We start from the raw sequence: 57,671 nt of genomic DNA, 5'->3' as shown, positions 1-57,671 counted from the left end.
CACTTCTTTAACTTTGTCATTGTCGTACACGATATAACATTCAACAACTCCAGAGGGTGTATCCAATAATACCTTGTCCCGTTTCTCAATCAGCCCTTGATCGATTGCTATTGTTACAGCCGCAATCGTTCCATGCCCACACATATTTAGATAGCCGCCGCTATCCATAAATAATACACCAAGATCACATTCCACATTGCAAGGTTCGGTTAAAATTGCACCAAACATATTCAAATGACCTCTTGGTTCATGCATCAGCAGCTTCCGTATATGATCCATTTCAGTTTGCATATAGTTTTTCTTTTGCATCATGCTATTCCCTTGGATTGATGGGATCCCATCAATCACTATTCTGGCTGCTTCACCCATAGTATGAGCATCAATCGTCCGTATACTTTTCCCTATCATCACCATAAAGCGTTTATACCTCCCAAGTACATAGTTATTTCTTGCTCACTACTATACTTGCAAGAAGCGTGCCAACTCAAAAAAGTATATCTAATCCCCATATTGCAATCGTTCGTAAAATTCATTACAATAGGAACTGTTCATTAAGTTTACAGTATTGTAAATACAAAATTAACACTAACAACTTTACTCAGGGAGGATGTTGTAAGCAATGAATACTATCCCCATTGAACATTCGCACTATTATTTGAATACATTAATCGAAACGAGTTCTGATGCAATTGCCATTATTAACGCCTTAGGAGAAGTAGAATATTGGAATTCTCAAGCTGAACAAATTTACGGAATACCGCTGGCAGCTATAAAAAACAACAAGATTAGTACCTTTTTTAAAAAGGAAGATTTAAAGTTATTAGAGATTCTTGAAACGAAAAAGCCCGTTTATAATGTCTATCATCAACCCCTCCCGGATAAGCATGTCCTCATAAGCTCATCCCCTATTCTAGATAGTGATGGGAACTTAATCGGAGCCATTTCAATCGATCAAGACATAACAAGCATTGTAAAATTAAATGAAAAGTTATCATTAACAACTACAGAATTACAAAAGGTCAAACAACAATATAATTTACAGGGACAAATAGGTCCTTTCTCTGAAATTAAAGGACATAGTAGTGCCATACAATCCACAAAGGAATTAGCGTTAAAAGTTGCGAAGACAGATGCGACGGTGTTAATTCAAGGGGAAAGTGGTGTAGGTAAAGAACTTTTTGCACAAGGCGTACACGAAGCAAGCTTACGTAAAGATCAACCTTTTATCCCCATAAATTGTGGTGCAATTCCCGAAGCTCTTTTTGAAAGCGAGTTCTTTGGGTATGAAAAAGGATCTTTTACAGGCGCTCACAAGGACGGAAAAGCTGGAAAAGTGGAGATGGCTGACGGCGGTACATTATTTCTAGACGAAATTGGGATGTTACCTCTTGATATGCAAGTAAAGTTACTTCGTGTCTTACAAGAAAGAGAAGTTTCTCGAATAGGTGGCAACGTATCAATAAAAGTAAATAGCCGAATCGTCGCTGCAACTAATAGTAATTTAGAAGACATGATTAAAAAAGGGCTATTCCGCGAAGATTTATATTACCGCTTAAATGTTGTTACTTTGAAAATCTCCCCACTCCGAGAGCGAATCGAGGATATCCCAATTTTAGTCACTAGTTTCGTTCAAGAGTATTGCGCAAAATATCAAAAAGAAATACCCACACTTCTGAACAGCGCCATGGAGATGTTCACAAACTACCAGTGGCCAGGTAATATTCGAGAACTACGAAATGTTGTTGAACGAATGATTATCATTATTGATAATTCAACGATTCATGCAGAAGACATTATGGCTATATTCCCCGTCACAACTGACAACCTTGTAAACAAAAAAGGATTAGCCCAAGAGAAAGCTCAATTGGAACATGAGCGTATCAAAGAAGTACTTATTGAAACATACGGAAACAAAAGTGCCGCAGCAAAAAAATTAGGTATTTCGAGAGTCAGTCTTTATAATAAAATTAAACAGTATAATATTGATGTTTAAATTAAGGCGAACAGTTTCTACCTATAGTTCTTCGCAAAAAACAGAGTGAACTACCAAAATTGGTAGCCCACTCTGTTTTTCATCTTAATTAACAATATCCCATAGCTTTGCTTGAGCAAGATATGACTTCCGTACCTGCAAAGTGACTGTAATCACACCCGGATGACGACCGATTTCTATGGAGCCTAGACCGTAACACCGAATAGTTTCACTGCACGCGCAAGGCCATTGTCGGTCGCCACGTTTAAAGTTGGACCTGTTCCGAAGATTCACTGAGCAAATGATTCCTTAAGCACTTTCATCCCCATATAGAATCGTCGAACTAATGATACAGCTTCATTTAATATTTCTTTTGTTTTAACCGGTTGGAACTTCACTAAATAATCGCTCCCTACACGCAATGACCGACTGATCATTGCGTTTTCACACTTTATTTAGGTTAGAATCCGCAAAAGGATACTCTTTTTGAAAAGAAATTGATTATATATGTTGATTTAAAGGTTACCATTGAATTTACTGTGGCGCTCAATAAGGAGAGAGTTGTATTTCGGGGTGTGGATTGTAGAACACTTAGCGCTTTGGAGATGCCTTTTCCATACCTTCGATAGGGTGTTCATTATCGAGAGAAATGTGATTTTGAGATGAATATGCCGAGACTATAATGTGATTACTAGTTGTTATTAATTAAATTCAAGAAAGACGCACTCCAGGTTGCAAGTTGCAGATTTCATCACAAATAAATGAAATGCTCTTTCTCACATAGACCATCCAGCGCAGGCGCGTCTTCGTGCTAGCCGGAGCGATAAGACTGAAAGTGGTTTCCTTTCTGGCTTATCGCGGGAGGCATCCACAAATCGTCGAAGCGGTATTAGGGGGAATCCTAATTCATTCCAATTACAAGGACTTTTTCCGAGATTCAAACTCCTATATACAGAAATGAAAATAACCCTAAGCACTCCATAAAAGGAGCCCTTAGGGTTATTAGTTGAATTAGTTGAAGAAATTGATTATATATCCTATTAGAATACCTATAACACCGAAATCAGAATCACCAAAAGTTGTACCTTCAAATCCAAGTGAACCTAGAACGGGCATCAACATTGCGGGAAGGAAACTGATTAACAATCCTTGTACAAAAGCACCAATTATAGCACCTCTACGCCCACCCACTGCGTTGCCGAATACTCCGGAAGCAGCTCCACAGAAGAAGTGTGGAACGAGTCCGGGGACGATAACAGCTAACCCTGCAAGCGGTAGTAAAAACATACTTAACAGTCCTGCTGCAAAGCTTGATAAGAATCCAATGATAACTGCGTTTGGTGCAAATGGGAATACGATAGGAACGTCTAATGCAGGTTTCGCATTTGGAACAATTTTATCTGCGATTCCCTTAAATGCAGGAACGATTTCCGCTATTAACATACGAACACCCGCCAAGATAATGAATACACCCGCGGCGAACGTAATTGCCTGTAACAATGAGAACACTAAGAAGTTTGCACCATCGCTCAGGTTTTCTTCAATGTATGTAGGACCAACAACCAAAGCAACCACAAAGAACATAATTGCCATTGTTAATGCCAATGCTACAGAAGAATCACGTAAGAACCCAAGTGATTTTGGCACTTTTACATCTTCAGTCGATTTCGTTTTGTCTCCAGTCAATTTAGCAACTTTAGCTGCTACAAAATAACCGAATGAACCGAAGTGACCTACAGCAATATCATCCGAGCCCGTAATTTCTCTTACTGTAGGTTGTAGCATTGCAGGTAGTAGAACCATTAATGCACCTAAAATAAGTGAGCCTACGATTACTATCATTACACTACCCATGCCCGAAGTTGACAGAACAGCAGCAAGTAAACAGGCCATGAACATTGTGTGATGCCCAGTTAAGAAGATGTATTTAAATTTCGTGTATCTTGCTATGACTATGTTAACCAGCATACCAATTAACATAATCATAGCTGTTTCAGCACCGAAAGCAGTTTGTGCCATAGCTACAATTGCTTCATTGTTCGGGATAACACCTTGAATATTGAATGCTTTTTCAAACATATTTCCGAAGATGTCAAGTGAACCTACTAATACAGCCGCACCTGCTCCAAGAATAATGAAGCCCATTATGGTTTTTAATGTCCCAGAAACAACATCAGTAATTGCTTTCTTCTGCAATAGTAAACCAAATAAAGCGAACAAACCAACCAAAATGGCAGGTGTTCCTAAAATATCCTTCATTATCAGATCAAACATATTATTGCTCCCCTAAGATATGAGAAGTCAACGCTTTCTGGATTTCAACTGCACTGACCATATTAATGATACCAATTGTTTTTCTATTACCGTCTTGCAATTGTTCCATAATTTCAGGGGTACCAATGTAGTAATCAGCTGCCTCTGATTTTGCACTCGCTAAGTCCATATTTTTGCATTCGGCATCAATATTCAATTCTTTTAGTGCTTTATTTACGTTCATTGACAGAATAAAACTCGTTCCTAGTCCGTTCCCACACACTGCTAAAATTTTCATCTTATATTCCTCCTATGATTGCTTGTTTTAATCGTACTTTTCAATTTCTTATATAGAACGTTACAAACCTACTGAACTGAGAACTCTGAAACTAAGTCAAGAATATCCTGTTTTGTCTCCGCCTCCTTTAAATATTGCAATTTAATAGGATCACTTAACAACTTTGTCAATTGAGCTAACGCCTTTAGGTGTGTTTGATTATCAATCGCAGCTAAACAAATAAATATTTCAACTTGATTGGCTTCACTGTTTAATAAGTGCGCAGATTTTTTTAGTTTCAACAAGCTCATTCCTAATTTTTTAACACCGAATTCTGGGCGTGCATGAGGGATTGCAATTTGCTCACCAATGATAATGTACGGTCCCATTGTCTCAACATTCTCAATCATTACGTCAATATATTGATTTGTAATTGAATCGTTTACCAGTAGCGGTTCTGCTGCTTTCTTGATTGCATCTTTCCAATTTTCGATTTCATCCATAAATTGAATATTTTCTTCGATTAATAAATCTTTTAGCACCGGTTGTTTCCTCCTCGTATTCAAGCTATCCTTTTGAAATAACGCGTGCTGCAATGCACTTTTTAACAAATCTGGCTGTTTGATGTCTGCATATTGGCGAATGATTTTCATTAATTCATCCGAAGTTGGATAATGGTAAGGCTGTTGAAGCGTCATCCCTTTTACCGTTTGGACGAGTTCATTCTTTTCCATTTCGCTCATGATCGGTCTAATCATATACAACGGTTTTTTTGTTTTAAGTAAAACAGTGGAAAATACTAAATCATACTTCGCTTCATCGAGATGCTGAAAGTCATAGGATGAAAGCGATGAAGTCCAATGAAATTGCGGAAAAAGCGATTTTAATTGGTTTTCTAGCATTATGCTTGAACTAATCCCATTTGGACAAACAATTAGAGCCCTGAATACTTTGCTTTGACTCTCACTATCCAATTTAAGTAACCCACCAAAATGAAGGGTAAGGAAGCCAACCTCATCTTCAGGTATTTTAATATTCAGCATTTCTTCAATAGGTTTTAGTACTTCCTTTACAACTGTAAACAAATCATGATGCTCTTCCTTAATTTCAGCAAGCAACGCATTTGTAATTGGTATTTTAAAGAGCATTCGGTAATAAGCCGGTTTAAAATGCAAATATAACGTTTCAATTGCTTTGTTTCTATCTAGCAATTGGATACATGCATAACGTTCAAAACTAACAACAATTTGTTCCGTGATTTCAAGCAGAGTATCAGTCCTAGTAGGGCTAACTTCTCCTTGGCATATACCGAGCAGCTGGATTGTTAGAAAGGAAACTTCTTCCGGGTGAGTCGTATATCCCAAACGTTGCTGAATCAATCCCGAAACTATGAAAGCTTTTTTCTTTTCTAGAAAACTCACCGTATCCGGATAAATCAACACCCTTTTTTGTTGCTGTTGGCGAATATGGATCATTTGGAGTAAGTAAATAAATTCATCCAATCTTTCTTCAATGAATGTAAATGAATATTGCTGTTCAAAATCCTTCAAAATTTGCTGATAAAGATCATATTGATTCTCAAACTGTTGCTGCTGAAATATAAAAGTGAATTTCTCATGTGCATGTGGCTTAACTTTCAATATTGAAATCGCCTTGAGCATCAAATTCCGCTTATCTTCTTCTGATCCTTTTAAATGATATCCTTGCTCACGTGTATAGCGCATCTCAACTCGGAAATCGATACAAAACCGATTGACCCGTTTTACATCTGCACTGACAGTATTTTTACTAATTCCAAAAGTATTTTGAAAGTGAAAATTAGAAAGGGGTTCGCGCCTGATAAAGGTATATAACAAGATAATGATCACGCGTTCTTCCTGGTCAAAAGAAAATTGATTTGTTGTAAAATCTGTGTTGTTATCTTTCCAAAAATTAATAACCTCAGTTGGAATGAGAATTCGGTCATTTGAAATGCGAATCGGTGACATTCCCTCGCCAATTAAGTAGTTATTTATTTTTTCTACATCATATTGAAACTGACGTCCGGATAAGTTCAGCATGTCAATAAACCAGGATAGCTGTACTGGCTTCAATTTCATTAATTGGAAATATGTATTCAAGCTTCTGCTCTCCAACATAACTAGCTCCCCCTTACAAAAACTATACTCGAAAACGCTTTCACTTAATATTACATTTGGTCACAAAAGTTGTCTGAGTGTTCGTGTTCTATTGGTATTCACTTTTCTATCGTATTTAACTTTGGGCATTTCCACTTAATTTTAGGGATCTATATATGTTGAACAAATGAATACGGCGTATGCGCTTTACAAGGGCTTTTGGGAGGCCGCTAAAAAAAGTCCCAATACTTAGAACTAATTAGAATTCCCGCCAATACCGCTTCGACGCTTTGTGGATGGTCTATGTGAGAAAGAGCATTTCATAATTTGTGATGAGATCTGCAACCTGGAGTGCATCTTTCTTGAATAGAATTAGTAGCAACTAGTAATCACATTATAGTCTCGGCATATACATCTCAAAATCACATTTCTCTCGATAATGAATACCCTAGCGCAGGCGCGGAAAAGGCATCTCCAAAGCGCCGAGTGTTCTACAATCCACACCCCGAAATACAACTCTCTCCTTATTGAGCGCCACAGTAAATTCAATGGGATTCTTTAATTCAACATATATAGTACTAATACGTTAGTCCCAGGCACCCTTCACAGCGAGCCATTTGATAACAATAATTTGTCCATATAAACTTTCAAGTACTCTTAAAATACTTCAGTCAAAACTCCTTTATTGTAAAACATAAATACATGAATTGAGACCAAAGTAAGTAGACTTTCGTCCTCCATCCCCAGAAAATAGTATGCCCTTTTCAATGTACGATACGAAATCCTCTGGTCAATCAGACAGCGTATTCCATGCTCGTCCTATAATTTCCAAATCCTCTCCAAGCATAAACAGGCTCTAGCTCTTCATCCGCTAAAGAGACTGTAAATATCATGTATTCATCAATGTATTCGATCGATATACAGCGCTCTTGAAACTGATCGAAGTTTCCAGCTAGCTGCTTGTGGCATTTAGCATACACTTGCAATTCAACCTGACCCAATTTTCACCGCCAAAACACAGTACTGCTGCCCCAATTATACCTCGATTTCACTTTAATTCACCAAGGAAGCTTTAACTCCACTGACACATCAAACTTCATAAAAACATCGAAAAATATGGCTTTGTCGATTAATCCATGTGACACATCGTCATAATAATCGAATAGATTGAGCGGGGATCATTGGTTTAAAGAACTTGAAACTAACTTTCAAAGGAAGCAATTGAGAAATTCAGAAAGATGAATTGATTTTATTGCTTAATATAGAGTGCCACATGTGAAAGTGATTTTGTTTGGTATCCGTAGGTAGCATCCACTAACAAAAACGACCTCATCTATAAATAGATGAGGTCGTTTTTGTTAGTTAGATCAATTAATCTTCTTCTATTTCTTTACGGTTTTTCTTGAAAAGCTTGGATAATAGTTCGTAAGCGATCGGAACAACAATCAGTGTCAATAACGTTGAACTGATTAAACCACCGATTACTGTAATACCAAGACCTTTGGAGATCAAACCGCCACCGCCGCCTGATCCAATTGCTAATGGAATTAGTGCACCGATCGTAGCAATCGCAGTCATAAGAATTGGACGTAAACGCGTCACACCCGCTTCAAGAACTGCTTCACGCATTTTCAAACCGCTACGTTCCATACGGATAATACGGTCTACTAGTACAATCGCGTTCGTAACAACGATACCGATTAACATTAATAGCCCCATCATGACCGATACAGAGATTGTTTCACCCGCGATTAATAAACCAACAAATGAACCAATGACTGCAAATGGTAACGAGACGAGAATCGCGAATGGTGCGACGCCCTCACGGAATGTTACAACCAGGATGAAGAAGACAATTGCGACTGCCGCAAGCATTGCCACAATAAGTTGTGTAAATGTTTCCGTCATATCCGCTGCCACACCAGCAACACCGACCGTAACACCTTTAGGTAAATCAAGTTTATCAATTGCTTTATCTACTTCAGATGTCGCTTTTGAAATATCAGCATCAATGATTGTTCCTGAAACTGTTGCGTAATATTCACCTTGGCTTCGAGCAAGTGCATTTAACGTTGTCCCTTCCTCAACTGTTACCAGCTCAGAAAGTTTCATTGTCGTACCGAGTGCTGTCGGTATCTCTGTCGCCAAAAGATCATCGATTGATTTTGGTTGTACAGCTTCTTCTTGCTGCACGATTACTTCTAATGTATTTTTATCTTTTTCAACCGTTGTTAATACATCGTTTGTACGCATCGGGTTTAGCATCATGACGATTTGCCCCGTTGTTAAGCCATACTGCAGTAATTCATCTTGCTCTACTTTGAATTTGTATTCAACGTAAGCATCTTTTGCACTTGAAGAAACATCTTCTAAGCGATCGTTTTCATTTATAACACCTTCTACCATTTTTACAGCTTCATTTAGTTTATCTAAATTTTCACTGTAGAATGTGTAGCTAACCCCACCCGTAGGCATTGACATTGAAGTGAAGTCTTGGCTCTTCCATTCGCCTGATTGACCAATGTCGAACACATAGTCTTCAATTTCCGTACGAGCTTCCGCAAAGTTCTTCATATCCGGGTCGAAAATGAGGTACATTAAAGCGCCACCAGATCCTCCGCCCATCATCGCGGACATTGCATCGCCGGAATCAGTAACAGATAGTTGAACAATGTCAATATCTTTATTTTTCAATAACTTTTGTTCTACAATTTCAATATTTGCTAACGTATCTTCCATTAGCTCGCCTGTTTCCGGCGTGTACGTTAAGTACATCACTTTTTCTTCTTCACTACCCATAAAGCTAAAACCAATTAATGGCGTTAATGCCACACTGCCTGCCAACATAACGACAGCAATTAGTGAAGTAATGACTTTATGGTTTAATGTCCAGCCCAGAACACCTTTGTACCATATAGCTAATTTACCGACCTCTTTATGGCGGCTTTCTGTCTTCTCACTATATAACTTTTTCTTAAATAAGAAGTGAGATAATGCAGGTACAATTGTAATGGCAACAATTAACGAAGCAACAAGCGCAAACGTCATTGTTAATGCAAACGGTAAGAATAGCTCACCGACCATACCACCAACGAAAATAAGTGGCGCAAATACCGCAACTGTCACTAATGTTGAAGACATGATTGGTTTGAACATTTCAATCGTCGCTTCACGCACAAGTGCCCGGCCTGATAATTTTTCTGTTTTTAAATGCAAACGACGATAAATATTTTCAACGACGACAATCGAGTCATCGATTACACGTCCGATGGCAACCGTAATCGCACCAAGCGTCATAATATTTAACGTAATACCCAACCAGTTTAGTAACAGTAAAGCCATGAAAATCGAAACTGGAATGGATATGATCGAAATAATTGTTGATTTGAAATCACGAAGGAACAGAAGAATGATTAAAATGGCGATCAAACCACCAAATAACGCTTTTTCAATCATCGTTGATACTGAAGCTTCAATTGGCGCACCTTGGTCAAGTGATACATCGATGACAAGACCGTCTATTGTTTTCTGTTCTTCTTTAATTAAGTCCTTCACAGCGTTTACAACATCAACTGTGTTTGCTTGTTGCCCTTTAATAATTTGAATGGCAATGGCATTTTCACCGTTTGTACGTGAAACCGACTCTTCTCTACCTACGACATCAATTGTAGCAATATCGCTAAGCTTCACAAATGGTGCTGTGTTTGTTGCGGATGGTGTTACAGGAATAAGCATTTCCTTTAATTCATCAGCAGTCATGAACTTGCCGTCTACTGAAACAGCTTGCTCACCTTCTTCAAACTCGTAAAGACCCAGTGACACAGCTAAATCACTTGCTTCGATCATTTGCTTGACTGTATCTGGCGTTATGCCCAGTGCAGCCATCTTTTCATCTTTATACGTAAGTTGCACTTCTTCAATATGCTGACCTGCAATCGTTGCAGATGCAATTCCATCGATTTTCTCGATTTTCGGAAGTAGTATTTCCTCTACTGTTGACGTTAATTCAACAATATCTTCTGTTTGACTACTTACACTTAGTGCGACAACCGGCATCATATTCATGCTAATTGCTGTAATCGTTGGCGCTTGTGCTCCTTCTGGTAAAGACACTGCATCTAGTGCGGAAGTTAATGCACGTTTCGCCTCTTCCATATCTATGCCATATTCGTATTCCACTTGAATACTTGACATATTAGAATAAGAATTTGAAAAAACGGCTTTCACATGTTCAAGATTGTCTACCGCTTTCTCTAATGGAATGGAGACATCTTTCATCACTTGCTCTGGAGTAGCTCCAGGATAGACACCCATTACCATTAAGTAAGGAATTGATATATCTGGCAACGTCTCCGTTTTCATTTGTGTACTTGAATATATACCGGATACAACAATGATAATTGTAAGTAGCCATACTGCTAATTTATTCTTTAGGACAAAATTGACTAACCCTTTCATTCTTACACCTTCCCCAAATTGACTTTACGAACTCAAATATTTATACTAATGACTAACGAGTCAGTTGTCAATGATAAACCCTAGGAGCGATATAATCATAATGATAAAAAAACAACTAATTATGGATAAGGCTTTAGAACTTTTTGCAGAACAAGGTTTTGAAGCTACCTCTGTACAACAGATAACAGCACATTGCGGGATTTCTAAAGGCGCCTTCTACCTATCTTTCAAGTCAAAGGACGAATTGATTTTAGCATTGATTGATCATTTTATGATCCAATTTATAACCAGTATTGACTACGAAGTCAATACCACGAAAAATGATGAAGATTTGTTATTCAATTTTTATTACACGACTTTCGATTCTTTTCATAAGCACTCTGACTTTGGCAAAATTCTTATTAAAGAACAAATGCAATCATTTAACGAAGAGTTCATCTTAAAAATTCGTGCATACGATCAATTGATGGAGAAAGTAATTTTATCGATGGTTGAACGATTATACGGCGAAGAAATTGAACAGATAAAGCACGATTTAATTTACTGCATTAAAGGCTTTATGAAAAACTATTCAGAGTTATTTTTATTCTATAACTTGCCATTAGATTCGAAATTACTTGCTCAATCGCTGGTTGAGAAAACGAATATACTAGCCAAGCACATTACCCTTCCATTTATTTCAAACGAGCTAGTTCAACTGTTTAAACAACCAATGCAGGAAGAAACAACAAAGGAGCAAATCCTTGAAATCATTGAACAAAATATAAAAGAAATTGAGGATTCTGTTGAAAAAGAATCGTTAATTCTGCTTAAGCAACAGCTACTTAAACCTACTTTAAGTCCTGCTCTTGTGAAAGGGTTACTCGAAAACATTCGAAATCATCCTCATTGTAAATGGGTGGCTTATTTACTTCGGAATTATTTTGGGTTTTAAATGACATAGGATTAGACTTTTGGGCAGGTCAATTGTACTCGCCATTAATTATGGAAATACGAAACAAATCCTTGAATCTGCTCGGAATTTTTACAAAGATAACACTGACTTTAATGATAAAATCACCACTATTGATAGGAACGATGAAATAATTGCCCCAAAATCAACAAGACATAGTTGAGGAAGCAACAAAAGCGTTAATGCAAGCAGATAAAAATTCGATAGTCTATCAGACAAATAATGAACGCATTGTTATCGAAGTCCAAAAATCTACTGAGCTAAGAGGATTGGTCAGTTGAAAATTTGTATGAAGGTGTGCTACTTCTCACTTCATTTGAAATCTCCTTTAAGGGAAAACAACAACACTAGTGAATATCCCATAACACAATACTACAAAGAGCCCTTGGAAACTCTTACTGGAGTTCCCAAGGGCTCAAAATCTATTAAACATACTATTCAAATATAGGGCATTGTTTTGCTAAGATCTACACTAAGAAAAGGACAACAGGATCGTGAAAAATCAGTTGCAAAATGGAATATCCAGCGCGATCTTTTGCTTTGACATCAAGGACACCCAATAAAGGTAACATAAAGAATGGATTTATCATGTTGGGAAGTGCTTCTGAAGCATTGTATACTTGCACAATCCAGGCCATGCTCATATTTAATCCTTTTGCGGCAGCGAGCAAGTACGGCGCTTCCACAATCCACTTTCCACCGTCTGAAGGGAGTAACAACCCTAGAATGGCTGAGTATATTCCGGCAATAAATGGAGATTAGGTATTAAAACGAAAAAAGATGCGTATAATTCTTTTACGCTAAGAAATTTTCTGCAACTATTTACAGAAGATAGCTCTTTCTCTAAGTGAAAGTATTTATATACTAAATTAGGCATATAATTACGACACAATTCAGTATTAAGTGAGTAGGATATAAAGAAATTCCGAAATCAACGCGAACCCAGCCTTCTTAACTAACGCAATGCTAATACGTACCTAATACATCTGTTACAACACCTAAAAAAACGCTTGGATATTTAATATCTAAGCGTTTTTGAATAGATTGGCTACAAAATCCTAAACTTAAAATCTTACTTGCTACTATGCCAAGTACGCTTCGCGGACTTCTTCATTAGTAATCAAATCATAGCCGTTTCCTTGAAGTTTTATTTCTCCTGTTTGAATAACATAACCTCTATGCGCAATTTGCAGCGCTTGATAAGCATTTTGTTCCACAAGTAAAATGGTTATGCCTTCTCGATTTAATTCTTTTATGATTTCAAAAATTTGTTCCACAATTATTGGGGCAAGCCCCATTGAAGGTTCGTCTAGCATTAATAAATCCGGTTCCATCATGAGTGCTCTCCCAATGGCAAGCATTTGCTGTTCCCCTCCGCTCATCGTACCGCCCTTTTGCTCGATACGATCTTTTAATTTCGGGAAATAGTGAAATACTCTTTCCATTCTTTCATTAATCACATTTTTATTTTTCACAGAGAATGCTCCCATTAGCAAATTCTCCTTAACCGACAGTTTCGAAAAAATCCTTCTACCTTCGGGAACATGAGCAATTCCTAATAAAGTCGTTTCATGGGCAGGCTTGTTTGAGATTTCCTGTCCATTATATATAATGTTGCCAGTCTTTACTTTCACCAATCCGCTTATGGTTTTTAGTGTGGTTGATTTTCCAGCTCCATTACTACCTATAAGTGTTACAATTTCTCCCTTTTTCACTAACACGTCTATACCCTTTAAGGCATGTATACCACCATAATAGGATTCAACATTTACTAATTGAAGCATATAGTGTCCCCCTATCCCGTTTGAATAGCTCCCGATCCTAGGTATGCTTCTATAACCTTTGGATTATTTCTGATGTTCTCAGGCTTACCTTCCGCAATTTTTTCGCCATGATCCAATACAACAATATGTTCGGAGATTTCCATGACGAGCTTCATATCGTGCTCAATCAAGATAACGGTTAGATTGAATTCATGTTTCATGCTCTGTATAAGCTGAGTTAGATTTTTTGTTTCTTTTGGATTCATGCCTGCCGCAGGTTCATCTAATAATAAAACCTTTGGATTAGCAGCAAGGGCTCTTGCAATTTCCAGTCTTCTTTGTGCGCCATAGCTTAGATTACATGCTTTTTCATTTAAAAGATGAGCTAGTCCTACATATTCCAATAAGTTATATGCATTCATTTCTGAAGCCTTCTCTTCCTTCCGAATGGCAGGAAGATTTAATAAAATACCCATTAGACCTGCTTTTAAATGGGTATGCATACCAACGAGGACATTTTCAAGTACTGACATTTCATTAAACAAACGGATATTTTGAAATGTCCTCGAAATCCCTTTTTTTGAAACGTCATGCGGCTTTAATCCGTTTATTTTTTCATTTTCAAGGAGGATTATGCCCGACGTTGGCTGATAAATACCGGTTATCATATTAAAAAATGTTGTTTTTCCAGCACCATTCGGTCCAATAACTGCTGTAATTGAGTTTTTCTCTACTGTCATTGATACATCTTGATTTGCTGTTAGACCGCCAAATTTTTTTGTTATATTTCGAACTTCTAAAATAGACAATTACTGCACCCCCTTCTGCTACAGCTTCTCATTTTCCGATTGTTCCTGCGTTGTTACTAACTTAGCTTTCCTATTTACTCCTTGTAAATCCTTTTCGATAAATATACGGTTTTTTGCTGGCAAGAGTCCCTTTGGTCTATATAAAGCAAAGAGGATTAATAGGGCTCCAAATATGAAACGTTGCATTTTAGCTGGTGATAATGCATATGGAATCGAAATTATCCCCGACAAGCTTAGTTGATTTAACCAATTTGTCATTTCCGTCAATACTTGGAGATTCAGAATCGTCATAACGGCCGCCCCAAGAATAACGCCCGGGACACTTCCCATACCACCCAAAACCACCATTACTAATATCGTAATTGACTCAAGTAGTGTAAAGCTTGTAGGGTCTACAAATGCTTGTTTAGCAGCAAAGACGACACCCATCATCCCTGAGAAGGTAGCACCAATCGCAAACGCCATTAGTTTTGTCCGAACTAAAGGTACACCCATAGCTTGAGCAGCTATTTCATTTTCCCTAACAGCCTTCCACGAACGCCCTATTTTGGAGTGTTCAAAACGACGAACTGTAAAGATCGTGAAAAATAGGAGAACAAGTACAATGTAATAAAATTGGCTAGGATATAGGAAATCGATCCCAAATAATCTAGGTGGAGTTACGGAAGAAATCCCCATTGCACCGTTTGTTATATTAATGGGGCGATCTAGATTATTAAATATAATTCTAATGATCTCTCCAAAACCTAACGTAACAATAGCTAGATAATCTCCCTTAACCCGGAGAACTGGAATTCCAAGTAGAATTCCAAACAACGCAGCTACCAATCCACCTATGATAATAAATAGCCAAAAGCTTTCTCCCGATAAAGGGAAAGTTCCAAATGGCATAAAATTAGATGCTTGCGCTGTAGCAAAAATACCATATGTGTATGCCCCAACTGCAAAAAATGCTACAAAACCCAAATCAAGAAGCCCAGCCATACCAACTACAATATTTAATCCTAAAGCCATAGCAATATAGATACCAACAAGTGTCGAAACTTCCATGTAAGATTGATAAGCATCACCATTACTAGCTGTGAACGGCAGTAAAAACACTAGTACAAAACCCGCTATCAACCATTTTGTGAGATTAGTAAACTTTGTAAAATATAGTAGTAATAACGAAGTTAATAGAAGTAGAAAGGCGGCAACTGACTTCTGTGCCGTATATAAACTTAGTGATGTAACTCCGATGTAAATTAGAAGAAAGATTCCATGCGCAAGTTTGTTTTGTTCATATTTTTTCCATAGAGTTTTCAATCTTCTCACCTACACTTTCTCAGTGACCGGTTTGCCTAATAAGCCCTCCGGTTTAAAAAGTAACACGATGATCAATATCGCAAACGCAAACACATCTTTGTATTCGGCACCAAATACTCCACCAGTTAAAAGTGTTAAATTAGCAGATGCAAACATTTCTAATACCCCAAGTAGTAAACCGCCAATCATTGCGCCACGAATATTTCCTATGCCCCCTATTACTGCCGCGGTAAATGCCTTCAACCCAAGAATAAATCCAATATAAGGATCTATGGTTCCGTATTGTACAGCAAATAATACCCCCGTTGCGCCCCCAAGAGCAGATCCTACAAAAAAGGTTATTGAAATAACTTTATTCACATTTACTGTCATCAAGGAAGCTGTTTCTCGATCTTGTGCAACAGCCCGCATCGCCATTCCCCATCTTGTCCTATTCACAAATATATCTAGAGCAATCATCATAATTACCGCTGTAACTAACACAATAATAAATGATGTTTTTATAGATGCATCATTAAAAATGGAACTTATGGAAGAAGTTTTAATCAAAACTTGTTCTGTAAAAAGACTAGGTCCCGTTACAATGTAGTTTCCTTTTGTTAATTCTGCTATGAATCTTACAATATCTTGTAATAAAAATGAAATGCCAATCGCTGTAATAAGCGGGATTAATCTAGGTGCATTGCGTAATGGTCTATATGCCAATCTTTCAATACCCATCCCCAAAAAACCTGTAAGGAAAGCAGTTACAATGAGTACAATAATTAGCATAACAATGGCAGGTAGCGCCGCCCCCCATCCAGTGCCTGTCATAAAGATTAATAGGGCTGTCCCAATAAAAGCACCTGTCATAAAGATTTCCCCGTGTGCAAAGTTAATTAATTCTAATATCCCATAAACCATTGTGTACCCTAAAGCAATTACAGCATACACAGTTCCTAGGGCAAGGCCATCAATCAAGACTTGCGGGATCGTTTGTATTATTTCGTTCAGCATAAGCTACCTCCTTGTCCAAGGTGTATAAAAGAAAGCGCAAGGCGCCGCACAGCTCCGACAGACATAAGCCGGTCTGACTTATGACCGAGGAGCTGGCGCCTGGAGCTAGACAGTCAAAATGAATCGTACCCTTCCAAGCTACTTAATTTTCGACTTCACCTTCTAATTGCGGTGGATAACTAGCTTCTTTATAATTAAAAATAAATACTTTTGCATACTTATTGTCGCCAATGTCATCAAAGCTTACTGTTGTCAACACACCTTGATAATCTTTTATTCCACGAACAGCATCTCTTACTTGCTCGCGTGTCGGCAATTTATTATTATTTGCTGTAATTGCATTCTCGATACCTTTTAATACCACTCCCATAGTGTCATAGCCGTATACTGAGTATGCTTCTGCATCACGATTGTTAATTTCTTTGTACCTTTCCATAAACTCTTTTCCAGCTTCTGATTCAGCAGGATCTCCTGCTAGAGTAGTAATGTACGTATTTTTAATTGCATCTCCAGCAATTTCAACGAGTGTAGAAGAATCTAATCCGTCTCCACCCATAATCGGGATATCAATACCTTTTTCTCTCGCTTGTTTTATTAATAGCCCGCCTTCTGCGTAGATTCCCCCGAAGTATACTAGATCTGGTTTCTTAGAAAGGATTTGGTTTAGAACTCCATTAAAATCTTTCTCTCCAAGCGTAATCCCTTCAAACCCAAGAATTTCAGCTCCTGCATCTTCAGCACCTTTTTCGAAGGCTTTCGCAAGCCCCGTACCGTATGCTGTTTTATCTTGAACGATAAAGATTTTCTTTGCTTTTAAAGTGTTAACTGCATAATCAGCCCCTGCTGGACCTTGAGAATCATCTCGAGCAACAATACGATTCACTGTTTTTAATCCTCTATCTGTAACTTCAGTTGCTGAGTTGGCTGGTGAAACCATTGGAATACTGTATTTTTCATATACTTCTGAAGATGGGATAGCAACACCTGAGTTGAAGTGACCGACAACTGCGAATATAGATTTATCTGCACCTATTAATTGAGCATTGGCCACCCCTTTTTTGGGATCGGCTTGGTCATCGAAAGGGACGAGTTGCAACTCAAATCCTAATTCTTTAAACTTTTCCTTTTGGTCGTCTAATGCAAGCTGTGCACCTAGCTTAATTACTTCTCCAATTGCGGCACTACCTCCTGATAGTGGTGTCTGAGTAGCGACTTTAATAATCGGTAAATCTTTTCCCCTAGTCGTTTTGGGCTTTGAACCACAGCCCACTAACATACCTACCACCAAAACTCCCGCTAACAATAAAGCTAAAGATTTTTTGACCTTCATGTTGACCCCCCATTCTTCTTAATTGAAGTACAAGCCTTTGTATATGTATATTGATTAGAAACAAGAATTAGGACAGATTATTCATTTTTATTTTCAGGAATTTAGTTCCAGTTAAGCACAATAATGAGAAATCCACAAAAGAATGTTTGTTTTGTGCCATATTCAATAAAAAAACCTCTCCCCAGTTCAACCAGTGAACCGAGAGAAGTCTATGATTTAAGCTGCCTACGGCAAATGTTAACTAAAGTTGGATGCAAGTCCAAGATATCCCGTTATTTTTACGGACGCGTAATGAATCTGTAATCAAATTGCTGTTGTACTTGCATATTCAGTTCTCTACTATTAAACGTATAGGCATTGACCAGTCAATGATTAATAGAAAAGGTGGCTGAAATACATAATGAGAAAAATTGCATGTTCACTACTTTTAGCAGGCACTTTAGTATTCGGAATGGCAAATAGCGATGTAGAAGCGAGCACGCATACAGTTAAAAATGGGGAGTCACTATGGAACATTTCAAAATCAAGCAAGGTATCCATATCCAATCTAAAAAAATGGAATAACTTAACGTCAGATTCACTCTATCCAAATCAAATCTTACAAACATCAGCTAAGAAAACCAATTCAGCGTCTAACGGCATTTCAGCAAAAAAGGGAACCTTTAAGACAAAATCCAATGTCAATGTGCGTTCCGCTGCTGGTACAACAAATAAGGTTGTTGCTAAGGTAAAAAAAGGGACGACGTTAACTGTTTCACAGCAAAAAAAGTTGGGGAACGATGTTTGGTTTCACGTAAAAGTTAACAAAACATCCGGATGGATACTTAGTTCTCTTTTAACAAGTGCAAACAAATCAACTTCCAAATCATCCACTGCTTCTCAAAACGTTGTTGATCAGGCAATGAAGCTAAGGTTTATACCCTACCTATTTGGCGGGACGACAAAAAACGGCTTTGACTGTAGTGGTTTCGTACAATATGCTTTCAAACAATCAGGGAAAAAAATCTCACGCACCACGCTTAGCCAATTTGCGCAATCGAAGAAAGTAACCTCGCCCAAACCAGGTGATTTGGTCTTTTTCAAAAATACATATCGTAAAGGCATTTCACACGTCGGCATTTACATTGGCAATAATAAGTTCGTGCATGCTGGGGGCAAGCAGTCGCAAGTAACAAGCTTAAGTAACAGCTACTGGAAATCAAAATTTGATAGTTTTAAACGGCTGTAAAAAGAAACCCTGACTCGTAAAACCAATGGAATCCGTTATGAATGCGATTATTCTAACAGCCGTATTATCTGCAGGTAACTCTGGCATGTATACGTCCACTCGCGTTCTTTGGGACTTGGCGCACGAAATAAAAGAGCTTCCAAATCGTACAAAATGGTTCCTGCTTGGTCCATTATTGGTGCTATTTCTATGTATTTTCATTATTTTAGATCAAAACTTTCAAGCTTTCATGGGTAGCGGAATTGATTGGAATAGCGTAGTCATTCCCTACGTCGGTTTACTATTGTTCTTAATCGTTTGGCTAGTCTATAAAGTAGAACACAAATCAAAATTGATTCCATTGAAAGACTGTGATTTTGAAAACAAATACCCATAAGTAAAACAGCTGAAAGAAAAGGAAATCCTTTTCTTTCAGCTGTTTTTTCCTTTTTTTAAAGAACCCCAACTTTCAGCTTGCCATTGTCTCAATGTCTCCTGTTATTTTGCGTTTCATTTCTGGAATTTGAGATTGATTTCAACGATTTCAGCACGGCTACCGATTCTAAGAGGGGGGCCCCATGTACCAAAACCAGAAGTTACGATTGAGTGAAGCTGACCTTTCATTATGTGGCCATAATGATTTTCAAAAATCCATCGAGTAATTAGATTAGCTGGAAATAGTTGACCTCTATGCGTATGTCCCGATAACAGTAAATCGATGCCACTGTCACTTGCCTCGTCAAATTCAACGGGCTGGTGGTCCATCATAATCATTGGTTTGTTTTGGTCTAAGTCGGCAACTAATGCAGTTGTTGTAATCCTACTCTTTGCCGCCAGATCTTTTCGACCAATGATGTAAAAGTCATCGGAAACGAGTGCTGTTTCGTCTGCTAGTACATGGATGCCGATTTTATCCATTTCGATAACTAATTGATCAACATCATTGCCATAATAATCATGATTCCCAGGTACTGCGTAAACGCCAAGTGGTGCATGAAGTTTCCCTAATATTTTCCCCATCTCTTTATCCAGGTATGGAGCAATGTAGTCATCGATAATATCACCAGGAATTAAGATTAGATCGGGGCGTAATACCTCAATTTCGGCAACTAAACGTTCCAAATGCTTTTCACCGACAATGCTTCCGAGATGAAGATCGGATACAACGACAAGTTTTAACTCTTTTTCTGTAGCTGGTTTATCAATAGCTACCTCATACGTTGTGACAACGGGACTCCAAGCATTGTACGAACCGTAGATAAGCACAACAACAAAGAATAATATCGTCCCTAATCCGATTTGAAAAATCCATTTCTTTTTCAATAAGCAGATCGCGAGATTGATCAAAGGTAATAATAGTAAACTATAGCCAAAAATCACGAGCCAAAATCCGCCGATGAATTGGATAGGTACCCATGACCAAAACCGTCCGATGAAAAAGGACAAACTAAGTAAGATCATGAGCATTATATAGGTTTTCTTGAAGGCAGCAAATTGCGTTGTTTTCAGCCATACCCAGCCATTGTATCCGATATAAAAACATAACAGTAAATAGATCACTAAGACGAGCAAAATTAATAAAATAGTTGTAAATGACATCTGTTGTTTCCCTCACTTTATCACATCAATTACCGAACAAAGTTAGAGAGTAATGGTAACCGTAAAAATTGTTCCCTTCCCCTTCTCGCTTTGTATAGTTTTTTTAGCCATGAAGATCAATGATTATTTTTGCGATAGATAAACCTAGTCCGCCACGGTATTCACCTAAAAAAAGTACCTAAGTAACATCCAAAGATGCAACCAGGGTACTTTACTTTTAACTATTCTATCGTATTATTGTTCGCCGCTCAATTTAACAAGAATCTTCGCTTGCGTTTTGTCATTCGTTAACGCATCAAAACCTTTTTCAACAAGCTCTTCAAGCTCAATACGGCTCGTAATAATTTCTTTAGGGTTAATTTCGCCAGAATCCATCATATCAATTGTTTTCTGGAATACTGCAGGCTCATAAGCTAGTGTTGATGTAATTTTAATACCTGAAGCCGTTAAATCCATTGGTGAGAAGGAAACTGGTTTCGGGAATATAGATACAATAACAACCGTCCCCCTCGTTTTTGTGATTTTAATTGCCTGGTTCAACGTAATTTCTACGCCAGCTACCTCGAACGAGACATCAAAGCCTTCAGGTTCAATCTCTTTTCCAACTTCCAAAGGATTCACTTTACCTGAGTTGAACACATGTGTAGCTCCTACTGCCAACGCCTTTTCCAAGCGCTCTTCAGACAAGTCAAATACAACAATTTTGTTAGCACCCTGTGCTTTTGCAGCAATGATTGTCAATAATCCAATCGGGCCAGCACCAAATACAGCAACCGTTTGACCAGCTTGCAATCCGCCTTCTTTCACGGCCTGTACAGTAACTGCCATCGGTTCTACAAGTGCGCCTTCTTCAAGAGATAAACCTTTCGGAAGTGCATAAACGTTTTTCTCAGATACGACTGCAAAGTCTGCAAATCCACCGTCAGAACCTAGTCCAACAAACGTGAAGCCATCATATATATCATACTCAGACGATTTAGTGCCATATGTAATCAACGGATTGATAACGACACGATCTCCTGCTTTAAAGCGTGTCACATCAGAACCAACTTCCTCAACAATACCTGAAAACTCATGCCCTAACGTTAGTGGCGCTTCCTGGTTTGTCAATGGATCCGGACCATTTCCTGGAATTAATACTGGGCCTTCATGGTATTCATGCAAGTCACTGCCGCAAATACCAGTCCATGCCACTCGTACTTTTACATCATTTGCAAGAACTTCTTTCACTTCACGCTCTTCAACACGAATATCATTGGCTTTATACCATACTGCTGCTCTCATTGATAATTCATCTCCTTAAGTTGTTTGCATAGTTATCATACACCTGAATCAATTTCATAATGCGTACTTTTAAAAAATCATAAAGAAACAGAATTTGAAATGATTTCTTAAAAAAACGAATGAAATAGACGATTATGCTGTTGCGGATAGTTGAAGCTGTGTAAGACGATCAACTGCAAGTTTACTGGCATTGTATGCAATATGAACCAAGTCGAAATGAACTTTGGCTTTGACTCCGGTACAATGATAAATCTGATCTAGCAGAAAAAAGCCTTTTAGATAAGCATTTACACGTTCAACGGAACTTCGTTCCTTATAAATTTCATCCCATTTCATTGACCCACGTGCTGGTGCTGTGTAACGTCTTAGATCGCCAGAAATTTTCTTTTTATAGATTTTCTGACATAAACTGTCGTTAGCTAATGGGCAGTCCTTACATTCGTTTGGCCGTGTGTATTTCAACGTTTTGTACTTCGCATCGAAGCTATCATAACGATAGGAATGTTCCCGCACGCATGTGGGTGCGAAATGCTCATCAAAGCCTATTGGCTCGGGCTCGTTCTTCTTATTATAAGCAATGATAGATTGCGCTCCATTACGATAAATCTGTTCATAAATTGGTTGGTAGTCGTAACCAGCATCCATTGTCACATGTTTTATTTTCAATAACGGAAGGCGTTCTTTAGTACCTTTTAATAATGGGATTGCAGCTTTTCCATCGTTAAGATTACCAGAGGAAAACAGAGATTGAAGAATGTATTGGCTCTTCGTCCCAACTGCCAGATGACATTTGAATCCGTACCAAAATACGTTTTTCCCTTCACTGTTCTTCTTTATTCCCCACTTTGGTTGTGTGGGAACTGAGGAACGAAGTTCCTTAAGCGGTATATCAAGTTGGTATTCAATTTTCTTTTCGTAAACCGGAAGATTCGCTTCTATTTCGGCTTTATCAATTAGCCATTGTTCACGTTCCTCTTTCTTTTTACGCCCTCGTTTTTGGGGTTCTTTTTCAACCTTATCTGATTTATATGGAGCACGATCACGTGCTTCTACATGCGTTGCATCAATGGCTATCGTTTCATCTGAGACGAAACCTTCTGATATAGCCTGAAGAAGTAGGCTTTCTTGAACAATTTCTAACGCATCAGAATCGCTAATCAATGTGATCATACGTGAATAAGAAGCTTCGGATGGGATTTCATCTGATACCAAGAATCCACAATCAACTTTAAATCGTAAGTCTGTAGAGAGACGTTTTACTAAGTCTTTAATAAAAGGAATACGCTCGGTGATTCGGATGATCAATGAATAGATCATTGCAGAGTAATTAAGCGATTGTTTAGGTCCGAATCTAGACTTTTTCATTACTACGTCAAGGATCGGATGAATCTCAATACCGGATAAAATTGAATTAAATCGATGGGTAGGTTCCAAATCAAATAAAACTTTCATGTCAAACAGGCTTTCTTGTCGTATAATAGGCATAGAGCATTTCTCCAGTCTGTTAATGTGTGTGTCAGAACTCTCATTATACAGGATTTGGGGAGGTGCTCTATTTTCTTGCCGTTTTATACTTAGAGCCGCAAGGGCTCAGAGATATGAAATTGATTCACCTAATTAAACAATTCATTAAACGATAGACTTATAATACGCGGATTGTATTATAAGAATTGTGTGCGCAACTGTTTCCAAACCCCTCTTCTAATCCCTTCCATCACCTATTTATGTTATCATTAACGTTGTTCAAAAAAAGAGGTTCGAAAACTCCCTCTCTAAAAAACTAAGGAGATGTTTTATAGTGAAAAATGAAAAAGCGGTTGTCGTCTTTAGCGGCGGCCAAGATAGTACGACATGCCTGTTTTGGGCATTGAAAAATTTCCGTGAAGTTGCTACGGTGACGTTTGACTATGGTCAGCGCCATTCGGAGGAAATCGAGTGTGCTAGAAAAATTGCAGATGAGCTTGGGGTATCGTTTAAAGTACTGGATATGAATTTGATCAACCAACTGTCAGCAAATGCCTTGACGCGAGATGATATCGAAGTGAATGAAGTAGAAGGTGAATTGCCGTCGACTTTCGTTCCAGGCAGGAATCATTTATTCCTGTCATTTGCCGCGGTCTATGCAGATGCGATTGGTGCTCGGCACTTAATTACGGGTGTCAGTGAAACGGATTTTAGCGGTTATCCTGATTGCCGTGACAATTTTATAAAATCGTTGAATGTGACACTGAATTTAGCTATGGACGGGCGGTTTGTCATCCATACGCCTTTGATGTGGCTCGATAAGTCCGAAGTTTGGGCTTTGTCTGACGAACTTGGTGCGTTCGACTTTGTGCAGAACAAGACACTTACTTGCTACAACGGAGTTCCGAGTACAGGCTGCGGGAAATGTCCTGCCTGTGTGTTACGGAATGACGGTCTCGCTACCTATTTATCTAAAAAGTCTGTAGGTGTCTCTGAATGATGCAGCAATTTTATCCGCAAGTTCAGCATTCATATCGTTTTGAATTAAACAAAGACATGCATTTTTCTGCGGCACATTTCATTCCAAGCGAAGATGCTGGAAAATGCCAAGTAATGCACGGTCATACGTATTACTTAAACATAACAATTGGAGGAAATGAACTGGATTCAATCGGTTTCCTGATTGATTTCAAGGAACTCAAAAACCTCATTCATGATAAATACGATCATTCTGTGTTGAATGATCATCCTGAATTTAAGAACAATTTCCCGACGACCGAGAAATTGGCAGAACAGGTTTGCAAATCAATCCAGGAAGTTCTTCTAACTAGAAACAACAAGCCTGTCTGCCTTCAAGTCATAGTCCGAGAAACGCCGACTAGCTATGTCATCTATCGTCCTGAACAGGAGGTAGTCCTATGAAGATTCCTGTTATGGAAGTATTCGGTCCGACTATTCAAGGCGAAGGAATGGTCATGGGGTTAAAGACGATGTTTGTTCGAACAGCTGGATGTGATTATTCTTGTTCTTGGTGCGATTCCAGTTTTACTTGGGACGGTTCGGGAAAAAGCACTTCGAAACAGCCGGCAGAAATCATAGATGAACTTAAAGCAATAGGCGGACAGTCATTTTCACATGTCACAATTTCAGGTGGGAACCCTGCCCTTCATAAAGGAATTGGGGAACTTGTCGATTTGTGCCACGAACAAGGTTGGAAGGTCGCAGTTGAAACGCAAGCTTCTTTTTGGCAGGATTGGTTATTGAAAATTGATGACATCACGCTTTCCCCAAAACCACCAAGTTCAGGGATGGTGACGGATTTCAGTAAACTGGATACGTTCATGGAGAAACTGATTGAAACGACTGCTACTTTGAAAGTCGTCATTTTCGATGAAAAGGATTTCAAGTTTGCGGAAGAGGTCCATCTGCGATATCCGGCGTTTCCTTTCTTTCTACAGACAGGAAATGACGATACGACGACAACTGACGATGCACTTCTCGTTTCGACATTGTTACAACGATATGAGTGGTTAATTGATTTAACAGTCCACTCCCCTATAATGAATGATGCCAAAGTGTTGCCACAATTGCATACTCTGCTATGGGGGAATAAACGCGGCGTCTGATAAGACTTATTCATTTCTCTGTGATCAGTATTGCATCTCTATTTTTGACATATAAAGATGATTTAATAAAGAACCAAGCGTCGGAATTGTTCTAATCCGACACTTGGTTCTTTTACTTGTGAAATTCACTATAAATCGATGAAGGCAGTTTTCTAAATTGATCGGTTTGTAAAGGCAATAAAAATAATAAAAGGTCCTCTTTTGTTCCCTTCCAATCTTCCATTCTCCCCATTGAAATCACTTCAACTATTACTTTTACAACAGATTGAGCCGACACGTTGTCATTTTCCACATCTAAATTTCCTCACTATTAGCCACAATATTAACGAAAAGATCCCAACATTAAAATGGTTACCAAATTTGCGATATGTTAAAATTCTATGATAAAATAAAATCATTCAAAGAAGAAACTATAAGAGCATGCTCTTATAATCAAATATTTGAAGTGAAAGTAGACCGTTAACACGTATAATCATTACCAATAAAGTTAATCTTCAATCAGAGGGGGGTTCTTCATCCCCCACTGATTGTTTAAAGAACTTAGGCTAAGTGCGCCACGTCCTGTGGCAAAGCCTAAGTAACCAACAGGGAGGAATGAACTGCAATTCCTCCTCGTTGGCCCTAACCATTCGGGCTTTTACGGGCATTTGATCCCCCACTTATTCTTCTTGTGTCCTTTAAGACTTGAAGTGGGGGTCTTACTGCCCGTTAATGCGGGATAAAACGTACTCGTTCTGAAAATTAGATAGTTTAAGGGGTCGTTTGAAGATGATAACGGAGAATAAAGAACAAACTATATTTGATCACGCTGGAAATAAAATAAAAACAGACAGAGAAATTGATATAATCACTAGATTCGAAGAGCCATTGATAGTAATTTTAGGTAATGTTTTAAGTAACGAAGAATGTGATGAACTAATCAAATTGTCAAAGGACAAAATGCAACGTTCAAAAATTGGGAAGACTCGTGAAATAGATGAACTGAGAACAAGTAGTAGTATGTTTTTTCAAGAAAGTGAAAGTGAAAACGAAACTGTTGCTAGAGTCGAAAAGAGAATTGCGACTATCATGAATATTCCTATTGAACACGGAGAGGGAATTCAAATCCTTAAGTATACTCCTGGTCAAGAGTATAAAGCTCATTATGATTTTTTTTCATCAACAAGTAAAGTAGCAAACAATAATAGAATTAGTACGCTCATTATGTACTTAAATGATGTAGAACAAGGCGGAGAAACTTTTTTCCCTAAACTGAATCTCTCAGTAACCCCACACAAGGGTATGGCAGTTTATTTCGAGTATTTCTATAGTGATGATGATTTAAACAAGTTAACTTTACATGGTGGAGCACCAGTTATAGCCGGAGAAAAGTGGGTCGCAACGCAATGGATGAGAAAACAAAAATTAAGATAAAAAGCGCTCAATATGAGTGCTTTTTATTTTGTTAAATTCCATCAAAATTGTAAAAAAAGCAGGAATGATAATAGAAAAAAGAAAGGAGTAGATAAGGGACATTGTACTTAATTTACGAAAAACGGAAACTGTTGCATCTCAATAATTGCGGGTATACTTAGCATGGTGTATTTGTGTTTGGCGCCGGGATTTTTCTAATTGGTCAAATGTTTAATCTGGGTGAAGGTGTTTATACAGATTTCTTCATGTGGGGCCTCGGTATTTTACCACTCGCCTATCACTTGAAAGACAAACTCATTTTTGCGTCTGCTAGCTTATTCTTCATCATTTACGGTTTCAAAGTGTTGAATGGAACGGTTGAATTACCTTATCTGCTTCTACTAATTATTCCGCTACTATTTTGGATGAATGAAAGACGGATGGGTCATTCCAAAGTTTTATTTATTTCCAATGTCATTTTGACTTTACTATTTTCATTCAATTTATTCATTTATTTTGATCTGCATGAAGTACTAATTTTATGTACATTCTTTGCACTTGGATTGTTTCTTGCCTTCTATCCATTTGGCCGATACCAGTTGCCATCCGAATGGCTTGGTTCAGTAGTCTATGGAATGGCGGGGCTGTTTCTGACTTTCCCAAGTACATGGGGGGATTTTATACCGGCAAACAATACAGGAATAGCAGCGATTATTTTCACAATCATTTTTTCAATAATACTGTTGTACTTCTTGAAGATTGGCAGTTTGCCAGCGGTTCTTATTGTGTGCACATTGATCTTCCGCTTCTACGCCGATTTGTCATATAATTTTATGCCAAAATCGTTATTCTTTATCGTTGGAGGCTTGATTTTAATCGGTTTTGGTTTTTGGTTCGAGAAAACTCGGAGAGGAACGGTGATTGCACATGAACATGATGAAAAATAAGGGTATTGGTTTCATTGTTGCACTAACTGTCCCCCTTCTCCTATTAATCGGCCTGACAGTCAAACCATTATGGACATTGACATACGGAGATGATATAGCATTGCTGACAGTGCCAGTAGATCCAAGAGATTTACTGTACGGTGATTATGTCACACTCCGTTATGAAATTGAGGAAGTTCCGAAAAATGAAATTTCGACTGTGATTTTGGACAAACTCAACAAGTCGGTGAATTCCAATGGGTTAACTGTTTACGGAAAACTTGTTAAGCAAGACGATATCTATGTGTTGGATAGTTTATCTGATAAAAAGCCTAGAGGTAGCGTCTATTTAACCGGGAAACTGAGCAGTTATGATTACCAGAATGTTGATGGTGTTAACGTCCATTCCATCGATTTTGGCTTGGAACGCTACTTCGTACCGGAAAACACCGGCAAAGAACTTGAAGATTTATCAGCGAAAGGCCGATTGATGGCGCACTTGAAAGTGAAAAATGGCTATGGGATTTTGCAGGAGATTTCTGCGGTTAAATAATACATACGCACCTTCTTTATAATCACAATAACAGCACTAAGCACGGAATCAATTCAGATTCCGTACTTAGTGCTTTTTAGCTATTCATTCAAAACCATGTCCTCGTTACCCAATGCATCATTGTATCTACACCGCTTGTTCGGTTAGCCCACAACGTAAATCGGCATTCCACTATATGTTACAAGTACTAGTGTCTCCATTTTCATTGATAATAGCAAAATCATGTTTTAGATTTCTGTACAAAAGTTATTCAGTGAAAGGATGCTACTCATAAATGGAAAAGGATTCATCTGTTACCCAAGTTCGGATATTCCCCAAATTTAATACAGATCTACTTGGTAAATGCACAAGGTGAAAGTAGACGCGGAATGATCGCGTTACGAATGTACATACAGATTGAACCACATCTGTTGATTAACTACATTCTTACATAAAGCACTTGTAAGAAATGCATAAAAGTCTACATTTTCACTTGAACATTTCTTGCTCGCTTTGGACGAAACGATCACAACACCTTTACCGCGTGTCTATATTGTTCAAGTAAAAAATGCAACTATTTTTCAAGAAAGGTTGCAAGTGTAACTGCCTTACATTCGAAAAAGTAATGCTATAAAGAAGGAGTAAGCAGTCATTTACTGGTTAACTTTGGCCAATCAACACATGTAATATTGAACTGAGGGATTGCAATATTTACTGAGTGATGACGCCGCAGAAGCTTATCTAATTAGGCATAATGCATCCCCTAGTGCCATATCAATCCAATGGATTTCTTTATTTCAACATTACTATTTAGAATTTTTTGCGTTCAAATCTAACCAACTAAAAAAATTCACCTTATTGACACATAAGATAGTTTAATGTTAAATTAATATGGCTGTAAGTATTATCGTGGAAAAAGGTAATGAACATTTCGATATACGGAACGAGCAAAGTACAAGAAAAAAGGATGGTTTAACTTAATGAATAACAAGAAAAAAATTCACTTTGGCTGGTGGTTACTCATCGGTGTGTCACTTATGGCGGCATTTACACGAGGTGGAATTAATAGCTCAGGTGCATTATTTTTAACACCCGTTTCTCAGGACTTAGGAATTGGTATGGGTAGTTTGACATTATACTTTAGTGTTTCTTCAATTGCTACAATGCTATTTTTACCGATTGCCGGTAAGATGATGGCGAAATATGACATCAGATTACTACTTATTGTCGGTGTAATTTTACAAGCTGGTTCTTTTGCTATGTTTGGCTTAATGGATTCAGTGTGGGGATGGTATTTATTCGCTATTCCAATGGCAATTGGTTCGGTTTTCGTTGCAACAATGGCTGGGCCAGTATTGATCAATAACTGGTTTAAAAAACATAATGGATTAGCAATGGGGGCCATGATGGCATTTGTTGGAATAGGTGGCGCTATCATCTCACCTATCGTTGGAAACCTTATTGCTAACAACGGTTGGAGATCCGCTTACATTACATTAGGACTTGTCGTAATGGCAATCGTTATTCCCATTATTATTTTAACAATCAGAATGGCACCTCAACAAAAAGGTCTGCTACCAATTGGCATGGACGAAGTTAAAAAAGGTGCAAGTGAAACTATAGTTGAGCCTAATAAAGGTGTAATTGCTGCTGTAGCAAGAAAATCTACTGCATTTTATGCATTAGTTATCTTTTTCTTCTTCATAACAGCAATTGCTAGCTTTGGTCAACATATTCCCACATTCGCAATGGGTCTTGGTTACTCCGTTCAATTCGCCGGTAATGCATTAGGTATTTGGATGATTGGTATGCTAGTTGGATCTATCGTTTTTGGTTTCTTAAGCGACAAGATTGGCGCACGAAATACAGCCATCTTCTCAATGATTACGGGATTGGTTTCAATCGGAATGTTGCTTACGATTGCAGATAACTCAACAATTTTTATGATTGCAATCGGGATTTTCGGTGTTGTATCTGCATCGGTTGGAACACTCGGACCTATTCTTACAACTTCCCTTTTCGGCAATAAAGAATTCAGTCAAATTTATTCTACTGCTGCATTAGGACTAGCTGTTGCGGGTATCGTAGCTTTACCTGGATATGGGTTTGTATTTGAATTAACTGGTACTTACACATTAGTACTTTATACAATCGTTGCAATGCTTGTTTTCAATATAGTCTTTATCATCTTAGCGTTTAGAGGTAAAAAGAAACTTGAAAAAGCAGGGTTATGGAATTAATCTCATCTTACCTACTTGAATGAAAAATGCGTTAGAGCCTTCCGGGATACTTTCCAGAAGGCTCTTGTTTTTATTCAAAATTAAAAGTATTTACCGTCACCAAGGGCGATACTACAGCTCGGCTTAGTAACTATTTCTTCGGATTACAAGCGAATGCCCCTGTAACGTTTGATTATCATAGACTGCAAGCGACTCTTCATTATCCATTACTGTCCAATTACTTTCATGAGTCATCATATCTTTTGTTAGATCATCTGACCATCGACATATGTTTGTGTTTCCATCATTCCTTTTTTATACTTGAGAGACTATGTATCGGAGGTTGTTATATTGAAGACTAACAGTAAGTCCATATTAATCAAAAAAGATTTAGAAACAGTTTGGAATGCCATTGCCAATGATGAAGTTTTTTCAATTTGGTATGCTCCAGGTTCCAAGTGGAACATACCCATTTTTAAGGCTGGAGAGCAAGCCACTTTCACATTGAGGCCAAGTTCATACAATGATCTTAAAAAAGAAGAGAGCATGACAATGAAATTTACGATTAAAGAAGTCGTGCAAAATCAAAAATTTTCGTATTACTGGGATTCAAATCAAATACTTTTTTCGATTGAATTAAGCTCTGAACCTGACGGAACAAGAGTAGAATTTAACCAAGAAGGATTCGCCTATTCATTGGCAAATCTAAACGCATATTTGGAAAATCAAGAACTTCCCTATTCTTAATTTAAATCACACCTGTTGATTAACCAAAAGTAACCAGTTAATAACATGATTGGCAGCTTATTTAATTACGATGTGGGCGTAGACATCTCCAAAGTTCCAAAACGTTTATATGATTGAAAAGAATTCTTTATTTCAACTCTATAGACGTTTTTTCATGCTTAACCGGAAATGTTTGTACTTCATTATCGGGCTTGATTACTATTTTATTATTATCCGTTAATGTTATCTCAAGAGGATAGATGGCAGCTTTTTTATCAGAAAATAACCACTTCCTTCCTGGTTGAGTTAATAAAATGAATACCCCATTCTTTCTTTCACCCAAAAAATTAAGCATGTTTGTACTTATTGCATTATTGTCACGTTCAGTCACACCAATAACGGAAAGTTTTTCGCCCACACTTATAGCATCATCTACAGTCATACTGATTTCACTAATATTTAAAATACTTTTAATCGAAAATGCTTCCTTACTATCTTTGGATACTGACTGTCTCGAAATAAACTCTACTATATTACCGGCTGGGTCATAGAAGTACAACGCATGAGCTGGTAAATGAACAAATTCAACTTCATCTTTCCCCTCTTCAACTAATAGACTTACTCTTTCTTTCGTCCATAATTTTGCTTCAAAAAATTTGTTAGCTGGTATGTTAAATGCAAAGTGGTAATAGGGATTGCCTTCTACTACTTTTGTGGAAAACTCTAATTCGCTTGTACCAATGGCGATTCGGAAGCTATTCTTGTCTTCATTCAGTAAAGAAAAACCTAGTATATTAATATAGAAATTTTTCATTTGTACTAAATCTTTTGTAAACAAAACAACCGTTTTGATTTCCATTGCTATACAATCCCTTTTTTCAGTTTTTTGTGTTCTCTATTCCGCACCAACTTGTTGAATGAACTGCATAACCAGCATGGAATTGCGGATTACCTTAAATGGGTCTTGCATCCAACTGATACGCCCTCACTATTTTTGATAATCAAGCAAAATCCCAGCAAATGTCTTGGTAATCATTTCCATTGCTGGCTCATGAAAATCAAATTTTTCATGGTGATGTGGGAACACCTTTTTAGTATCCTCCATTTTTGCACCGACAAAAAAATAGGCACCTGGAACTTGTTGCAGGTAATAGGAAAAGTCCTCGACTGGCATAATCGGTTGTGTTTCAATTACAGCATCACTACCAAATGTATCCGAAGCTGCTTTTCGAACGATGTCCACCTGCTCGGCATGATTCCAAAGTGCATCGTACCCTCTTTCAATTTGCACATCCACCTCACAACCAAGTCCGCGACCCACAGAACGTGCAAGATCCGTCAGACGTTCGCCGGCCAACGTACGCAACTCTTCATCAAAAACACGAATCGTCCCTTCCATCACTGCTTTTTCTGGAATGACATTATCTGCATCCCCAGCATGAAACTTCCCAATTGAAATAACAAGCTCTTTCATTGGATCTGTATTCCGGCTCACAATGGATTGAAGTGCAACCATGATGTGACTGGCTGCTAAAATTGGATCTGCTCCTTTTTGTGGTTCTGCCCCATGTGCTCCAGAACCATTTACAATAATCTTGACGGTATCTTCACCTGCTTGTAAATAACCGTCACGTACATAAACATGACCTGAATCCATAGTAGACTGAAGATGGGCACCGTAAATCGCATCCACTCCATCTAAACAACCATCCGCAATCATGGCTCTCGCCCCACCTGGCGGCAATTCCTCCCCGAACTGGTGAATGAGGATAATGGTTCCTTGCAATTGATCTTTCACTGCATTTACCGCTTTTGCAAAGCCTAATAATGCTGCAGTATGACCATCGTGTCCACAGGCATGCATAACGCCCGGTACGGTTGACTGGTACGGGATATCCTTTGCATCCTGGATTGGCAATGCATCGAAATCAGCTCGGAAAGCAATCGTTTTCCCCGACTTTCCTCCGCGTATTATTCCTACCACACCTCTCCCCCCAACTCCCCGGCGCACTTCGATTCCTAAGTCATCCAAGTAGTTCGCGATGAAGGCTGGTGTTTCAATTTCCTGATGTGATAATTCTGGGTGCATATGTAAATGACGACGCACCTGAATCATTTCTTCAATAGATTCCTCTATACTATTGATTAGTATTTCTTTTAACATCATCTAATCCCCTTTCCTTCAATTCATTTCTGAATAATAAACGAGTCACTTGACCTGTATCTAATCATAGATAAGCGAAAAAAGGAACTTCTCAGTACTTATATCTCCTATTTGTATAATTATACTTGTAAATGCATTTGAATGCATGTTATAATTTTCGACATCGCCAATACAAGTATCTAGTACATTCACCAATGAGTTAAAAATATATTGCTAATCTTCCGATAATAACGTATATTTTATTTACAAACAAATAATTATTCATTATTGAATACTGTTGCCTCTAGGAAAGGTGGTCGTATGACAGGATTTTTCTTACATCCAAATTCAAAAGAAGAAATTATTGATTCGTATGATGAAGATATCATTGTTACTAATCACGCAGGTATTATCGTAAAAGCTTCACAAATTAGTGGACGCTATTACGGGATACGTGCTGAGGATCTCCTCGGAAAATCCGTATATGATTTAGAAAAAAGGGGTATTTTCTCTCCAGCTATTACTCCACTCGTCCTTCTACAAAAAAAGAAGGTAGTTGTCATACAAGCTACCCCTTCTGGACGAAAAGCACTTATTACAGGCGTGCCATTCTTTAATGAGTCAGGCGAAGTTGAATTTGTCCTTAGTTATTCCTATGAAGTAGCCGAACTTCTCGTCATTCAGGAATATATGAAAGAACTTGAAAATGAAATGTCCCTGGCAAAAGAGGAACTCTCGCTACTCCGAAAAGAGAATCTTACAATCGATGGATTGACGATGGAAAACAGGACGACACGAATTGCTTATGAAACCGCTAGGAATGCGGCCGCACTCGATGTTTCTGTCATCTTTTATGGAGAACAAGGAACTGGGAAAACAACAATGGCAAAGTTCATTCATAACGAAAGTAAGCGAAAAAATGGACCTTTCATTGAAATTGACTGCGAAACAATGCCGGAAGCGATGTTTGAACGTGAACTGTTCGGTGGAGAGTTCGAGCAAAGGGTAACGGGTCTGTTGACGTTAGCCCATGAAGGAACCCTCTATTTAAAGGGAATCGATAAACTTTCGGTTCATCTTCAAGGAAAAGTTGCCAATGTACTGAAAGAACGTAGATTTACCCCTATAAATGCAACTACATTTTCTCCACTTGATGTGAGGCTAATTAGCTCAGCTGAAAATGCATTGACAGAATCAATTGCTGTTAAAAAGTTCCATCAAGATTTGTATTACATGCTCCATATTGTTCCAATTCATTTAAAACCGCTTCGTGAACGTAAAGAAGATTTGAGTGCTTTGATTTCCATCTATTTAAGTCAGTTTTCAATTGCACACACTACTACAAAGAAGCTCTCAGATGATGTCTTTAACCAGTTACTACTTCTTGATTGGCATGGAAACCATAGCGAACTCAAAAATGTTATCGAACGGTTGGTTGTCCAAAGTACTTCCCCTATTATCACGGCAAAAGACTTGCCTCCAGAATACCGTAAAAAAACAGACGATGACTTGTCTATTATTCATCTTGAAGGACGAACACTACCAAGTATTTTAGATGATGTTGAAATGAAAGTGTTAAGGGATGCGCAGGAGCGCTATCGTACAACGACTGAAATCGCTAAGTTCCTTGGAATAAGCCAACCTTCTGTCGTTCGCAAACTGAAAAAATATACCGATATTGAGTAGGAGGATTTACTGTGCAGCAAAAATTAGGAGAACAACAAGACTGGCTTCATATGGTCGACAACATTGGAAACTTTCTCGCACCAAGTATGGCAAAAGATCACCCGAACTTACCTGTTGTAAAAGCAGAAGGATGTTATTATTACGGCGCTGATGGTAAGAGGTACCTAGATTTCACTTCTGGCATTGCTGTCGAGAACGTAGGACATCGGCACCCTAAAGTCGTACAGGCGATCAAAGATAGTGCAGACCACCTTATTCATGGTCCATCAGGTGTTATCATCTACGAATCCATCTTAAAACTTGCAGCCGAACTGCAAACGATTTTACCACCAAAACTCGATAACTTCTTTTTCGCGAACAGTGGCACTGAAGCAATTGAAGGTGCGTTAAAACTTGCAAAATATACGTCAAGAAGACCTTATATCGTTTCTTTCACTGGCTGTTTCCATGGACGTTCAATGGGCGCATTAAGTGTGACAACATCGAAAAGTAAATACCGGAAACATTTGCAGCCCACATGGCTTTCCTATCAGTTGCCATATGCACTGCCTGAATACCTTCCTGAAGGAGCAGATCCTGACGTCTTCTTCCCTGAAAAACTTGAGCAAGATGCGAAAAAACTATTCAACCACCAAGTAGATCCGGAAGAAGTCGCTTGTATGATTATCGAACCGATTCTCGGCGAAGGTGGATACATCATTCCACCAAAAGCTTGGCTGAAAAAAGTTCGGGAAATTTGTGACCGCCATGGCATTCTACTTATTTTCGATGAAGTTCAAACTGGATTCGGCCGCACAGGCAATTGGTTCGCTGCACAGACATTCGATGTCAAACCGGATATCATGGCGATCGCTAAAGGGATTGCCGCAGGGCTTCCGCTTAGCGCTACTGTTGCCTCGAAAGAACTAATGGACCAATGGCCGCTCGGCACACATGGAACGACCTTTGGCGGCAATCCTATCGCTTGTTCCGCTGCTCTCGCATCTCTTGAAGTGTTGAAAGAAGAAAAGCTATTGGAAAACGCCACAGCAATGGGCGCCTATGCAGTGGAACGCTTACTTGAAATGAAACTACAACATCCAACCATAAATGACGTTAGAGGTGTTGGTTTGATGATTGGTATCGAGCTTGGCAATCCAGAAACGGGTGAACCTGACGGCGCAGCAGTAATGGCTGTCCTGGATGGTTGTCTCCACAAAGGTGTACTGTTCTACTTGTGCGGCAACTCTGGTGAAGTTATTCGAATGATTCCCCCGCTTACAATAACAAAAGAGCAGATCGATGACGGATTGACTGTATTGGATGAAGCTTTAACGGAATTTGAAAATAAAACAAATTAGAAATGGAGTGATTTATTATGAAAAAGTGGTCAGGGATTGCACTTCTACTCGTTCTAATGATGAGCGTACTTGTGGCATGTGGAACCAAAGATGAAGCAGATGATGAGAAAACAGGTGCATCAGATACGAAGATACTTAAAATGGGAACTTCAGCAGATTATCCCCCATTCGAATATGTCGACACAGCAGTAAGTGATGAAATCATCGGTTTTGATATTGATTTGGCAAAAATGGTTGCCAAAGAACTAGGTTATGAATTAGAAATTGAAGACATGGATTTCAATGGTTTAATTCCCGCGCTCCAAGCAAAAAGCATTGATATGGTCGTTGCAGGTATGGATGGCAACAATGAAGAACGTAAAAAAGTAATTGATTTCTCAACTGCTTATTTTACAGCTACAAATCTAGTTATTACGATGAAGGACAGCAACATCAATAGCGCGGAAGATCTAAAAGGCAAAAAAATTGGTGCTCAAACGGCATCTGTTCAAGAAAAAGGTGCGAAATCACTTGAAGAACAATATGGTTACTCTGTTGAAAGCCGTGACCGCGTTCCGGATCTTTTTCAAGAAATCAAATCTGGTCATCTTGATGCAATCGTCATTGCAGATGTAGTGGCAAATGGCTATATCGAGTCAAATAAGGAACTGTCTAGCTTTGAACTTCCAGAGGAGCACAAATTAGGTTTATCAATGGCTTTCCAAAAAGACAGCGATTTAACTGCTGAATTTGACCGTGTCCTCAAGGAATTACAGGATAAAGGTGAAGTAGAGAAACTAGTTTTGAAATGGTTCAGTAACTAATTCATTCGGGAAAGAAAGGGATGTTAGCCCATGAATTTAGACTTTTCCCAAATTGCCCCCTCAATTCCTTATATTCTACAAGGAATTGGGGTCACTCTGAAAATTGTCGGCGTTGCAGCAATTATAGGTTTTGTAATCGGAATTCTTTTAGCGTTATGTAAAATTGGGAGATTTAAAGGACTAAAATGGTTTGCGGACATCTATACGTCCATTTTCCGTGGAACCCCATTGATTCTCCAACTTCTTTTAATCTATTATGGTACCCCACAGTTATTCGATATTAAAGTCACTGCATATACTGCAGCTGTCTTGGCATTCGGTTTTAATTCGGGCGCATACATTTCTGAAATTATTAGAGCCGGTATTTTAGCTGTAGATAAAGGGCAACTGGAAGCTTCAATGGCCCTCGGCATCCCTTATAAGAAAATGATGATGGATATTGTTTTACCGCAAGCTTTGAAAAACATCTTACCTGCTTTGATGAATGAATTTATTACCTTAACGAAGGAATCTGCGATTGTCACCGTCATTGGTGTAACAGATATTATGAGAAGATCGTATATCGTAGGCGGCAATACTTATCGTTATTTTGAATCGCTAATCTTCGCGGGTGTTATCTATTATCTGATGGTAATTGTTTTAACACTGATTGGTAAAGCGGTTGAAAGGAGGATGAGACGAAGTGATTAAAATTCAGGATCTTCGTAAAAACTTCGGAAAAGTTGAAGTGTTAAAAGGGATTTCAACCACCATTCAAAAAGGGGAAATCATTGCAATTATTGGTCCTTCAGGTTCTGGAAAATCGACATTTCTTCGTTGCATTAATTTACTTGAAACACCTACAAGCGGACATATATGGGTGAATGAAGCTGAAGTAACAAATCCCAAGGTCAATATTATGAAGGTGAGAGAGCAAGTTGGAATGGTATTTCAACAATTTAACCTCTTCCCCCATAAGACTGTTCTTGAAAACATTATCTATGCACCGATGATGGTCAAAGGAACTTCTAAGGATGTAGCAGAAGAACAGGGGCGAGAATTATTAAAAAAGGTAGGACTCGCTGAAAAAGAGAACGAACATCCAGTTCGATTATCGGGCGGACAAAAACAACGTGTAGCCATTGCAAGAGCTTTGGCAATGTCACCCGAAATGATGTTGTTCGATGAGCCAACTTCTGCCCTTGACCCTGAAATGGTGAAGGAAGTACTGGAAGTTATTAAATCGTTAGCACTTACCGGTATGACGATGGCGATTGTAACCCATGAAATGGGATTTGCGCGAGAAGTCGCAGATCGCGTGTTATTTTTGGACGATGGGCAATTAGTTGAAGACGCCCCCCCTGCCGCATTCTTTTCTGCACCAAAAAGTCAACGTGCACAAGACTTTTTAGAGAAGATATTATGATTGTATTAAACTAAAAACCCCAGTAACTCTGTCGATTAATTTCGCCTGAGTTGCTGGGGCTTTAGTTATTTACCTCGTTAAAATTGCATATCCACTTTACACCGAGTCAAATAAATGCCACTTAGATAGTAAAACTCTAAGTGACACGCTTTATATATTATTCAACTGTTCCAAGTTCTATGTTTGACTATCTGTATTCACTGACGACTCTTTTTCGGCGATACAAGAGCGTATCTTTCCCATTTCCTACTCTTCCATCGGTAATACATAATAATAGCACGCGTCCATTCATCTACAGTAATCGCCAGCCATACTCCAACGAGTCCAAGGTTTAATTCGAACACTAGAAAATAGCCTAATGGCAAACTCATCGCTACCATTGAAAAAGAACCAATGATAACCGGATATTTTGCATCTCCAGCTGCACGCAATGAGGAGATAATAACAATGTTCAACGTACGCCCGGTTTCTAGTAAAATACTAAGAAGTAAAACGGATGCCCCTATTTCAATGATTTCAGTGTTATCAGTAAACAACCTCATCAATTGATAGCGGAATATGATAACGAGTGTCACCATACATAACGTAAACAGAAATGCCCATTTGACACTTGTCCAAACACTCGTATATGCCTCGTCTTGCTCGTTTCCGCCAACAAACCTTCCAACAATAATCGCCGTTCCCATACCAATCGCAATCGCGAATAAATACGTAAACATTGATATGTTCACAGCATATTGTCTTGCTGCTAATGATTCCGCTCCTAAGTAAGTTACATAGTATAAGAAGACAATTTGACACCCTTGATACATCACCTGTTCGAATGCGGATGGAATGCCTATCTGTAATATTTTACGAATATATTCTTTTGACAATGTAATATAATAGCGGAACTCTACACGGTATTCCATTACTCGATAAAGTATCCAAAAGAAAACAATCAATGCAAGCAAGCGGCTAACAACAGAAGAAATTGCTGCACCCTGTACCCCTAACTCTGGAAAACCAAAATTCCCGAAAATTAGTGCATAGTTGCCGACTACGTGAACAATGTTCATACCTAATGAAACAAACATCGTTTGTTTTGTAAAGCCATGTACACGAATAATCGCTGATAACGAATTAATAATAGCTTGTAAGAAAATCGCTCCGCCCACAATGATTAAATATTTTGAAGCATGCTCCAGTACATCGCCTTGTAAATTCATAGCAATCATCATATTTTTTGAAAATATAACGAAAATAACACTCATAAGAAGACCGACAATTAAATTTAATGTAACCGCTAATGCTGAAATTTTGGATGCTTCAAGATACCTTTTCGAGCCGAGATATTGTGATACAACAATTGCCGCCCCGTTCCCAATAACTTCTAGGATGAGAATGGCAATATGAACATACTGATTTGCCGCCCCTACACCTGACACAGCATCATCTGACAATGCACTCAACATGAATGTATCCGCGATTCCCATCAACATAAAAAGAAAGACTTCTAAAAAAATTGGCCATGTTAAATGAAATAATTTCAGTTTTTTGTCTGGTTTTTTTGCAGTTTCGGCTGATGCCATTACTACACTTCCCTTCTTTATCCAATTACATTCAAAGTATCTTACCATAAACCTTGAATGTAAACTATAAAGAATGTATGTTAATCGCTTTCATTTTTTGAGAGTGTAAAATATCTTGTGTAAATGAATAAATACAAAAAGGAAGACCTTTTCTTGGTAGAATTAAGTCACCACAACCAATCCTAGAAAAGAGGTCTTCCCTATGACTCAGTTTACAGCAGATATTGTCCAAGCACTAGTCCAAAAACAAGATATTACCGAAGTTTTTCGTTCGCATTTAGAAACAGCGGTAAATGCGCTGCTCGCCACGGAGCTGACGGCTTTTTTAGATTATGAAAAATACGACCGAATCGGTTTTAATTCAGGTAATTCACGTAATGGTTCATATGAAAGAACGCTACACACGGAATATGGTGACCTCCAAATCACAATTCCCCGTGATCGCAACGGCGAGTTTAAACAACAGACAGTCGCACCTTATAAGCGGTCAAATGATACACTTGAATCATTTGTCATTCACATGTTTCAAAAAGGCGTGACCATGTCGGAAATTGCCGATTTAATCGAAAAAATGTATGGCCATCATTACACACGTCAAACAATATCTAATATGACACAGGTAGTGGGTGAACAAGTAGAGGCCTTTACTAAAAGGAAACTCAGTGCGCGCTACGTCTGTGTTTATTTAGACGCAACCTATATTTCTGTTCGACGTGAAACGGTCTCTAAAGAGGCTGTTTATATAGCTGTGGGCATTCGTGAAGATGGATCAAAAGAAGTAATTGCTTACACAATCGCTCCAACAGAATCAGCATTTAATTGGAAAGAGCTCTTACTAGAAACAAAAGAGCGTGGCGTTGAAGAAGTCCTTCTATTCCTTTCAGACGGCTTAACAGGTATGGTTGACACGATTACAAGCGTATTTCCTAAAGCGCAATTCCAAACATGTTTAGTGCATGTGGCGCGCAATATTTCACATAAAGTACGTGTTGAAGACCGTGCTGAGATTTGTGATGACTTCAAAACGGTTTACCGAGCTGATAATCAGGAAGCTGGGCAAGTCGCGTTAGATAATTTCTGTGAAAAGTGGAAAAAATCATACCCAAAGGTGACAAAATCACTCGCTACAAATGACCATCTACTTACCTTCTACAGCTTTCCAAAGTCAATTTGGCGAAGCATATACTCAACGAATTTAATCGAGTCATTTAACAAGCAAATCAAGAAATATACAAAGCGCAAAGAGCAGTTTCCGAACGAAGAAGCACTCGAACGCTTCCTAGTCTCGCAGTTTGAAGAGTACAACCAACGTTTCTCCACACGATGCCATATCGGTTTCGATCAAGCACGCGCAGAGCTGGCTGAGATGTTTGAAGTGAAAGAATAAAAAGTGTGATGATCATTAAGAAGAGGTCCGATTGTCATTTACACATAAATATTGACACTCCCCATTTTTTCTGCAACAAAGCTATGTATAAACTGCGGAAATTACACCGCAATTAAAAAAGTCTTCAATCAGTGGGGATTCTTCATCCTCCACTGATTGTTAGCATAACCATTCGGGCTATTACGATTAGTTGACTCTCCACTTATTCTTCTCGTGTTTGAAGTGGGGATCTTACTGCCCGTTAATGCGGGATAAAACTTATTTAGGCCACCCCATCGATGTCTGGCCCTATTCAAGAAATGTTTCATAAGCCAATTGGATCACCTGTTCAAACAATTTGGTTTCGTGTTGGCGGACCCCCATTACTCACTACACCTTCTTTAAAATCTTCACTTCAAATCCTTTAAATATACGCCATATATTTTCCATGGATTAAAGTCTAGTTTTTTATAAAAGTCCACTAAAATTGTCCAATCAATAATGATAGTTTCAGTATTTCGTTCTTGTAAATAAGCTATTGCAGCTTGAACAATCGCTAATCCGTACCCTTGCTTTTGTTCATTCGCATCAATCCCTAATGGACCAATCCCACCGACCTCTTGTTCAAAAAGGGGACTCCAATAAACGTTTTGTGCAATGAATGGCGAGTGGCTATCATTTATTCTACAAAAACCTATGATTTGACCTTTCTTTTTGACGACAACAAATTCTCGTCCATCCCCATTCATTTCAAAGTACTTCATCGTTTCATAGACCCATCTTCCGGGAAAACATCTTTCTAGAAATAAAATTAGATCAACTTCTTCCTCCTTTTTAAGGATTGAAAATACAACTGAATTATCAACAGGTAAGTCATATTTTTTATCCAGGTGATTAATCAAGTCATATGTGTCTACTCTTTTAGTGTAGCCATGTTTTTCCGCCAACTTTTGAGCATTCTTATATTGATCCGGTATACCCGAGAAATAGTGAAAGGGGTCACCACCCAATTGCATCTCCTCAACACCATTTCCTTTTAATTGTGCTTCTGCACGTTTAAGAAGCTTTGTTCCAAGCCCTTTCCCCCGGTGTGTACTGTCTATTAATAACACTTGGATCCAGCCCCTTTTAGGATCCATTTTCACGTCTATTGTTTCTTGCCATCGTTTAGCAACTACAAATCCAATCACATGGTCTTGATCATCTACTGCGATATAAGAACCTTCATAGCTAACGTTCACGTCATTGAAACTATTCTGTATAAACAGCTCTTTACGCATCGGAAAATCTACGGCTAATTCTTTATTCCATAACTCTACTAGCTCTTCTAATCTATCGCGTTTCCAAGCAATGATTTTCATCTAGACCCCTCCACTACTGTAATGGTTATTCCTTTCCGAACGTTTCTTCCATTCGTTTAATCGGATCATCCATCATCTCCTCTCCCCATTCGACAACTTGATCCGCCTTTAGAAGTTCCTGTTTCAATTCTTCATAATCTACATTTTGGACAGCTATTTCATGTTTATAGGCAAGAGCTGCCGCCGTTCCTGCTGTCTGCCCAAGAATCATAAATATCGGCTCCATTCGAATCGAACCATAAGCAATATGTGAACTTGATAAGCAAACGGGAACAAGTAAATTCGTACATTCCTCAAACTTTGGACGAATGGAACGATACGAAATCGCATAAGGAGCAATTGGTACTTGAACATCTCCCTCATTCACACACCTGCCATCAATCACGACACGTCGGCAGTTATGAGAATCCATATGGAATGATGCCAAACCGATCGGATCATCAACAAATGTCTGCTTTAGACAATTATGATCTGTCATGACATAATCAGAAATCATTCTTCTTCCTTCACGGATATACAACTGATGTGGCCAGTTTCCCGTTTTTTCAAATTCATCTTTCGGTAATCCCCAGGCAGCTACTTCCTCACGGATTTCTACTGGTACACGTAAATCATTAGCTAAAAAGTACAACATCCCCAAATCATAATTCAAATGATCTTGAAAAATCTCCTCACGTCTATGATAACTACCTTCAGGCCAGTCATAATTCATCCCAAGATTGTCCGTCGAAATGGCGCCATAATTATTTAAATCGGATTTTCCGTTTGGCAACATCGTGTGAAGGTTCATCGCATCCCAAACACCCGCTTGAATATAACGAAGTAGAAGCTGATATCGATCTGATTCATAATGTGATGGCTTTGGAAATGGAATACGATTCTTTCGTTCCTTCGTCAAGCAAATCCGGAAATTATACGCTTGAATTCGATGATCTCCTTGCCCTTGATAACCTAACTGTTTGGGATCATCTTCTGTAATTCCCGGCAACAAACCACTCTCTGCCTCCCCCTCCACAACATAAGGATCAATCCACTTTTCAAATTTATGATGCGGTGCTCCAAATTGGACGCCATTATAAATCTCTTGATACGTTGCATTTGATTCTCGTCCAACAAAATAACTAACATCTGATTTAGCTAATAAATCACCTTCATAACTACAATCCATAAAGACTTTCCCTTTATAGCGAGACCCATTTTCCATTATAATTTCAATGATTGCCCCATTCTCTTTACTTACCTCTGCTAGATGTTGGTTTAAATAAACCGGGATATCATAATCTTTCATCCATTTATCAAATACATACTGAGCCGCCTTCGGTTCGAATTTCCATTGTTTCTCTTTTCGGTAGTACTTCGCTATTTCATTATAAAATTCTCTTGAAAGACCACCAACAGCATTTTCAGCGCCAAGATCTGTAGCTCCTAATCCGCTCGCAGTCATCCCACCAATATTTCTGCTAAACTCAATGATTGCTACAGTGAGACCCATTCTTGTCGCTTGAATAGCTGCCGTTATTCCCGCTGGTGTTCCTCCGTATATAATCAGGTTTTTTTCAATTAACGTTGGCTTGTTGACTTTTTTTGTTGGTACATAATAATGCAGATTACTAAAATCCATAAGTAAAACCTCCGTAGATTCTGTTAGGCTTTATTGTTCTTCTTTTAATGCCCATGCAGTTGAATAAATCTCGGTTCCTTTTTTTAAATAATAGAAGTAGATCGACATCATTTCTTTTGTTGTAAATGATTTAAAATTATCCTTTGTCTGAATGACAAGTAATGATTCAGTCTCCGTCATATCCAGCTTCGCCAAATGCTCATATACATCGCGTAAATAGGAAGGTATCTTTAATTGACTCATCGGCTCACGGACTTTTTCTGGATCCACTACTCGAGCAGGAAAAAGTGGTGCATTCCACTTCGTATGCTGTGATAAAAGTTTTTCTAATTCGAGCAGCATCTCATGAAATGCTGCTTTATCCTCATTAAAAACAGTGAAATATTCTTCTGCAATCACTTCATATTTTTCACCCCAGGCAATCCTTGTGTATACGTAATTATTAAAATGGTGAATCCATTTCCAGGGGTAGTTAACTTCTAGCTCTGGATAGTGTTGTTTTTGATGCGTTGGTACAATTAAATTTAATACACCGTTTATAGTCAATTGTTTATAATCATGTAAATCTTGCTGTATTCTCATAAGAAGTGGCGGGAATAGCTCCGTTAACATAAAATGATCACTATAGTACTCAAGAACTGTTAACGATTTCCCGCATTTTTTCGTTTGCTCATTCCAGTCTTGCAATGTTTGATAGGCTCTAACTTGCCTAGAATCACTTGAATTTATGGCTGATGAATAATCCCTTCCCCAATAGGCATATAACGCATCGACTTGATTAGATGCTTCTGTTTGTTTTTCCCTTTCCAGCATGTTCCAAGACAACCCAGCATTGTACACAATATATTCTACTTCTACGTGTAATCCTTCTTTATCAAGCGCTTCTTTCATTTTTTCAGTAAATCGAATATATGTCGGTAAAAATCCACTCGCGTTTTTCTCGTCAATTCCGATATCTTCAGGCCACAACGATATTCTAGTAATCACTTTGTTTTCCAAACAGATAGCGACTATTTTTTGAATGACTTTATCCTGAAGATATGTATTTTCAGCAAAGAACTTTAGTTTCTCTTCTTGCTTGAGCATATTCTCGTTCGTATCCTTTTGTATCTCTCTAAGCAAGTAACTTAAACTATGACCGCCTAACGTCACTTGAACATCTCTTTTACGTAACGCAGAAGTTACGTATGATTTAACCTCATTCCATAAGAAGAACGTGAAGAAATATTCATTTTGTCCGTTTTTAACTCCCCAATCTATGAGGGTATTGATATAGCCGGGATCATTAATGGTTTCAATAATATTTCCACGTCTAGCAAACATCGGTTCATGGATATATAGTTCTTCTTTCTTTGGTGAATGAGAGTTAACGATTGTTTCTTTGTCCAAATCAATCCACTGGTAACCAAACTGCTTTTTACAATACATATAAACACCATAGAGAATAGAACGGGGCTCATTCCCAATAATCCACATATCCTGCTCTGATCTAATCAATGCAAAACCATCATCATTTAGTATGATTGTTTTTCTCATATCCTTCAAAGAATGATATTCGTTTGTTGTTAGCAGGATAACTCTATTCATGTTTTTATTAAGTGCAGTGAATTCCGCCTGGGCATCGATTGTACTTTCATGTCCTACTTCTCTCATTAACCTTCTTAACTCTTCAACAGCGAACAAAACCGTTTCGTGATTATTCCAGTAAATAATTTTGTCTATGATTAACAACACCTTTCTTAAATATAGAAGTTGAAATAAAGATTCCCTTCAAATCCGCTACGGCGCTAGGGGATGTCTCCCGCACTCCCCCTTGTAAAGCGCCTTCACTCAGTTGATATAGTTATTCATTTGTTCAATATATAATGGAAGGTTTTACCCCTTTTCCATCAAACAACAAAAGGACACTACAGCTTCCTATCATAATTGACGAAAACTAGTGCCCTTATTGACATTTTAATTCACTTAATGCTCCCTGCCGTCATTCCTTCTATAAATTTCTTTTGGGCAAAGAAAAATATTATCAATAATGGTATTGTAGCTAATGTTGTTGCACTCATTAAGTGATGCCATGCTGTACCTGTCTCATCAGTAAATAGTGATAATCCTATAGGCAGTGTCATGAGTTCCCGTGAATTTATGAATATCAGAGGATACAAAAATTCATCCCAATTTGCCAAAAATGTAAATATAGTTAATGTTGATAGAGCTGGTACAGATAATGGCAACATAATTCTCCAATAAACCTTAAACTTTGAACAACCATCGATTATCGCTGCCTCTTCTAATTCTTTTGGTATCATAATAAAAAATTGTCGCATTAAAAAAATACCAAATGCACCTGAAGCACCAAATGTAGGCAGTAAAATTAATGGAAGGTGAGTGTTGATAAGTCCAAGTTCTCGCATGAATAAAAATAATGGAATAATAGTCACTTCTGCTGGGATCATTAGTACACTTAATAACAATAGAAAAATTACATTCCTGCCCATAAATTTTATTCTAGCAAAAGCATACCCTGCCATTGAAGAGAACAGCAAAACCAGAAGTGTTACTAATATAGAGATATAAATACTATTCCAGTATTGCTTCAAAAAAGTTGAATTACCTAATACTTCAGCATAATTTGCCCATCTTATCGGATTAGGTAGGAATTGTGTGAACGTTTTGGCGGGTTCTTTTAATGAGGTTGCAATCATCCATAATAAAGGACCGATCATTAAAGATGTTATTATCAAAAGCGTAAAATACTTAAACAGATTTCTTCCTTTATTCCTCATAGAAAACCCACCTCTTCCTAACAATCCAAGATAGAATAGTAAATGCTAATAAGATAAAGAACAACACAAATGCTAAAGCTGAAGCATAGCCCATATCGAAATGTTTAAAAGCAGTTTCCCAAATATAGTAAACCAGGACTTTAGTGCTATCGACTGGCCCTCCGCGGGTCATGACGTAGATTTGTCCAAAAACTTTCATAGCACCAATTGTAGTAATAATCATAGTTAAAAATACTGTCGGAGTAATTAATGGTAATGTTACGCTTCTAAATTTCCTGAAATTAGATGCACCATCAAGCTCAGATGCTTCATATAATTCTATCGGAACTTGTTGCATTGCCGTTAAAAATAAGATCATATTTAGTCCAACATTTTTAAGCACACTTACAAAAATAACTACTGGTAAAGCAGTTGATACACTTAAAAGCCATGAAGGTCCTTCTATACCAATTAAAGCTAACATTTGATTAATAAATCCTAATTCAGAAGCCAATAAATACTTCCAGACAATCGACCAGACTATTAAAGAAGTCACTACCGGAACAAATATAGCAGTTCTAAATAAGCCAATCCCAAAGAACTTTGTTTTTAACAAAGATGCTAAAAACATAGCCAGTATTATGTTAAAAGGGACCAACCCTAAACTAAATAATAATGTATTAACTAAGGATTTAATAAATGTAGGATCATGAACCAGCGTTTCGTAGTTTTTTAAGCCTATAAAATTTTCTTCTCCTAGTAGTGGCCAGTCATTCAAACTAATAAAAAAAGCATATAGCAAAGGTCCAAACATAAATATTGTAAATCCAATTAACATAGGCGAGACAAATAACCAACCTGCTATATTGTCACTCCATTTAGAACTAAGTCTTTTTCCTTTGGTGAAGTGTCTAAGCATTTTATCTCACCCTCAATAATCATTCTATTTTTTCGTAAACCGTGAAATCGTTTCAAAAATAGACTCTACTGTACTACCAATTGTTACCGCGCCTAGCATAATTGCATTGATACCTATTTCTTGAAGAATAACCATATCATCCGGTACAAGATTTTTTTGAGAAGGTATAATAAGCGGTAGCTTTGTATTATCCCTATAACTTTTATAAGTAATAAAGTCTTCAAAGTTCATCGGAAGTCCGTAGTCTTCCTTTCTCACGATTGACAGTTCAACTGCCTGGATGTTAAATGACTCAATAATCCGCACCTGTTCGAAACAAAAATTATCATTGACCGCTACTGTACGTTCCAAGTCATTCTGAAGTAGCATTTTCGACCCAATATCTTTTGCATATAGTGAATAATAGTCAAATCCTAAATTTTTTAACTGTTTCGTATTTGTGCCAAGTACCTTTTCAATTTCATCACCAATAACTAAACCTATTGGTCCACTAAATTTTCGTCTTACTTCTTCAAATATCTCAAAATAATGCTCTATATCTTTAAATTCATTCCGACTAGCCCGATGAGAAACATTAATATGAAATTTAAGTCCATCTACTCCTGCATCTATAGCTGCTTGCGCTAAATCTATACGATTCTCTGGAAGGCTAGCAATTATAGATATTTCCTTACGAAATAACATCTTTTTTAATGTTGTTTCCATTTCCAATATCCCCCTTTATAAGATTAAAAGTAACGGATTAGAAACCGTTACTTTTAATCTTGTAACTTTTCTCACTTTAATAAAGGTTTTATATCTTTTTCCATTTGCTCAAGTATTATAGTTGGAGTTTCCATTTGTGCAAACAGCTTATCAATACCTTTGATAATTTCACTTTCGATTTTTGTCCAGTCTTCATGTAATGGATACGTATAACCATGGTTCATCTGATCAATCATGGCCAACTGAATAGATTCTCTTGAAGGGTTATTAGGGATATTAATAAATTCATCGGATTCTAGTACACTTTTTCTTGCTGGAACAAAGAATACAGACTGTGCCTGAATACCTTCTTTACTAGCCAAGAACTTCAATAATACCTTTGCCTCTTCTGGATGCTTACTACCCTCGAATGCAACAATTCCCGCTTGCCCAAGTAATGGAGCCCTTCCTTCAGGACCTTTAGGAAGTGGGGCAATATCCCATTCGAAGTCAGTAATCTCTCTTGCATTTGTCATATAGCTATACATTGCGGAGTACATACCAACTTTTCCACCTTCATATTCAATATTCTCACCTGGTGGTACATGTGACTTATCCTCAAACATCATTCGATTCAGCATTTCAAAGGTCTTAATGCCTTCTGTAGAATTCCACTTAAACTCTTTCATATCATCGGAAAAGATTGACCCTCCATATGAGATTGTATGAGAAGGTAACGTTGCAAAGTTAGTCCATTCCCTAAATAATCTTGCGCCATAAGTTCTATTGATTCCTTCACCCGCTGATAATGCTTTAGCAGCTTCCTCAAATTGTTCCCATGTCCATTCATCTTTCATAGCCAGTTCAGTCGGTGTTTCTAATCCAGCCTTTTCAAACATTGTTTTGTTATAGTATAAAATCATAGGTGGTGTAGAAAACGGTAACCCTAATAACTTTCCGTCATGTTTCCATAATTCCAATGTCGACGGAATAAAATCATTCATATTAAAGTCGTCATCCTTACTAAACTCTGAAATATCACTTAAAATATCATTCTTAGTAAATTGAGAGACCATTGCTTCGGAAACCCAACCTACGTCTGGTAATTCACTTCCTGCAGCAAGTACTGACATCTTTTGCTGATAGTCTGGAAACGGAATAAGATCAATTTTCACTTTAATGTTTGGATTTTCATCATAAAACCCTTTTAGAACTTCCTCATACATTTCTGCGTGTTGATCATTTCCCCATATTGAAAACGTCAATTCAACATCCTCTTTTTTATCATCACTTTTAGCTGTTCCATCATCTTTACTCTGGTCTTTTGAATCTTCTTTACTACATGCTGCAAGAAAAATCAATACTAGACTGAAAAAAATCAATAAATACTTTTTCATATCCCTGCCCCCTTTTCTTATTATCATAATACCAATAATGTAAGCGCTTCATAATCGGTTAGTATTAAGAAATGGTTTGTAATGTTAAGATTATTCAAATCTTTTGTCTGTATTGATAAGGAGTCTTCCCAACTATTTTTTTAAAGACCACTGAAAAATGTTTCGAGTTCACATAACCAACTAAATGTGCAATATCATATATTTTAAGTTGAGTTTGAGTTAATAATTCTTTGGATTTTTCTATTCTTTGCTGCATTATGTACTCGGATAATTTTATATTTGTTTTTTGTTTAAACAGTTGACTAATATAATTTGGATGAAGATTTAACGTATTTGAAATGAAATTTAAAGTTATCTCTTTTTCTAAGTTCCGATTGATTACATCTTTAATTTTACTTATATTCACAGATTCACCTGGGTTAATAATATCGTTATTACTAGTACGCTCTTTATCTATATTTTGGAGAGTACTTGCAAGTTCGCTTCGACTTATTGGTTTTAACAAATAATCCTTCACTCCTAACTTTAAAGCCTCCCTTACATAAATAAAATCGTCATGACCACTGATTACGATTACCGATACTAACGGATGTCTCTTTTTAAAATACGATATAAAATCAATACCATTCATTTCAGGCATTCTAATGTCTGTAATCACAAGATCAGGTATTTCTATATTTGCAATTTCAAGAGCTTCGTAACCATTAGATGCTTCCCACATAACCTTATAACCGGTTATAACATCCTCCAGTAACTTCTTTATCCCTTTCCTTATTACTTTTTCGTCATCCACTAACAGGACATTTTTCAACCTCATTACCTACTTTCTAATGATAATATCTACCTGGGTACCTATTCCTACTTCCGATGAAATAAGCAACATACTATTAGGTCCATGAATAAGTCTTAACCGCCTGTTGATATTCACTAATGCAATACCATTTTTAACGCTATCAGGATGTTCCCCATAATCTTTATTCATTAAAGTAGATTTTAGTGATTCTTTTATTTTTAATAGGTTGCAGTTGTCTATCCCGGTACCATTATCACAAACTGATATAGTAAGTGCGGATCCTTCCATTTTAACTTTCACAAATATCTCAACCCTTTTGACCGTTTTACTGTAACCATGCATTATCGAGTTTTCAATTATTGGTTGAATTATATATTTTGGTACTAGATGATCCAGAATCTCATCTTCCAAATCCCAATGAACGTCAAGTGCATCCTCTAATCTATTCTTCATAATGCTTACATAGGTTTTCGCAAATATTATTTCTTCTTGCAAAGGGATCTGTTGTTCTTCATTTTTTAAACGATATCTAATTAATTTTCCTAATTCGGCAATCATGTCTGAAATTTCAAACTGATCATTATTTATGGCCTTCATGTTAATTGATTCTAGTGTATTAAAGATAAAATGTGGGTCCATTTGGGATTGTAACGCTTTATATTCAGCTTCCGAGTTTCTCAAATTTATTTCATACACTTCCGCAACCAAATAATCTATATCAGATAACATTCCATCATAAGCAACATGTAATTCTACTAATTCATTTTTAGATTGGATACTACTACTATTTGCCAACTTATTTTCTTGAAACCATCTAATTCGTGTTTTTAATAACTCCAATGGTTTTAGTAGATAGTTCGTCATATAGTAAGAGATAAGTAAAGAAATAAGTAAACAAAATCCAATTAATAAAAGCAAAATGTTGTTGAACTCACTGATTTCACTGTATAAATAATCTTTGGGTATAACATTACTTATTTTTAAACCAGTTTTACTTGATGTATGTGTAACACAAAAATACTCTTGATTAGATTTCTCAGTCTTAATCCAACTTTGATTTTTTTGGCAACTAGATAATAGATAATCACTTTGACTTCCTATTAATGGTTCATTATGCGTTGTGGATATTTGCCAATTCTCGCTTCCAAGTTGCTCAGTTATTTCCTTTATATACTTAGGTGCAAAGTCAATTCTTATTACTCCTAATTCATTGTGATTCTCCGGATCTCTCAGCAACCTAAGAAAACTCACATACTTTTCACTGTTATTTTTATAATAAATAGGTTTAACATCATAATATGTTATCCAACCACCTTCTTGTTCCTTAGCTTTCAGATACCATTCTTGCTCTTGTAGATTAATTTGATCTTCAATTCTGTAGTTATCCATATGACTAAATAATTGACCATTTTTTGCAAATATATGTATCCCATATATTTGATCTTTATTAAAAGTCATGCTCGATAAAAATAAAGAAAGTAATTTAACATGACTATACTTTTTATGGGTTATAGGAGTATTCATATCATATTCCCTTAAAACACCAACAAGTTCTTTGTTGTATAATATTGAGATTGTAGACCTTGATGCATCTTCTAACATTAAATCTAAATTATAATTTAGTTGTATAATCGTATTTTCAACTTTAGTAATAACTTCTTCACTTTTAGAAGACATAAATATATTCTGAACAACTATTCCAACAACTATTAGGGGAAGTAATAGTAATAAGGAAAAAGTAATGAATATCTTATTTCTTAATGACATTTTAGTTAATCCCCCTAATCTACTAATTTTGGAGTTGCCTTTAATATATCTTTACTAATGCAAAACCGGTTTCCTCCAACTTTACATCCTTTATGTTAACTACCGAGTAAACCGAATACTCATACAATAACACTGAACATTCTCCAATGCCTACCACATAAAGCAATTTAATACTTCCATTTTCTAAATGCTATCTCCTATATCCAAAAATTAAACATTAAAAGGACACTACAGCTTCCTATCATAATTGACGAAAACTAGTGCCCTTATTAGTGTCTATAACCTAATCGCCTTTTTAAATTTACTTGATTCATAGGCCGCCAATGAAACCTCTAATGATTTCAGTCCGTCATAACCTGTGATAGAAGGTTCTCTTCCTTCTTTTACACAGTTGATAAAATCATTTATTAATCCAAAGTCCATATCGTTTCCATAAAAAACATGTTGCAATGATTTTTCTCCACTGCTGAACATCCTAATATGTTCTTTTAATGCATCTACTTTCACTGTTTGCTTTGTCCCAATCACTTCAATCGTTACATCCCCCCATGTTGGGTACTCTGTAAAACGGGACCAACTTGCATCATGAGAAGCAATCACGCCGTTTTCAAATTCTAGTGTGAGAAGACCAGCATCATCAATAGCAATATCATGAAAATAGGAATCAATAATTGCATTGACCTCCGTTACTTCTACATTTAAATACCAGCGCATGATATCGACCATATGTACGGTATGATCTAATACAGCACCACCACCAGATTGTCCTTCATCAATAAACCAGTCACCAGGATTCTGCCCCCGATTGGTTGTCCGGAAAGCTATAATATCACCAAGTTCTCTGTTATCAATCATTTCTTTTACTTGTTGAATCGGTGAGCTAAAGCGTACAGGGTAAGCAATTTGCAAAATAACAGCATGATCTTTACATACCTGAATCATTTCCTTAGCATCTCTAAGATTCGTTGCAATTGGTTTTTCACAGAGGATATGTTTCTTTGCTTTCGCGGCATTTACAACCATTTCTTTGTGACGATTGTTTTCACTGCAAATAATGACAGCATCCATTTCCAATGCTAAAAATTCTGCTTGGTCACTGTAGTGGTCCGTATTATATGTTTTGGCGACTTCTTGGCCCCTTTCAATATCTTCATCAAAGATGCCCACTAACTCAACGTTCGGTAATCTCTTTACGCCATCCGCATAACTGTATGCATGCATATGTGCAAAACTCATCATGCCAACCTTCATGAATGAGCACCTCCATTGAATAGGTTACTAAAATAATTCAATCGATTAACGAGCACCTGATCTACTTTCTGAGCTGTTGCTAAAATGGCATCGACCGAATAGGCTAATGGTAGAGACGCCTTACTTCCTTGCTGAATCGGTCTCATCTGATCACTATCAAATTCTAAGATCGTTTTAATTCCGCTCCATTCAAGCTCTATTCGCTCCTGATTAGTCACTGTATATTCAATATGCGCCATTGTTCCTCCACCAAAGTCCATCAAAATAATCGTATGTACTGGAATCACAGTTTGATCCGTTTGTTTTACTTGAATACGTTGAGGCTCCCCAAGCAATGACGATAATACATATAAATCGCCCGTGAGTAATGAATTGTTTTCATATTGCTTCACCATGCGTCTAAAACGAAAAACGCCTTTAGGTTTTTCTTCTTTATCGATCAACCCTTTTACTTTTTGATAAAATGGATAGTTTTCTAAATCAAAATACACATGCCATCCTAGACTTTGATGGTCAACTGTTAATTCAGTGAATGGAATATAAACTTCATTTCCGGCATCCGCTATAATTCCCATATACTCTTCAGAAACAGGTAACACATATGTAGTATCTTCATAAGTAGTATTATTTAATTGTTCAACCGACTCTATTAGAATTACATTTTCAACTGTATTACGAAAGTCGAGTTTCTCTAAGCTAGCAAATACAATTTTCATGATTACTTTCAACTCCCTATCTCAATAGGTTTCTTAAACGATTAACCGCTTCTTCATTAGCCATTTTCGCGTCGTCATGTCCTTCATATTCAATAGATAACCAACCATCATAATTCGAATTTTTTAATCCATTTACAATATAAGCGAGATCCACTTCACCATCACCTGGAATAACCCCGATTAGTTCCACCCCTTCTGATGAACGAAAGCCACGAAGTGACTCATTTTCTACTTTTTCACGAAAATCTTTAAAATGAACATGAACAATTTCATCTTTCAACCGCTTAAATGCTTCTGTCGGCTTTTCATGGACAAGCAAAAAATTCCCCGTATCAAACGTCGATTTTACAAAAGGACTATTCACCGCCTTTATAATCTCGCTTACTTGCTTACTCTTACCGGCTAATAAGCCATGATTTTCAATAGCTAAATAGATTCCCTCTTTTTCAGCTATTTCTGCACATTTCTTCAAACCTTCTATAATCCAGGCCGATCCATTTTCATATGTTAAGTCACCTTGGATATCGCCACAAAATACGCGAACAATTGTCGTTCCAAGTTTTTTCGCAACTTGAATACCGTGTAAAACCTTTGCCACTTCTTCAGCACGTTCTTCAACTGCTTCTTTCACAAAATTATTCGTGATATCATATGCAGACACTTGTAAATTATAGCTTTTCAATGCGGTAAGTACTTCTCCGATTTCTTCGTCTTTTTCGTCCTTATTCGTCCAATAAATATCGAGCAATTCCACCCCTTCCGTTGAAATACTGCTGGCATAGTCAATGAAGTCGACAATCGACCAGTTTTCCTTCCGGATAGTGGATGCCAAGCTATACATACTTACACTAATATTCATGCGATCCCTCCACGTCGATTGACTTTCACTAACGATAAAATTCTGCTGGCCACTCTAATTCAAAACCATCTGCTCTTAGCTGATCTTGAAACTCTGATAACAACAGTTTATTTTCACGAACTGTTTTGGGATCTGTGTTGTTCTTCATACAAAATGCAACTAATGCACCGCATGCCTCCCCTATATTCCACTCTGTTGGATGAAGGCGATAGCAACCGTTTGTTATATGTGTTGTTCCAATATTTTTACTACCTGCTAACAGGTTATCTGTATCTTTCGGAATCAGCGCACCTAAAGGGATATGGAAGGGTAACGCTTTTATATCTAGATAGGTTCTCCCGGTCATACTTGGATGTAAATCGATGCTATATGAGCCAATCCCTATACGATCAACATATAACTTTCCTGTCTTCCCTTCATTAAAATCAGGTGAAACATCCTGCTCTACGATTGTGTATTCCGCTTTGATCCGTCTCGATTCCCTAATATAGGCTGCTTTTGCTAAGCCATCTTCAGTTGCGAATAGATCTTTACGAAGTTTCAACCCTGGATATCCTTTACTGCCATCAGGCAGCGGCGCTTCGGTTTGTAACCAATACAAAAGGGACAAGCTTAACTGTTTTGCTTGATAGATATGTTTCTCTTTTTCTACATCGGGCACATCGTAAATGTTACCTAAGAAATAATCACTTTGTGGCCAATTCATTAAGCTGACATCACCAGCATCGACTGGCGTATTAAACTGTTGCTTATCAAAGCTACGTCGGTATTCCCAAAGAGGGAAGCCTGTTTCTTCACGAAAAAGCGTATATTCTCTTTTCTCTTTCGTAATCGGATGTGGCGCAAAAAAGCTTAAATAGTTATCGGGCCATATAGCTGGATGGAATTCTTTCCAAAACTCGTACATCTCCGGCTTCGGTATCGTATGATTTTCTCCTAGCCGGTATTCCATACCAAGTACATATGTGAATGCTTGAATATCGTCAGAATCGGCTACTTTCATTGCATGCGGTTCATGTGTATCTGCTTTCGCTTCCGCACCTGTTACGTAATCGACAGCTGCTAACGGCAATAGATCCCCAGCTTCTGTAGCATCGATGAAATAGGGTGCAGTAACCACTTCTTCTTTTCCAGTTACAGTATTTTTATAGGTTACGCTAGTTAATGTTCTGCCATTTCTTTCAACCGAGGTAGCTACCGTGTTCAATACAATCGTAAGCTGGCTAGTTAAGACATATGGCAGGAGCATTTCATTCAATACATGTAGACTGACTCTCGGATCATGGCAAATGCTACTGACCAAACCATTCCCCGGATTAAATAGTGTTTTAGTAACTTTTACATCCATTGTTCGTAAATAAGTGTCTCGAACTTTTTTACGATAGTCTTGGTATCTCTTCGTTGAACCAAATTCTTCAATCCATTGATGTTCATCAGGCGGCACCCCTTGCGAAGTGACTTGACCACCGATCCAGTCGGTTTCTTCTGTTAACAAGACGTGTAATCCATTGGCACATGCCGAT

General features: G+C 37.7%; 49 protein-coding genes, 1 pseudogene and 1 riboswitch (2 of these 51 running past the window's edge). Of the genes and pseudogenes, 18 read left to right on the top strand and 32 right to left on the bottom strand.

The window, feature by feature from the left end; all coding sequences use genetic code 11:
• Positions 1–414, bottom strand: the beginning of a protein-coding gene (locus MKX62_RS17770; protein ID WP_187047568.1) for a proline racemase family protein. The gene continues 570 nt to the left of window position 1, outside the view; 414 of the gene's 984 nt are visible here — the first part of the coding sequence; the start codon lies at positions 412–414; its stop codon lies beyond the left edge, outside the window.
• A gap of 205 nt (positions 415–619) precedes the next feature.
• Between MKX62_RS17770 and MKX62_RS17765 the strand changes: the two genes are divergently transcribed.
• Complete coding sequence (locus MKX62_RS17765; protein WP_067208588.1) at positions 620–1,993, top strand: sigma-54 interaction domain-containing protein; 1,374 nt, start codon at positions 620–622, stop codon at positions 1,991–1,993.
• A gap of 990 nt (positions 1,994–2,983) precedes the next feature.
• On the opposite strand, the gene MKX62_RS17760 is transcribed toward MKX62_RS17765, so the two are convergent.
• The 5 genes from MKX62_RS17760 to MKX62_RS17740 all read right to left on the bottom strand — a co-directional run bounded on the left by MKX62_RS17760 (position 2,984) and on the right by MKX62_RS17740 (position 11,077).
• Positions 2,984–4,246 (bottom strand): PTS ascorbate transporter subunit IIC, encoded by a 1,263-nt coding sequence (locus MKX62_RS17760; protein ID WP_067208586.1) that lies wholly within the window; start codon positions 4,244–4,246, stop codon positions 2,984–2,986.
• A 1-nt stretch (position 4,247) separates the two neighbouring features.
• Positions 4,248–4,523 (bottom strand): PTS sugar transporter subunit IIB, encoded by a 276-nt coding sequence (locus MKX62_RS17755; RefSeq protein ID WP_067208583.1) that lies wholly within the window; start codon positions 4,521–4,523, stop codon positions 4,248–4,250.
• Positions 4,524–4,591: 68 nt separating this feature from the next.
• A complete protein-coding gene (locus tag MKX62_RS17750; RefSeq protein WP_340741990.1) occupies positions 4,592–6,640 on the bottom strand; it encodes a BglG family transcription antiterminator in 2,049 nt (682 codons plus the stop codon).
• A 773-nt stretch (positions 6,641–7,413) separates the two neighbouring features.
• Positions 7,414–7,620, bottom strand: coding sequence for a hypothetical protein (locus MKX62_RS17745; RefSeq protein ID WP_340741989.1), 207 nt, complete (start codon positions 7,618–7,620; stop codon positions 7,414–7,416).
• Between the two features lie 370 nt (positions 7,621–7,990).
• A complete protein-coding gene (locus tag MKX62_RS17740) occupies positions 7,991–11,077 on the bottom strand; it encodes an efflux RND transporter permease subunit (RefSeq protein ID WP_340741988.1) in 3,087 nt (1,028 codons plus the stop codon).
• A gap of 100 nt (positions 11,078–11,177) precedes the next feature.
• Between MKX62_RS17740 and MKX62_RS17735 the strand changes: the two genes are divergently transcribed.
• Positions 11,178–12,011, top strand: a complete 834-nt coding sequence (locus MKX62_RS17735) for a TetR/AcrR family transcriptional regulator (protein WP_340741987.1) — start codon at positions 11,178–11,180, stop codon at positions 12,009–12,011.
• Between the two features lie 485 nt (positions 12,012–12,496).
• Here MKX62_RS17735 and MKX62_RS17730 read toward each other — a convergent pair whose 3' ends face one another.
• The 6 genes from MKX62_RS17730 to MKX62_RS17705 form a co-directional block, all read right to left on the bottom strand.
• Positions 12,497–12,715, bottom strand: a complete 219-nt coding sequence (locus MKX62_RS17730; RefSeq protein WP_255428653.1) for a TIGR00366 family protein — start codon at positions 12,713–12,715, stop codon at positions 12,497–12,499.
• A 396-nt stretch (positions 12,716–13,111) separates the two neighbouring features.
• On the bottom strand, positions 13,112–13,813 hold the full coding sequence (locus MKX62_RS17725) for an ABC transporter ATP-binding protein (RefSeq protein WP_187047565.1): 702 nt from the start codon (positions 13,811–13,813) through the stop codon (positions 13,112–13,114).
• 11 nt (positions 13,814–13,824) lie between these two features.
• Positions 13,825–14,601, bottom strand: a complete 777-nt coding sequence (locus tag MKX62_RS17720) for an ABC transporter ATP-binding protein (protein ID WP_067208570.1) — start codon at positions 14,599–14,601, stop codon at positions 13,825–13,827.
• Positions 14,602–14,619: 18 nt separating this feature from the next.
• On the bottom strand, positions 14,620–15,906 hold the full coding sequence (locus MKX62_RS17715; RefSeq protein WP_067208567.1) for a branched-chain amino acid ABC transporter permease: 1,287 nt from the start codon (positions 15,904–15,906) through the stop codon (positions 14,620–14,622).
• Between the two features lie 9 nt (positions 15,907–15,915).
• Positions 15,916–16,902, bottom strand: a complete 987-nt coding sequence (locus MKX62_RS17710) for a branched-chain amino acid ABC transporter permease (RefSeq protein ID WP_187047564.1) — start codon at positions 16,900–16,902, stop codon at positions 15,916–15,918.
• 142 nt (positions 16,903–17,044) lie between these two features.
• Positions 17,045–18,232, bottom strand: coding sequence for a branched-chain amino acid ABC transporter substrate-binding protein (locus MKX62_RS17705; RefSeq protein ID WP_340741986.1), 1,188 nt, complete (start codon positions 18,230–18,232; stop codon positions 17,045–17,047).
• Positions 18,233–18,632: 400 nt separating this feature from the next.
• Here MKX62_RS17705 and MKX62_RS17700 point away from each other — a divergent pair, with 400 nt between their 5' ends.
• Together MKX62_RS17700 and MKX62_RS17695 are read left to right on the top strand one after the other, a co-directional pair.
• The gene (locus tag MKX62_RS17700) at positions 18,633–19,460 is read left to right on the top strand and encodes a C40 family peptidase (protein ID WP_340741985.1); all 828 of its coding nucleotides are present in this window, start codon (positions 18,633–18,635) and stop codon (positions 19,458–19,460) included.
• A 31-nt stretch (positions 19,461–19,491) separates the two neighbouring features.
• A pseudogene (locus MKX62_RS17695) lies at positions 19,492–19,836 on the top strand (hypothetical protein); the annotation flags it as partial.
• 113 nt (positions 19,837–19,949) lie between these two features.
• Here the strand turns inward: MKX62_RS17695 and MKX62_RS17690 are convergent.
• The 3 genes from MKX62_RS17690 to MKX62_RS17680 all read right to left on the bottom strand — a co-directional run bounded on the left by MKX62_RS17690 (position 19,950) and on the right by MKX62_RS17680 (position 23,807).
• On the bottom strand, positions 19,950–21,038 hold the full coding sequence (locus MKX62_RS17690) for a metallophosphoesterase (protein ID WP_338652569.1): 1,089 nt from the start codon (positions 21,036–21,038) through the stop codon (positions 19,950–19,952).
• 234 nt (positions 21,039–21,272) lie between these two features.
• Positions 21,273–22,322 (bottom strand): 2,3-butanediol dehydrogenase, encoded by a 1,050-nt coding sequence (locus MKX62_RS17685; protein ID WP_340741984.1) that lies wholly within the window; start codon positions 22,320–22,322, stop codon positions 21,273–21,275.
• 132 nt (positions 22,323–22,454) lie between these two features.
• Positions 22,455–23,807, bottom strand: coding sequence for an IS1182 family transposase (locus MKX62_RS17680; RefSeq protein WP_338652378.1), 1,353 nt, complete (start codon positions 23,805–23,807; stop codon positions 22,455–22,457).
• A 261-nt stretch (positions 23,808–24,068) separates the two neighbouring features.
• A riboswitch (PreQ1 riboswitch) is annotated at positions 24,069–24,112 on the top strand.
• Positions 24,113–24,117: 5 nt separating this feature from the next.
• Between MKX62_RS17680 and queC the strand changes: the two genes are divergently transcribed.
• From queC to queE, 3 genes are read left to right on the top strand one after another with little or no spacing between them, the layout of a single operon-like run.
• A complete protein-coding gene (gene queC, locus MKX62_RS17675) occupies positions 24,118–24,786 on the top strand; it encodes a 7-cyano-7-deazaguanine synthase QueC (RefSeq protein ID WP_340742598.1) in 669 nt (222 codons plus the stop codon).
• The gene (gene queD, locus MKX62_RS17670) at positions 24,783–25,208 is read left to right on the top strand and encodes a 6-carboxytetrahydropterin synthase QueD (RefSeq protein ID WP_067208550.1); all 426 of its coding nucleotides are present in this window, start codon (positions 24,783–24,785) and stop codon (positions 25,206–25,208) included. Before queC ends, queD begins: the two co-directional genes overlap by 4 nt.
• Positions 25,205–25,912, top strand: a complete 708-nt coding sequence (gene queE, locus MKX62_RS17665) for a 7-carboxy-7-deazaguanine synthase QueE (protein WP_067208547.1) — start codon at positions 25,205–25,207, stop codon at positions 25,910–25,912. The genes queD and queE overlap by 4 nt, the downstream gene beginning before the upstream one ends.
• A 112-nt stretch (positions 25,913–26,024) precedes the next feature.
• Here the strand turns inward: queE and MKX62_RS17660 are convergent, their stop codons facing one another.
• Entirely contained in the window at positions 26,025–26,204 is a 180-nt protein-coding gene (locus MKX62_RS17660; protein WP_340741983.1) for a hypothetical protein, read from the bottom strand.
• Between the two features lie 476 nt (positions 26,205–26,680).
• On the opposite strand from MKX62_RS17660, the gene MKX62_RS17655 reads away from it, so the two are divergent.
• The 5 genes from MKX62_RS17655 (at position 26,681) to MKX62_RS17635 (ending at position 31,728) form a co-directional block, all read left to right on the top strand.
• Positions 26,681–27,325 carry a 2OG-Fe(II) oxygenase gene (locus MKX62_RS17655; RefSeq protein WP_067208541.1) on the top strand — a complete coding sequence of 215 codons (645 nt, stop codon included), beginning with the start codon at positions 26,681–26,683 and terminating at the stop codon, positions 27,323–27,325.
• A 173-nt stretch (positions 27,326–27,498) separates the two neighbouring features.
• Complete coding sequence (locus MKX62_RS17650; protein ID WP_340741982.1) at positions 27,499–28,251, top strand: DUF2157 domain-containing protein; 753 nt, start codon at positions 27,499–27,501, stop codon at positions 28,249–28,251.
• Positions 28,232–28,783 (top strand): GDYXXLXY domain-containing protein, encoded by a 552-nt coding sequence (locus tag MKX62_RS17645; RefSeq protein WP_255428685.1) that lies wholly within the window; start codon positions 28,232–28,234, stop codon positions 28,781–28,783. Before MKX62_RS17650 ends, MKX62_RS17645 begins: the two co-directional genes overlap by 20 nt.
• Positions 28,784–29,742: 959 nt before the next feature.
• The gene (locus MKX62_RS17640; RefSeq protein WP_187047553.1) at positions 29,743–31,002 is read left to right on the top strand and encodes an MFS transporter; all 1,260 of its coding nucleotides are present in this window, start codon (positions 29,743–29,745) and stop codon (positions 31,000–31,002) included.
• 330 nt (positions 31,003–31,332) lie between these two features.
• Positions 31,333–31,728, top strand: a complete 396-nt coding sequence (locus MKX62_RS17635) for an SRPBCC family protein (protein WP_340741981.1) — start codon at positions 31,333–31,335, stop codon at positions 31,726–31,728.
• A gap of 127 nt (positions 31,729–31,855) precedes the next feature.
• On the opposite strand, the gene MKX62_RS17630 is transcribed toward MKX62_RS17635, so the two are convergent.
• Complete coding sequence (locus MKX62_RS17630) at positions 31,856–32,566, bottom strand: VOC family protein (RefSeq protein WP_340741980.1); 711 nt, start codon at positions 32,564–32,566, stop codon at positions 31,856–31,858.
• Between the two features lie 129 nt (positions 32,567–32,695).
• Positions 32,696–33,871, bottom strand: coding sequence for a M20 metallopeptidase family protein (locus MKX62_RS17625; RefSeq protein WP_340741979.1), 1,176 nt, complete (start codon positions 33,869–33,871; stop codon positions 32,696–32,698).
• Positions 33,872–34,171: 300 nt separating this feature from the next.
• Between MKX62_RS17625 and MKX62_RS17620 the strand changes: the two genes are divergently transcribed.
• From MKX62_RS17620 to MKX62_RS17600, 5 genes are read left to right on the top strand one after another with little or no spacing between them, the layout of a single operon-like run.
• Positions 34,172–35,536 (top strand): sigma 54-interacting transcriptional regulator, encoded by a 1,365-nt coding sequence (locus tag MKX62_RS17620; RefSeq protein ID WP_067208524.1) that lies wholly within the window; start codon positions 34,172–34,174, stop codon positions 35,534–35,536.
• 11 nt (positions 35,537–35,547) lie between these two features.
• Positions 35,548–36,876, top strand: a complete 1,329-nt coding sequence (locus tag MKX62_RS17615) for an aspartate aminotransferase family protein (protein WP_340741978.1) — start codon at positions 35,548–35,550, stop codon at positions 36,874–36,876.
• Positions 36,877–36,893: 17 nt separating this feature from the next.
• The gene (locus tag MKX62_RS17610; protein ID WP_340741977.1) at positions 36,894–37,679 is read left to right on the top strand and encodes a transporter substrate-binding domain-containing protein; all 786 of its coding nucleotides are present in this window, start codon (positions 36,894–36,896) and stop codon (positions 37,677–37,679) included.
• 30 nt (positions 37,680–37,709) lie between these two features.
• Complete coding sequence (locus MKX62_RS17605; protein ID WP_187047547.1) at positions 37,710–38,369, top strand: amino acid ABC transporter permease; 660 nt, start codon at positions 37,710–37,712, stop codon at positions 38,367–38,369.
• Positions 38,362–39,084 carry an amino acid ABC transporter ATP-binding protein gene (locus MKX62_RS17600; RefSeq protein ID WP_067208515.1) on the top strand — a complete coding sequence of 241 codons (723 nt, stop codon included), beginning with the start codon at positions 38,362–38,364 and terminating at the stop codon, positions 39,082–39,084. The genes MKX62_RS17605 and MKX62_RS17600 overlap by 8 nt, the downstream gene beginning before the upstream one ends.
• 197 nt (positions 39,085–39,281) lie before the next feature.
• Here the strand turns inward: MKX62_RS17600 and MKX62_RS17595 are convergent, their stop codons facing one another.
• Complete coding sequence (locus MKX62_RS17595; protein ID WP_340741976.1) at positions 39,282–40,655, bottom strand: MATE family efflux transporter; 1,374 nt, start codon at positions 40,653–40,655, stop codon at positions 39,282–39,284.
• 202 nt (positions 40,656–40,857) lie between these two features.
• Here MKX62_RS17595 and MKX62_RS17590 point away from each other — a divergent pair, with 202 nt between their 5' ends.
• Positions 40,858–42,042 (top strand): IS256 family transposase, encoded by a 1,185-nt coding sequence (locus MKX62_RS17590; RefSeq protein ID WP_340741403.1) that lies wholly within the window; start codon positions 40,858–40,860, stop codon positions 42,040–42,042.
• 389 nt (positions 42,043–42,431) lie between these two features.
• Here the strand turns inward: MKX62_RS17590 and MKX62_RS17585 are convergent, their stop codons facing one another.
• The 13 genes from MKX62_RS17585 to MKX62_RS17525 form a co-directional block, all read right to left on the bottom strand.
• Positions 42,432–43,382: a GNAT family N-acetyltransferase gene (locus MKX62_RS17585; protein ID WP_340741975.1), complete on the bottom strand. Its 951-nt coding sequence runs from the start codon at positions 43,380–43,382 to the stop codon at positions 42,432–42,434.
• 25 nt (positions 43,383–43,407) lie between these two features.
• Positions 43,408–45,003 carry an FAD-dependent oxidoreductase gene (locus tag MKX62_RS17580; protein ID WP_187047544.1) on the bottom strand — a complete coding sequence of 532 codons (1,596 nt, stop codon included), beginning with the start codon at positions 45,001–45,003 and terminating at the stop codon, positions 43,408–43,410.
• 30 nt (positions 45,004–45,033) lie between these two features.
• Positions 45,034–46,737 (bottom strand): alpha-glucuronidase family glycosyl hydrolase, encoded by a 1,704-nt coding sequence (locus MKX62_RS17575; protein ID WP_340741974.1) that lies wholly within the window; start codon positions 46,735–46,737, stop codon positions 45,034–45,036.
• Positions 46,738–46,964: 227 nt separating this feature from the next.
• Positions 46,965–47,783 carry a carbohydrate ABC transporter permease gene (locus tag MKX62_RS17570; protein ID WP_338652595.1) on the bottom strand — a complete coding sequence of 273 codons (819 nt, stop codon included), beginning with the start codon at positions 47,781–47,783 and terminating at the stop codon, positions 46,965–46,967.
• Positions 47,773–48,681, bottom strand: coding sequence for a carbohydrate ABC transporter permease (locus MKX62_RS17565; protein ID WP_338652597.1), 909 nt, complete (start codon positions 48,679–48,681; stop codon positions 47,773–47,775). The genes MKX62_RS17570 and MKX62_RS17565 overlap by 11 nt, the downstream gene beginning before the upstream one ends.
• Positions 48,682–48,705: 24 nt before the next feature.
• The gene (locus MKX62_RS17560; protein WP_340741973.1) at positions 48,706–49,386 is read right to left on the bottom strand and encodes a hypothetical protein; all 681 of its coding nucleotides are present in this window, start codon (positions 49,384–49,386) and stop codon (positions 48,706–48,708) included.
• Between the two features lie 71 nt (positions 49,387–49,457).
• Positions 49,458–50,762, bottom strand: coding sequence for an extracellular solute-binding protein (locus MKX62_RS17555; protein WP_338652601.1), 1,305 nt, complete (start codon positions 50,760–50,762; stop codon positions 49,458–49,460).
• Between the two features lie 94 nt (positions 50,763–50,856).
• A complete protein-coding gene (locus MKX62_RS17550) occupies positions 50,857–51,573 on the bottom strand; it encodes a response regulator transcription factor (RefSeq protein ID WP_340741972.1) in 717 nt (238 codons plus the stop codon).
• 9 nt (positions 51,574–51,582) lie between these two features.
• Positions 51,583–53,322, bottom strand: coding sequence for a cache domain-containing sensor histidine kinase (locus MKX62_RS17545; protein WP_340741971.1), 1,740 nt, complete (start codon positions 53,320–53,322; stop codon positions 51,583–51,585).
• Between the two features lie 276 nt (positions 53,323–53,598).
• The gene (locus MKX62_RS17540) at positions 53,599–54,573 is read right to left on the bottom strand and encodes a Gfo/Idh/MocA family protein (protein WP_338652607.1); all 975 of its coding nucleotides are present in this window, start codon (positions 54,571–54,573) and stop codon (positions 53,599–53,601) included.
• The gene (locus MKX62_RS17535; RefSeq protein ID WP_338652608.1) at positions 54,570–55,289 is read right to left on the bottom strand and encodes a hypothetical protein; all 720 of its coding nucleotides are present in this window, start codon (positions 55,287–55,289) and stop codon (positions 54,570–54,572) included. The genes MKX62_RS17540 and MKX62_RS17535 overlap by 4 nt, the downstream gene beginning before the upstream one ends.
• 16 nt (positions 55,290–55,305) lie before the next feature.
• The gene (locus tag MKX62_RS17530) at positions 55,306–56,148 is read right to left on the bottom strand and encodes a sugar phosphate isomerase/epimerase family protein (protein ID WP_067208497.1); all 843 of its coding nucleotides are present in this window, start codon (positions 56,146–56,148) and stop codon (positions 55,306–55,308) included.
• 28 nt (positions 56,149–56,176) lie between these two features.
• Positions 56,177–57,671: the 3' portion of an FAD-dependent oxidoreductase gene (locus MKX62_RS17525; RefSeq protein WP_338652609.1), read on the bottom strand. Its footprint extends 65 nt past the window's final position; 1,495 of the gene's 1,560 nt are visible here — the last part of the coding sequence; the start codon falls outside the window, past its right edge — the gene reads right to left on this strand; the stop codon is at positions 56,177–56,179.

The organism is Sporosarcina sp. FSL K6-5500 (genome assembly GCF_038005665.1).
Taxonomy (GTDB): Bacteria; Bacillota; Bacilli; order Bacillales_A; family Planococcaceae; genus Sporosarcina; species Sporosarcina psychrophila.
The sequence above is the reverse complement of the archived record's forward strand: the minus strand, read 5'-3'. Positions and strand labels throughout refer to the sequence as shown.

What these genes read in the sequence shown, in the direction of transcription:
- MKX62_RS17565 (WP_338652597.1), bottom strand. Translation starts at nt 48,681, where the DNA reads ATGCTTAGACACTTCACCAAAGGAAAAAGACTTAGTTCTAAATGGAGT.
- MKX62_RS17680 (WP_338652378.1), bottom strand. Translation starts at nt 23,807, where the DNA reads ATGCCTATTATACGACAAGAAAGCCTGTTTGACATGAAAGTTTTATTT.
- MKX62_RS17645 (WP_255428685.1), top strand. Translation starts at nt 28,232, where the DNA reads ATGAACATGATGAAAAATAAGGGTATTGGTTTCATTGTTGCACTAACT.
- MKX62_RS17630 (WP_340741980.1), bottom strand. Translation starts at nt 32,566, where the DNA reads ATGGAAATCAAAACGGTTGTTTTGTTTACAAAAGATTTAGTACAAATG.
- MKX62_RS17535 (WP_338652608.1), bottom strand. Translation starts at nt 55,289, where the DNA reads ATGAAAATTGTATTTGCTAGCTTAGAGAAACTCGACTTTCGTAATACA.
- MKX62_RS17705 (WP_340741986.1), bottom strand. Translation starts at nt 18,232, where the DNA reads ATGAAGGTCAAAAAATCTTTAGCTTTATTGTTAGCGGGAGTTTTGGTG.
- MKX62_RS17620 (WP_067208524.1), top strand. Translation starts at nt 34,172, where the DNA reads ATGACAGGATTTTTCTTACATCCAAATTCAAAAGAAGAAATTATTGAT.
- MKX62_RS17610 (WP_340741977.1), top strand. Translation starts at nt 36,894, where the DNA reads ATGAAAAAGTGGTCAGGGATTGCACTTCTACTCGTTCTAATGATGAGC.
- MKX62_RS17755 (WP_067208583.1), bottom strand. Translation starts at nt 4,523, where the DNA reads ATGAAAATTTTAGCAGTGTGTGGGAACGGACTAGGAACGAGTTTTATT.
- MKX62_RS17655 (WP_067208541.1), top strand. Translation starts at nt 26,681, where the DNA reads ATGATAACGGAGAATAAAGAACAAACTATATTTGATCACGCTGGAAAT.
- MKX62_RS17540 (WP_338652607.1), bottom strand. Translation starts at nt 54,573, where the DNA reads ATGAAGGTTGGCATGATGAGTTTTGCACATATGCATGCATACAGTTAT.
- MKX62_RS17555 (WP_338652601.1), bottom strand. Translation starts at nt 50,762, where the DNA reads ATGAAAAAGTATTTATTGATTTTTTTCAGTCTAGTATTGATTTTTCTT.
- MKX62_RS17580 (WP_187047544.1), bottom strand. Translation starts at nt 45,003, where the DNA reads ATGGATTTTAGTAATCTGCATTATTATGTACCAACAAAAAAAGTCAAC.
- MKX62_RS17765 (WP_067208588.1), top strand. Translation starts at nt 620, where the DNA reads ATGAATACTATCCCCATTGAACATTCGCACTATTATTTGAATACATTA.
- MKX62_RS17545 (WP_340741971.1), bottom strand. Translation starts at nt 53,322, where the DNA reads ATGTCATTAAGAAATAAGATATTCATTACTTTTTCCTTATTACTATTA.
- queE (WP_067208547.1), top strand. Translation starts at nt 25,205, where the DNA reads ATGAAGATTCCTGTTATGGAAGTATTCGGTCCGACTATTCAAGGCGAA.
- MKX62_RS17690 (WP_338652569.1), bottom strand. Translation starts at nt 21,038, where the DNA reads ATGTCATTTACAACTATTTTATTAATTTTGCTCGTCTTAGTGATCTAT.
- MKX62_RS17595 (WP_340741976.1), bottom strand. Translation starts at nt 40,655, where the DNA reads ATGGCATCAGCCGAAACTGCAAAAAAACCAGACAAAAAACTGAAATTA.
- MKX62_RS17735 (WP_340741987.1), top strand. Translation starts at nt 11,178, where the DNA reads ATGATAAAAAAACAACTAATTATGGATAAGGCTTTAGAACTTTTTGCA.
- queD (WP_067208550.1), top strand. Translation starts at nt 24,783, where the DNA reads ATGATGCAGCAATTTTATCCGCAAGTTCAGCATTCATATCGTTTTGAA.
- MKX62_RS17560 (WP_340741973.1), bottom strand. Translation starts at nt 49,386, where the DNA reads ATGGAAACAACATTAAAAAAGATGTTATTTCGTAAGGAAATATCTATA.
- MKX62_RS17585 (WP_340741975.1), bottom strand. Translation starts at nt 43,382, where the DNA reads ATGAAAATCATTGCTTGGAAACGCGATAGATTAGAAGAGCTAGTAGAG.
- MKX62_RS17570 (WP_338652595.1), bottom strand. Translation starts at nt 47,783, where the DNA reads ATGAGGAATAAAGGAAGAAATCTGTTTAAGTATTTTACGCTTTTGATA.
- MKX62_RS17740 (WP_340741988.1), bottom strand. Translation starts at nt 11,077, where the DNA reads ATGAAAGGGTTAGTCAATTTTGTCCTAAAGAATAAATTAGCAGTATGG.
- MKX62_RS17710 (WP_187047564.1), bottom strand. Translation starts at nt 16,902, where the DNA reads ATGCTGAACGAAATAATACAAACGATCCCGCAAGTCTTGATTGATGGC.
- MKX62_RS17625 (WP_340741979.1), bottom strand. Translation starts at nt 33,871, where the DNA reads ATGTTAAAAGAAATACTAATCAATAGTATAGAGGAATCTATTGAAGAA.
- MKX62_RS17760 (WP_067208586.1), bottom strand. Translation starts at nt 4,246, where the DNA reads ATGTTTGATCTGATAATGAAGGATATTTTAGGAACACCTGCCATTTTG.
- MKX62_RS17605 (WP_187047547.1), top strand. Translation starts at nt 37,710, where the DNA reads ATGAATTTAGACTTTTCCCAAATTGCCCCCTCAATTCCTTATATTCTA.
- MKX62_RS17640 (WP_187047553.1), top strand. Translation starts at nt 29,743, where the DNA reads ATGAATAACAAGAAAAAAATTCACTTTGGCTGGTGGTTACTCATCGGT.
- MKX62_RS17530 (WP_067208497.1), bottom strand. Translation starts at nt 56,148, where the DNA reads ATGAATATTAGTGTAAGTATGTATAGCTTGGCATCCACTATCCGGAAG.
- MKX62_RS17750 (WP_340741990.1), bottom strand. Translation starts at nt 6,640, where the DNA reads ATGTTGGAGAGCAGAAGCTTGAATACATATTTCCAATTAATGAAATTG.
- MKX62_RS17700 (WP_340741985.1), top strand. Translation starts at nt 18,633, where the DNA reads ATGAGAAAAATTGCATGTTCACTACTTTTAGCAGGCACTTTAGTATTC.
- MKX62_RS17685 (WP_340741984.1), bottom strand. Translation starts at nt 22,322, where the DNA reads ATGAGAGCAGCAGTATGGTATAAAGCCAATGATATTCGTGTTGAAGAG.
- MKX62_RS17590 (WP_340741403.1), top strand. Translation starts at nt 40,858, where the DNA reads ATGACTCAGTTTACAGCAGATATTGTCCAAGCACTAGTCCAAAAACAA.
- MKX62_RS17725 (WP_187047565.1), bottom strand. Translation starts at nt 13,813, where the DNA reads ATGCTTCAATTAGTAAATGTTGAATCCTATTATGGTGGTATACATGCC.